Below are 57,671 nucleotides of genomic sequence, written 5' to 3' on the forward strand. Positions count from 1 at the left end.
CGGTCGAAGCGCTGGAAGGCGCTGGCCGGCGGGTGAAGTTGGCCGGCCGGCTGATGGCCAAGCGGGTGATGGGCAAGGCCAGCTTCGTCCAGATCCAGGACGAGTCCGGGCGCATCCAGCTGTTCCTGCAGTCCAACACGCTGGGCGACACCTACGACGCCTTCAAGGGTTGGGACATCGGCGACATCGTCGGCGTCGAAGGCGGCCTGACCCGGACCCGGACCGGCGAACTGTCGGTGAAGGCCGAGGCGCTGCGCCTGCTGACCAAGTCGCTGCGCCCGTTGCCGGACAAGTGGCATGGCCTGTCCGACGTGGAACAGCGCTATCGCCAGCGCTACGTGGACCTGATCGTCACCCCGGAAGCGCGCGATGTCTTCATCAAGCGCTCGCGCATCATCCGCGCGATCCGCGAGTGGCTGGACACGCGGCGTTTCCTGGAAGTGGAAACGCCGATGATGCATTACATCCCCGGTGGCGCCGCGGCCAAGCCTTTCACCACGCACCACAACGCGCTGGATCTGGACCTGTACCTGCGCGTGGCGCCGGAGCTGTACCTGAAGCGCCTGGTCGTCGGCGGGCTGGAGCGCGTCTACGAGATCAACCGCAACTTCCGCAACGAAGGCGTCAGTACGCGGCACAATCCCGAGTTCACCATGCTGGAGTTGTACGAGGCCTACGCCACGTACACCGAGATCATGGACCTGACCGAAGGCGTGATCCGGGATGTCGCCCATGAGGTCCTTGGCACCGGCCAGGTGACCTGGGACGGCCAGGACATCGACCTGGAGCCGGCGTTCCGCCGCTGGCGCATGGACGAGGCGGTGCGCCACCACAATCCGGAAATCAGTGCGGCCGACTGTACGGACCGCGAGGCCCTGGCGGCCCACTGCGCGCGTCTCAAGATCCATGTGAAGCCGTCTTATGGCTGGGGCAAGCTGCTGCTCGAGATCTTCGAGAAGACCGTGGAACACACTTTGGTGCAGCCCACCTTCATCACCGACCACCCGGTCGAGGTGTCGCCGCTGGCCCGCGCCAATGACGACCAGCCGGGCTATACCGACCGCTTCGAGCTGTTCATCAACGGCAAGGAGCTGGCCAATGGCTTCTCCGAGCTCAACGATCCCGAAGACCAGGCCGCGCGCTTCATGGCCCAGGTCCAGGCGAAGGAGGGCGGGGACGACGAGGCCATGCACTTCGATGCCGACTACATCCGGGCCCTGGAGGTCGGCCTGCCGCCGACCGGCGGCCTGGGTATCGGTATCGACCGCCTGGTCATGCTGATGACAGGCTCGGATTCGATCCGGGACGTGCTGCTGTTCCCCTACATGCGGCCCGAAAGCCAGGGTTGACGGGCAGGCCGGGTGCGTCAAGATAGTGACGCACCGGGGCAGTATCGGCTCAGGCCGGTGTGACGCGGCGGGTCCATCCCGGCAGCAGGATCGTTGCCGGACCGCCGCTCCTGCAGGTGTGTCGCCCGTCACGGATGGACGGAACGGCCTCATTCCGTGACGGAGGTCCCGTTGTTCCAGCCCAAGACGCCCTGGCCCCGGCTGGCACGCTTCCTGCGTGGATTTACGCGCAGGGTGGTCAACTTCAGGCCGCCCGCGCCGATAGAGATCGGGGGAGGGGGCCCCGCGATTCGCATCGGTTCCCTTCGTGGATCTCGGACCCCTGTGGGGTCTGCGTCGTCGAACTGGACTGCCGACATGCTAGATGCGAGCGTTGCCGCCACCGGAGTATCCTTGCCCGACAGCCACTTGATGTGGCCCCAAGGGGTGGGTAACGCTTTGAATATCGTCATCGTCGACGATCAGACGTCTGCGCGCACGATGCTGCGTCATGTCATCGAGGACATCGCGACCGAGCTGGCCGTCCACGATTTCGGCGATCCCCTGGCTGCGCTGGAGTGGTGCGAGAAGAACCGCACCGACCTGCTGCTGCTCGACTACCGCATGCCGGGCATGGACGGGCTGGAGTTCGCCCGCCGTTTCCGCCGGCTGCCGATGCATCGCGACATCGCGATCATCCTGATCACCGTGGTGGGCGACGAGCCCATCCGCCAGGCCGCCCTGGAAGCGGGCGTCATCGATTTCCTGGTCAAGCCGGTGCGCCCGCGCGAACTGCGCGCCCGCTGCCGCAACCTGCTCCAGCTGCGCCAGCAGTCCGAGAACGTCAAGCAGCGCGCCCTGTCGCTTGAGCAGCGCCTGTTGTCCAGCATGCACGAGGTCGAGGAGCGCGAGCGCGAGACGCTGTCGCGCCTGGCCCGTGCGATCGAGTACCGCGACAGCGGCACCAGCGCCTATCTGGAACGCATGGCGCACGTCGCGGGCCTCATCGCCGAACAGCTCGGCCTGCCCGAGGACGAGGTGCGCGCCATCGAGATGGCGGCGCCGCTGCACGACATGGGCAAGATCGCCATCCCGGATTCGGTGTTGATGAAGGCGGGCCCGCTGACCGAGGACGAGACCGAGGTCATGCGCCGCCACCCGAAGATCGGCCACCAGCTGCTGTCCGGCAGCCAGAACCGCTTCATCCAGGCCGGCGCCATCATCGCCCTGCGCCACCACGAGCGTTACGACGGCAGCGGCTATCCCGATGGCCTCGTCGGCGACGAGATCCCGTTGGAAGCAAGGATAGTCGCGGTGGCGGATGTGTTCGATGCACTGATCTCGCCGCGCCCGTACAAGAAGGCCTGGGAGAAGGATGCGGCCCTGGCTTACCTGTACGCGCAGCGTGGCCGCCTGTTCGACCCCGCATGTGTCGACGCGTTGATCCGCGGGCGGACGCGTTTGGACGACATCTGCGAACGCTACTCGACGGTGCAGAGCCGTCCAGGGATGGAGTGAGCCATGTCCAACGTCTTCTCCTGGGTACGATCCCGCCTGGCGCACCGCGGTGACAGCGAGCATGGCCAGGCGCTGATCCGCGTCGCGCTGATTTCCATCATCCTGACCTATGCGCTGCTGCCCTCGTCGCGCGCGGCGTTGCCGGCCGGCGAATACACGATCGTCCTGACCATCATCACCTCGGGACTGGTCAACAGCCTGGGCATCTTCGCCTGGCTGCTGGTGCAACCGGGCAAGTCCCATGTCCGCCGCGGGCTGGGCATGATTGCGGACTACGGCCTGCTGGCGGCGGCCATGAACGGCATGGGCGAGCCGCTGTCGTGGGCCTACGTCGTGCTGATGTGGATCACCGTCGGCAACGGCCTGCGTTATGGCAACCGCTACCTGGTGGTCGCCGTCACGATGGCCAGCGCGTCGTTCGCCGCCGTGGTGTGGATGAACGACTACTGGCGCGCGAATGCGACGCTGGGCATCGGCCTTGTGCTCGGCCTGATCGCCGTGCCGATGTACCTCTCGGGCCTGCTGCGCGACCTGACCCGCGCCACCGACGAAGCGCGTCGTGCGAACGAGGCCAAGAGCCGCTTCCTGGCCAACATGAGCCATGAGTTCCGGACCCCGCTCAACGGCCTGGCCGGCATGTCCGAGCTGCTGGCCACCACGCGCCTGGACACCGAACAGCGCGAATGCCTTTCGACGATCCAGGCCTCCACCCGGACCCTGCTGGGCCTGGTCGAGGACGTGCTGGACATCTCCGCCATCGAGGCCGGCAAGGTCAAGCTCAACGTGGTCGAGTTCTCGCTGCGCGAGCTGGTCGACAGCATCGGCCTGATCCTGATGCCACAGGCGCGCGGCAAGCAGGTGCGCTACGAAGGCCAGGTCGACGAGGCGATTCCGGCCAAGCTGCGCGGCGACGCGGGTCATTTGCGCCAGGTGCTGCTGAACCTCGCGGGCAACGCGGTCAAGTTCACCGACGAGGGCGAAGTGCGTCTGACCGTCGCGCCCACGCTGGTCGACGGCCAGCACGTGCGCCTGCGGTTCACGGTGACCGACACCGGCATCGGTGTGCCCGTCGCGTTGCGCGAGCGCCTGTTCGAGGCGTTCGAACAGGCCGACGTCAGCCTGTCGCGCCGTTACGGCGGTACCGGTCTCGGCACGACGATCGCCAAGGGCCTTACCGAGGCGATGGGCGGCACGATCGGGTTCGAGAGCAGCGAGCAGCGCGGCAGCTGCTTCTGGGTGGAGCTTCCGTTCGATGCGGTGCCGGAGCGGGTCATCGTTCCCGCGGTCCAGGGGCACGCGGACTGGCTGCAGGAAGAGCCCGACGCGGCCAGCGCCGAGAACATCATCGCCTTCTCGGATCCGTTCCTGCGCCATCGCGCCCGCGTGCGCAGCATGCAGATCCTCGTCGCTGACGACCATGAGGCGAACCGCATGGTCGTGCAGCGCCTGCTGCAGAAGGCCGGCCACCGCATCACCTGCGTGAATGGCGGCGAGGAAGTGCTGGACGCGCTGGAATCGGCCTCCTACGACGCCGTGATCTGCGACCTGCACATGCCGGGGCTGAGCGGCCTCGACCTGTTGAAGCAACTGCGCGTGATGGAGGCCGGCAGCGGCAGCCGCACGCCGGTGCTGATCCTCAGCGCCGACGTCACGCCCGAATCGATCCAGCGCTGCGAACAGGCGGGCGCGCGCGCCTTCCTCGCCAAGCCTGTGGTCGCATCGCGACTGCTGGATGCGTTGGCCGACATCGCCACGTCCGGGCGCGTGTCCGCCACCGCGACGGTCGCCCCCGTGCGAGCGGAAGTATCCGACGGCGTGCTGGATGTCAGCGTGCTGGACGAGCTCACCGCGCTCGGCATGGGCGATGCGTTCGAACGCGAGTTCATCGAGCAGTGCCTCAACGACGCCGACGGTTGTATCGGTGCCATGGCGCACGCGATGGAGCGCGGCGACGGCGAGCACCTGCGCGAGCACGCCCATGCGTTGAAGGGCGTGGCCAGCAATCTCGGATTGGTGAAGCTCGCGGCGGCGGCGGGCGAGATGATGCGGCTGGCCGACTGGCAGATCACGCGCGAATGGCGTCACCGCCTGGCAGCGCTGAACTCGCATCTCAGCCATGGTCGTGCGGCGCTGGAAGCTCGCCAGCGGGTGCGTGGCACGATCGAGAAGGGCGGCGAAGGCTCCTCGTCCTGATTCGGCGTTCCGGACGGTTTCCGGGACGGGTCGGAACGGAAGCGGCAGGCCCGCCCGATGGGCGGGTCCCAGGCGAGTACGATGATCCGGACTCGCCCTTGAAGCGCGATCCGCGCCTCAACCCCCTGATTTCCCCTGTATTCCCTGCGCGTTACGGCGACAGCGGACTACTGCAGGTACATCAAGCCGCGCGCGTGGAGCGCTTTTCCTGGGCGCGCACGATGCGTTCCATCATCTTCAGCGACTTGTCGCCCAGCGTCAGCGCGGTGTCGACCCACACTTCGGTGATGCCCATCAGTTCGTCGTAGCCGACCGGCTGCGCGAGGTTGCGGCACGCGTTCAGCGCCAGGTGCGCATGCGGGGAACGGCGCTGCTTGTCGATGATCGACTGCACGGCGGCGGCGCCCTGGCCCTTCGGCACCAGCACGTCGACCACGCCCAGCTTGTACAGCTCGTCGCTGGTGTAGATGTTGCCTTCGAGGATGATCTTCTCGGCGACCTGCGGCGACACGCGCTTGCACAGGAACGAGTAGGCGCCCATGCCCGGGAACAGGCCGAACAGCACTTCCGGCAGGCCCATGTCGACGCCTTCCTCGGCCACGATGGTGTGGCAGGACAGGGCGATCTCGAGACCACCGCCCAGCGCGTCGCCCTGGATCAGCGCGATCGTGCGCACGTCGCCGCCGAGGCCGGTGTTGAGGTGATGGACGCCATCGATGCAGCGGCGCGCGTAGCTCAGCAGGCGGTCGCGGTTGTTTTCGCGGATCAGCTGCGAGAACAGCTCCAGGTCGCCGCCGAGGTTGAAGGCGGTGGCGTCGGACGCGACCACGAGGTGGCGCAGCTTGCCCGGCTGGCGCTGCGATTCGCGCAGGGTGATCGAGTTCATGAAGCTCAGCACGTCGTCGAGCATCTGGCTGCGGAAGCACGGACGCACGCCGGGCGCGACATCGGAGTGCATGTACATCCAGTGGGCATCACCGCTGGGCTCCGACTCGACGCGGACGGTCGGGAAGGAACGGGTGCGCTGCAGTTTTTCGACGTTGTTCATGGAGAGCTCCTTGGAGGGGTTTTTTCCCGCGCGGCAGGGGATGCGGGTGAGGCGGATTTGTGTGACGCAGGTGGCATCACGCGCCGATCCTACACCTGAACGAATAATTAAAATCCAGTGCACGCGCGCGCTTGCGGCAAGGAACCCCTGTCAACGGGTCCTCACTCTCGTGATTTGTGACGTGCGTCTAGAATCGGACCCTAAAGTCCTGAACAAAAAAGAAAAAGGCCGGCGCAGGGCCGGCCTTTTCTCAAAGCTGAATAGGGCGATCAGGCGCTCTTGGGCGGATCCCGCAGTTCCTTGCGGAGGATCTTGCCGACGTTGGTCTTCGGCAGCTCGGTGCGGAACTCGATCTGGCGCGGCTGCTTGTAGCCAGTGAGGTTGTCGCGGCAGTAGGCCTTCACCTGGTCGGCGGTGAGCGCGGGGTCCTTCTTCACGATGAAGACCTTCACCGCCTCGCCCGACTTCTCGTCGGGCACGCCGATCGCCGCGACTTCGAGCACGCCATCCATGCCGGCGATGACGTCTTCCACTTCGTTCGGATACACGTTGAAGCCGGAGACCAGGATCATGTCCTTCTTGCGGTCGACGATGTAGAAGAACCCGTTCTCGTCCATCTTCGCCATGTCGCCGGTATGCAGCCAGCCATCGGCATCGATGACGTTGGCTGTCTCCTCCGGGCGCTGCCAGTAGCCCTTCATCACCTGCGGGCCCTTGATGCAGAGCTCGCCCACTTCGCCGGTGGGCAGCATGTTGCCGTCGTCGTCCTTCACGCAGGCGTCGGTCGAGGGCACGGGCAGGCCGATCGCGCCGTTGTAGTCCTGCAGGTTCATCGGGTTGATGCAGGCGGCGGGCGAGGTCTCGGTCAGGCCATACGCCTCGACCAGCGTCACGCCGGTGACCTTCTTCCACTTCTCGGCGACGGCGCGCTGCACGGCCATGCCGCCACCCAGCGTCATCTTGAGGTTGGAGAAGTCGATCTCGTCGAACCCGGGCGTGTTCAACAGGCCGTTGAACAGCGTGTTGACGCCGGTGATCGCGGTGAACCGCGTGGCCTTGAGCTCCTTCACGAAGCCCGGCATGTCGCGCGGATTGGTGATCAGGTGGTTGAGCCCGCCCAGCTTCATGAAGACCAGGCAGTTCGCCGTCAACGCGAAGATGTGGTACAGCGGCAGCGCCGTGATGATGACCTCGTTGCCGTAGTCCAGGCCTGTGCCGACCCAGACGCCGGCCTGCTGCATGTTCGCGACCAGGTTGCGGTGCGTCAGCATCGCGCCCTTGGCGACACCGGTGGTGCCGCCGGTGTACTGGAGGAAGGCGATGTCGCCGGAGTCGATGTCGACGTCGGGCAGGCTATGCATCTGGCCGAGCGTCAGCGTGTCCTTGAAACGTACCGCACCCGGAATGTCGTAGTCCGGCACCATCTTCTTCACGTACTTCAGCACGAAGTTGACGATGGCGCCCTTCGGGAAGCCGACCAGGTCGCCCAGCGCCGTGGTGATGACCTGCTTGACCTGCGTGCCCGCCAGCGCTTCCTGCGCGGTCTTGCCGAAATTGTCGACCACCAGCAGCACGCTGGCGCCGGAATCGGTCAGCTGGTGCTTGAGTTCGCGCGGCGTGTACATCGGGTTGACGTTCACCACGGTCAGCCCGGCGCGCAGCACGCCGAAGATCGCGATGGGGTACTGCAGGCAGTTCGGCATCATGATCGCGACGCGATCGCCCTTCTTGAGCTTCAGCTCGCCGAGCAGGTACGCGGCGAACTGCCGGCTCCGCGCGTCGATCTCGCCATACGTCAATGTCTTGCCGAAGTTTCGGAACGCGGGCCGGTCGCGGTACTTGCTGATCGCTTCATCGAATACCGACACGATGGAGCGGTACTGCTCCAGGTCAACCGCATGCGGCACGCCTTGCGGGTAACTCTTGAACCACGGACGTTCCTGACTCATCGTTCTGCTCCCTCCCCAGGGTCTTCGGGCTGCCTTCGCGGCATGCTTGTGGGCGAGCGCCGAAACGGGCGCCTGTCGGGAGCATACCGTTCCGGATGGAAAAGGCGAAGGTTTCGATGGAGAAGATGGGTCTGAACTACGTGGCCGCGGCGGCACTGCTGCTGGCGGGGCTGGTGGGCTGCGACGCGGAGCCGCCGGAGGCGCAGCTGAGGCAGCGCTTCGATGCCATGCAGCAGGCCGTCGAGGAGAAACGGGTAGGCGATTTCATGGACGGCGTGAGCAGCGCATTCGCAGGCCCCGGAGGGATGGATCGTGCTGCGTTGCACAATCTGGTCCGTGCGCGGACGTTGGCGAATGCACGCGTGGGCGCCACGACCGGACCGCTCGAGGTCCGCGTCGATGGCGACAATGCGACGGTGTCGTTCCACGTGCTGCTGACGGGCAGCAGCGGCCGGCTTCTGCCGGAACAGGCGCGCACCTATAACGTCACGACCGCATGGCGGCGAGAAGAGGGCGATTGGCGCGTGTACCACGCGCAATGGGACGCGCCCCGCTGACCGTCACTTCGCCGGCGTGAGCCTGCCGCCGCTCCAGCGATAGCGCAGCGTCTTGGGCACGGTGGGACAGCAACGGGCATCGTTGGGGCCGGGCCACTTCGTCTTCAGTTCGATGGCGCCGTTGCGCACCGCCATGCCCTCCACGCTGCCCAGCGGCTCTTCGGCCTCGCCCGCCGGCACGTAACGCTGCCCTTTGCGGGCCAGCACGGTGACGCCATGATGCCAATAGGTCGGCCCGAGCATCGTCCACAGGACGACCACTTCTGCCTCGCCGTCGCCATCGAGATCGGCAGCGACGACTTCGCTCGCCTCATAGGCCTCCTGCGGACCTGCGGCGGCTTGCTTGGTGGCCAGGAACTGTTCGGCAATGCGCCTGGCCTGGTCCGCGTCCGGTGACGCCGCGCGTGCGCCCAGGCTGGCGGACGCGACAAGGAAGAGCAGGGTAGAACGGAGGATCAACGTTCCCATGACGGCACCCCGACGACCTTCGGCGAAGGTCTCCTGATGCCGGAACGCAACGAGCGCGGACGACCGGCAACTGTCGGCGGTGCACCCGCATGGCGGATCTGGCTTGCCACCGCCGCGTCGAGCCTTGATGATCGGGGCATCCAACTGGGGAACCGCTCATGTCTATTCGCTGGAAACTCCTGGCGTGCCTATGGCTGGCCGCCGGAAACGTCGTCGCGCAGGACGCCCTGCCGTACCAGACGCCGCCTGCGGAGATCCTGCAACTCGCCGATGTGCAGCGTCCGCCCAGCGTGGTGACGGACAGTCGCAAAGACCACTTGGTGTTGTTCTACCGCGATACGTTCAAGTCACTCGCGGAGCTGTCCGACGAGGAACTCAGGCTCGGCGGCCTGCGCGTCAACCCGCGTACCAACATCGCCAGCACCACCACATACTTCACCAATCTTCAGGTGCAACGCCTGCAGGGTGGCGACGCACGCCAGGTGGGCGGCTTGCCCGCGAATCCGCGGCTGGCGAACTTCACCTGGTCGCCCGACGAGCGCTTGCTGGCGTTCACCCACACCACGCGCACCGGCGTGGAAGTCTGGGTTGCAGACCTGGCCACCGCGCAGGCCACGCGCCTGACCGAGGCCCGGGTCAACGCCAACGTGGGCAATCCGCTGACCTGGTTCCGCGACAACCAGGCGGTGCTGGTCCGCATGCTGCCCGCGCAGCGTCCCGCGCTGCTCGACACGTCGCGCGCGGTTCCCACCGGGCCCACCGTTTCGGTCAGCGATGGCAGCAAGGCGCAGAACCGTACCTACCAGGACCTGCTCAAGAATCCGTCGGATGAAGCCAACTTCGCCGTGCTTGCCACGTCCGAGCTGCATCGTGTGCCGTTGAAGGGCCCCGCGACGCTCTGGCGTGCCGCCGCGATGTACACCGGCGAGTCGTTCTCGCCGGACGGCCGCTACGTCCTGCTGCAGACGCTGCGGAAGCCGTTCTCCTATCTGGTGCCTTACGGCCGCTTCCCGTACCGCGCAGAGGTTGTGGAAACCACCGGCAAGCCGGTGACCACGGTCGTGGATGCGCCGCTGGCGGAGAACCTGCCGAAGGGTTTCATGGCCGTGCGCGCAGGCCGTCGCGATGTCGAATGGCGCGCGGACCAGCCCGCCACGCTGGTCTGGGCCGAAGCGCTGGACAAGGGCGATCCTGCGGTGGAGGTCCGGTTCCGCGACGAGGCCTTTGCCTGGCAGGCGCCGTTCACCGGCACGCCGCAGTCGCTCTTCAAGACCGTCGACCGCGTGCAGGGCATCCTGTGGGGTGACGACACGCATGCGATCGTCACCGACTACTGGTGGAACACGCGCCATACCCGCACCTATCTGCTCGATCCATCGAAGGCGGGGTCGCCGCTGCGCGAGCTGGTGAGTCGCAGCTATCAGGACCAGTACAGCGATCCGGGCCAGTTCGAGACGCGGCGCAACGCAGCGGGCGAAGCCGTGCTGGCGCTGGATAACGGCCAGGCGCATCTGATCGGCGAGGGCTATACGCCCGAGGGGCAGTTCCCCTTCATCGATCGGATGGACTTGGCCACCGGCAAGAAGGAGCGCCTGTACACCTCGCGCCTGGAAGGCCAGAAGGAAAGCATCCAGGCGCTGCTGGATCCCGCGCAGGGCACGGCGCTGGTGCGCATCGAATCGCCGACCGATTTCCCCAACTACTACGTGCGCCATCTGAAGCAGCGGATCGCGCCGGTGCCGGTGACGCGCTTCGAGAATCCGTTCAAGGCCATGCAGGGCGTCTACAAGGAGGTCCTCACGTACAAGCGCGCGGACGGCCTGCCGCTGACCGGCACCCTGTACCTGCCGGCGGGCTACGACCGCGCGGCCAAGCGCGAGAAACTGCCGCTGGTGATGTGGGCCTATCCCACCGAGTACAAGGATCGCGACAGCGCCGGCCAGAACACCACCAACCCGAACGAGTTCATCTTCCCGAGTTACGGCTCGCCGGTGTACTGGGTCGCGCGCGGCTATGCGGTGCTCGATGACGCCGCGTTCCCGATCGTGGGCGAGGGCAAGGACGAGCCGAACGACACCTTCATCACCCAACTGGTCGCCAATGCCAAGGCCGCCATCGATGCGGTGGATGCGTTGGGCTACATCGACCGCTCGCGTGTGGCCGTGGGTGGCCATTCGTACGGCGCGTTCATGACCGCGAACTTGCTGACGCATTCGGATCTGTTCGCGGCCGGCATCGCCCGCAGCGGCGCCTACAACCGCACGCTGACGCCGTTCGGCTTCCAGCAGGAGGAACGCAACTACTGGGAGGCGCCCGGCGTCTACAACGACATGTCGCCCTTCATGCACGTCGAGAAGATGAAGACGCCGATGCTTCTGGTGCATGGCGAAGCCGACAACAATTCGGGCACGTTCACCATGCAGAGCGAGCGCTACTTCAACGCGCTCAAGGGCTTCGGGGCGCCCGCGCGCCTGGTCCTGCTGCCGAAGGAAAGTCATGGCTATGCGGCGAAGGAATCGGTGCTGCACCTGCTGTGGGAACAGGACCAGTGGCTCGAGCGCTACGTGAAGAACAAGGGGCAGGCGGCGGGCACAGCACCCGCGGCCGCACGCTGACGCCGGACGCACATGCATGAAAAAGGCCGCCCAAGGGCGGCCTTTTCTTTGCCTACATGGATCAGGCGGCTTTTCTTGCCGCCAGCTGGCGCAGCACGTAGTGCAGCAGGCCACCGTGACGGAAGTACTCCACTTCCTTCGGCGTCAGCAGCAAGACCTTGGCCTGGAACTTCACCGTCTTGCCGTCGGCCTTGCGCGCAGCGACCGTCGCCACTTTCGCGGCGCCGTCCTGCAGGCCGGTCACGTCGAAGGTCTCCGAGCCGTCCAGGCCCAGCGACTGCGCATTCTGGCCGTCGACGAACTGCAGCGGCAGCACGCCCATGCCGACCAGGTTGGATCGGTGGATGCGCTCGAAGCTCTCTGCGATCACCGCTTTCACGCCCAGCAGGTTGGTGCCCTTGGCCGCCCAGTCGCGGGACGAGCCGGTGCCGTATTCCTTGCCGGCGATGACTACCAGCGGCACGCCGGCGGCCTGGTACTTCATGGATGCATCGTAGATGGACATCTTCTCCGGCGGCGTGCTGCCGAAGTACAGCGTGTTGCCGCCTTCCTCGCCACCGAACATCAGGTTCTTGATCCGGATGTTGGCGAACGTGCCGCGCACCATCACGTCGTCGTTGCCGCGGCGGCTGCCGTAGCTGTTGAAGTCGACCGGCTGCACGCCGCGCGAGATCAGGAAGCGTCCCGCAGGCGAATCCTTCTTGATGTTGCCGGCCGGCGAGATGTGGTCGGTGGTGATGGAATCGCCGAACAGGCCCAGCACACGCGCGCCGTGGACATCGTCGATGCTGCCGACCGCCATCGACATGCCGTCGAAGTAGGGCGGGTTCTTGATGTACGTCGAATCGCCATCCCATGCGTACAGGTCGCCGTCGGGCGAGGCGATGGTGTTCCAGCGCGAGTCGCCCTTGAACACGTCGGCGTAGTTCTTCGCGAACATCTCCGGGCCGATCGTGGCGGCTATGAAGTCGCCGATCTCCTTGTTGCTCGGCCAGACATCCTTCAGGAACACAGGCTGGCCATCGCTGCCGGCACCGAGGGGTTCCGTCGTCAGGTCGATGTTGGTGGTGCCGGCGATCGCGTAGGCGACGACCAAGGGCGGACTGGCCAGGTAGTTCATCTTCACTTCGGGGTGCACGCGGCCCTCGAAGTTGCGGTTGCCCGACAGCACGGAGGCGACGACCAGATCGTCCGCCGCGATGGCAGCCGATACATCGTCGGGGAGCGGGCCGGAGTTGCCGATGCAGGTGGTGCAGCCATATCCGACGACGTAGAAGCCCAGCTTCTCCAGATCGTCCAGCACGCCGGCCTTCTCGAGGTAGTCGGTGACCACGCGCGAGCCCGGCCCGAGCGAGGTCTTGACCCAAGGCTGCGCCTTCAGGCCCTTCGCCGCCGCATTGCGGGCAAGCAGGCCCGCACCCAGCATCACGGCCGGATTGGAGGTGTTGGTGCACGACGTGATCGCCGCGATCACCACGTCGCCGTCGCGCAGCTTCTTCGTCGCCCCGCTGTCGGGCGCCGATTCGTGCGCCGACTCGTGCGCGCCGACCGCCGTGCCGCCGCCGCCTTCGTTCTTCAGGCGGTCTTCCTGCACCAGGTCGATGCGCTTGCGGCGGGCATCGGCGAACGGCACGAGGTTGTCGCGGAAGTTCTGCTTCACATCCTGCAGCAGCACACGGTCCTGCGGGCGCTTCGGGCCGGCGAGCGAGGGCTTCACGTCGCCCATGTCCAGGTGCAGCGTGGCGCTGTACTCGGCGTGCGGGCTGTCCGGTGTATGCCACAGCCCTTGCGCCTTGGCGTAGGCCTCGACCAGGGCGATCTGGTCTTCGCTGCGGCCGGACAGGCGCAAGTAGTTCAGCGATTCGTGATCAATGGGGAAGATGCCGCAGGTCGCGCCGTACTCCGGCGCCATGTTGCCGATGGTGGCGCGGTCCGCCAGCGGCAGGTGCTGCAGGCCGTCGCCGTAGAACTCGACGAACTTGCCCACCACGCCCAGCTTGCGCAGCATCTGGGTGACGGTCAGCACGAGGTCGGTGGCGGTGGCGCCTTCCGGCAGCTTGCCGGTCAGCTTGAAGCCGACCACCTGGGGGATGAGCATCGACGAGGGCTGGCCGAGCATCGCGGCCTCCGCCTCGATGCCGCCCACGCCCCAGCCCAGCACGCCGATGCCGTTGATCATCGTGGTGTGGCTGTCGGTACCGAACACGGTGTCGGGGTAGGCGATGGCCTGGCCATCCTTCTCGCCCGTCATCACCACGCGTGCCAGGTTCTCCAGGTTCACCTGGTGAACGATACCGGTGTTCGGCGGCACCACCTTGAAATTGTCGAACGCCTTCTGGCCCCAGCGCAGGAAGCCGTAGCGCTCCTTGTTGCGGTCGAATTCGATCTTGCCGTTGAGATCCAGCGCGTCGGCGCTGCCGAACACATCCACCTGCACCGAGTGGTCGATGACCAGCTCGGAAGGGATCAGCGGGTTGATCTGGTCCGGGCTGCCGCCCAGCTTGACCACGGCATCGCGCATTGCGGCCAGGTCGACCACGCAGGGCACGCCGGTGAAATCCTGCAGCACGACGCGCGCCGGCATGAAGGCGATTTCGGTGTCCGGTTCCTTGGCTGCCTCCCACGCGGCGACCGCCTGGACGTGCTCCGGCAGCACGGTGACGCCGTCTTCGCAGCGCAGCAGGTTTTCCAGCAGGATCTTCAGGGAGAAGGGCAGGCGCGCGAAGCCCCCTTTCGGGTCCAGCCGCTCGGCCAGGGCCGGCAGGCTGTAGTAGGTGTAGGACGTGCCGTTAACGTCGAGAGGACGGCGGGTGGCGAAGGAATCGCTCATCGCAGAGGCTCCTGTAGCTGGGGGAAGGGGCGCAGGAGCAGCATAAGCCGCCGTTCCTGTGCGTCTTGTCGATGCTTGCCCGGATTATCCGCCAAGTCTGAGACGGCCGTGACCCGACCAAAGCCCAAGGCGGGGCACGACGGCATCACGCGGAACGGGGTGGGGCGGTGGGGTCCTGTTCTGGGGTATGCCTGAGGAAGTATGTATAATTCGTCCATACTCAAGAGGGCCCGCTGATGGAAGCCACTGTTGCAGAACGCGGCCAGATCACCCTGCCGAAAGCGGTGCGCGACGCCCTGGGCCTGACCAAGGGCAGCGTGCTGAAGGTCGAGCTGGAAGGTAGCCGGATCGTGTTGCGGAAGAGTGTCGACGACGCCATCTCGCGCGTGCGCGGCAAGTTCGCCCTGGATGCGGACGCCGCACCGGGTACGGCCGCCGAATGATCGCCGTCGACGCGCCCGTCCTGATCGAACTGCTGACCGACGGCCCCCGCGCGGATGCCGTGGAAGCCGGGCTGCGCCAGAGCCTGGGCAGCGGGCGCGTGGTCGTCTGCGATGCCGCACTGGCGCAGCTGTGCGCTTCGCTGCGCAATGGCGCGGATGCATTGGCCGCCGTCGAGGAGATGGGCGTGCATTTCAACGCCGTCGAAGCCAAGTCCGCGCTGCGGGCCGGCGAGATGCAGCGCCGGCACCGGCAGCGCTCCGGCGAGTCCCGGCCGATCGCCGATTTCCTGGTCGGCGCGCATGCGCTGCTCCAGTGCGATGGCCTGATCACCTTCGACACCGCTTTCCATCGCGATTACTTCAAGGGTTTGAAGCTGATCGTGCCCGCGAACGAATAAGCATTACCTGTTTTCCCTTTCCACCGCATCATCGAACGACCGGAGTCACCCATGTTGGAAGCCTACCGCCACCACGTAGCCGAGCGCGCCGCGCTGGGCATCCCGCCGCTGCCGCTGACCGCCCAGCAGACGGCCGAGGTCATCGAACTGCTGAAGAACCCGCCGGCCGGCGAAGAAGACGTCCTGGTCGAACTGATCACCCATCGCGTTCCCGCCGGCGTGGATGACGCCGCCAAGGTCAAGGCCTCCTACCTGGCCGCGCTCGCCTTCGGCACCGAGAAGACCCCGCTGATCACCGCGCAACGCGCCACCGAACTGCTGGGCACCATGCTGGGCGGCTACAACATCCATCCGCTGATCGAGCTGCTCGACAACGCCGAACTGGGCGCGATCGCCGCCGAGGGCCTGAAGCACACGCTGCTGATGTTCGACAGCTTCCACGACGTGCAGGAGAAGGCCGAGAAGGGCAACGCCCACGCGCAGGCCGTGCTGAAGAGCTGGGCCGAGGCCGAGTGGTTCACCAGCAAGCCGGAAGTGCCGCAGAGCCTGACGGTCACCGTGTTCAAGGTGCCGGGCGAGACCAACACCGACGACCTGTCGCCGGCACCGGATGCGACCACGCGCCCGGACATCCCGCTGCACGCGCTGGCGATGCTGAAGAACAAGCGTCCCGACGCGCCGTTCGTGCCGGAAGAAGACGGCAAGCGCGGCCCGATCCAGGAAATCCTGTCGCTCAAGGACAAGGGCCACTTGGTCGCCTACGTCGGCGACGTGGTCGGCACGGGTTCCTCGCGCAAGTCGGCGACCAACAGCGTGCTGTGGTTCACCGGCGAGGACATCCCGTTCATCCCGAACAAGCGCTTCGGCGGCGTCTGCCTGGGCAGCAAGATCGCCCCGATCTTCTACAACACGATGGAAGACGCCGGTGCGCTGCCGATCGAACTCGACGTGTCGCAGATGAACCACGGCGACGTGGTCGAACTGCGCCCGTACGACGGCAAGGCGCTGAAGAACGGCGAGGTGATCGCCGAGTTCCAGGTGAAGTCCGACGTGCTGTTCGACGAAGTGCGCGCCGGTGGCCGCATTCCGCTGATCATCGGCCGCGGCCTGACCTCGAAGGCGCGTGAGGCGCTGAAGCTGCCGGCGACGGAGCTGTTCCGCCAGCCGCAGCAGCCGGTCGACAGCGGCAAGGGCTTCTCGCTGGCGCAGAAGATGGTCGGCCGCGCCTGCGGACTGGCGGAAGGCCAGGGCGTGCGCCCGGGTGCGTACTGCGAACCGAAGATGACCTCGGTGGGTTCGCAGGACACCACCGGCCCGATGACCCGCGACGAGCTGAAGGACCTGGCCTGCCTGGGCTTCTCGGCCGACCTGGTGATGCAGTCGTTCTGCCACACCGCCGCGTATCCAAAGCCGGTGGACGTGAAGACGCACCACACGCTGCCGGAGTTCATCTCCACCCGTGGCGGCATCTCTCTCCGCCCGGGCGACGGCGTGATCCACAGCTGGCTCAACCGCATGCTGATGCCCGACACCGTCGGTACCGGCGGCGACTCGCACACGCGCTTCCCGGTGGGCATCTCGTTCCCGGCAGGCTCGGGCCTGGTCGCGTTCGCCGCGGCCACCGGCGTGATGCCGCTGGACATGCCGGAATCGGTGCTGGTGCGCTTCAAGGGCGAGATGCAGCCCGGCGTGACCCTGCGCGACCTGGTCAACGCGATCCCGTACTACGCGATCAAGGCCGGTCTGTTGACCGTCGCCAAGCAGGGCAAGAAGAACATCTTCTCCGGCCGCATCCTCGAGATCGAGGGCCTGCCGGACCTGAAGGTGGAACAGGCGTTCGAGCTGTCCGACGCCTCGGCCGAACGTTCGGCCGCCGGCTGCACGGTGCGCCTGAACAAGGAACCGATCATCGAGTACCTCACCAGCAACATCACGCTGCTGAAGTGGATGATCGCCGAAGGCTACGCCGACGCGCGTTCGCTGTCCCGCCGCATCAAGAAGATGGAAGACTGGCTGGCCGATCCGCAGTTGCTCGAACCCGATGCCGACGCCGAATACGCCGCCATCATCGACATCGACCTGGCCGAGGTGCACGAGCCCTTGCTCGCCTGCCCGAACGATCCGGACGACGTGAAGACGCTGTCAGACGTGGCCGGCACGCCGATCGATGAGGTCTTCATCGGTTCGTGCATGACCAACATCGGCCACTTCCGCGCGGCTGCCAAGCTGCTGGAAGGCAAGCGCGACATCCCGACCCGCCTTTGGGTCGCGCCGCCGACCAAGATGGACGCGTCCGAGCTGACCAAGGAAGGCCACTACGGCACGTTCGGCACCGCCGGTGCGCGCATGGAAATGCCGGGCTGCTCGCTGTGCATGGGCAACCAGGCACAGGTGCGCGAAGGCGCAACGGTGTTCTCCACCTCCACCCGCAACTTCCCGAACCGCCTGGGCCGCAACTCGAACGTGTTCCTGGGTTCGGCCGAGCTGGCCGCGATCTGCTCGCGCCTGGGCAAGATCCCGTCGAAGGCCGAGTACATGGCCGACATCGGCGTGATCAACGAGAAGGGCGCCGAGATCTACCGGTACATGAACTTCGACCAGATCGAGGAATACCAGGACGTGGCCAAGACCGTGGCCGCCTGATCGGTATTGCATGAAAACAAAAAGGCCCGGCAATGCCGGGCCTTTTTTTGTGCCTGACCTCAACGTCAGTCCAGCCAGGCGTCCACGGCCTCCAGCATCTGCCGGCGGCCGAGCACGAAATCCCACATCGACCCGCCGAGCTGACGCCACAGCACCGCCGAGCGCACCGCGGCCAGCAGGATGGCGCGGATCTCCGCCACCACGCCGGGCTGGCCCAGGTAGTGCGGGTTGCCCTGGACCATGACGCGCGGGCGCAGGTGGCTGATCGTGTCGGCATACAGCCCGCCCAGCGCGGACAGCACGTCGGGATGGGTACTGCCCTGCTGCTCGGCGCGGGGGGCGATCTCCTGCAGGCCGCGTGATACGGCGTGCACGGTGTCGTCTTCGCTCACGAAGCGGCGTTCGAGCTGCAGCACCGACATGGCCAGGCGGGGCAGGGCGTCGTCACCGGCTTCCTTGGCCAGGTAGTTGCGCAGCACGCGCAAGCCGGGCGCGATGTCGCCGAGGCGGCCGTACACGGCCACCGGCGTGGCGGCATCGACGCGGAACACGCTTTCCAGCGAGGCCTGCACGGCCGAAGACTCGGACTGGCCGGTCTCGGCGATGCGCCGCACCTGGTGGAGGGCCTGTGCGAGCCCGGCGAGGGCCAGCACGCGGTCGGAATATCGATTGCTCAAGCTGCTTGCTCCGCGAGTTTCATTTCAAGAGGGGCGTCGGTGCGCGCGATCACCGCGCCGCCCAGGCATGCGTCACCGTCATACAGCACCAGCGACTGCCCGGGCGTGACGGCGCGCTGGGGCGAGGCGAATTCCACCGCCACCGTGCCGTCTTCGAGCACCTGCACCCGGCAGGGCTCGTCCGGTTGCCGGTAGCGCGTCTGTGCCGTGCACTCGAAGCGCCCGGCCGGTGGACTGCCGGCGACCCAGTGCGCCGATTCGGTCCACAGGCGGGTGGACATCAGGTAGGGGCTCTGCGTGTCCTGGTCGACATACAGCACGTTGTGCGCCACGTCCTTGCCAACGACATACCACGGTGCCTGCGGCCGGCCGCGCACGCCGCCGATCTGCAGGCCCTCGCGCTGGCCCAGGGTGAAATAGAAGACGCCCGGATGCTCGCCGATCACCTGTCCCTGCGGGTCGCGCATCTCGCCGCGCCGTGCGGGCAGGTAGCGGCCCAGGAACTCGCGGAAATCGCGTTCGCCGATGAAGCAGATTCCGGTGGAATCCTTCTTGTCGTGCGTCTGCAGGCCGGCGTCGCGCGCGATGCGGCGCAGGTCCGCCTTCTGCAGTTCACCGATGGGGAACAAGGTGGCCGACAACTGCGCCTGGCCCAGCTGGTGCAGGAAGTAGCTCTGGTCCTTGCCGCGATCCACGCCGCGCAACAGCCGCCAGCGTCCAGCGGCCTGGTCCACGCGCGCGTAGTGGCCGGTGGCGATCTTCTCGGCGCCGAGGTCGCGGGCGGCGTCGAGGAAGTGCTTGAACTTCACTTCGCGGTTGCACAGCACGTCCGGATTCGGCGTGCGGCCGGCGGCGTACTCGGCCAGGAAATGCGCGAACACGCCCTGCCAGTATTCCGAAGAGAAATCGCGGAAATGGAAGGGGATGCCCAGGCGGCCGCAGACCGCGACCGCGTCGCGGCGGTCGTCCTCGGCGCGGCATTCCCCGGTGCCATCGTCAGCCCAGTTCTGCATGAAGAGCCCGGCGACGGCCTCGCCCTGCTCGACGAGCCGCAACGCGGCCACCGACGAATCGACGCCCCCGGAAACCCCGACGATGACGCGCGGCGCGCTCACGGCACGTGCTGGAGCAGCGACAGCGGCGAGCGGCGGCCGCCCAGGTAGTCCTGCACGACCTGCCACACCAGCGGGCTGCGATGGCGGTCGGCCTGCTGCTGGAGCTCTGCCGGCGTCAGCCAGTGGGCCTGCACGATGCCGTCGTCCAGCGGACGGTCCGGCAGATGCCGCACGGGCGTGGCGGCGAAGGCGAAGCGCAGGTAGTGGCGGCCCCCGCTTCCATCGGGGTTGGTGGCCTTCCACTGGTAGGCACCGATGAAGGCGGTGAGTTCGACTTCCCAGCCGGTTTCCTCGAGGGTTTCCCGGCGGGCGGCCTCGAGCAGGCTCTCGTCCGGCTCCAGGTGGCCCGCGGGCTGGTTGAACACCAGGCGGCCCTGGGCGCGCTCTTCGACCATCAGCAGCTTGCCGTCGCGGACCACCACGGTAGCCACGGTCACATCGGGTTGCCAGAAGCGGCCTTCGCGGTAGCTCACTTACAGGGCGTCCTTGGTGCCGGAGAGTTCGATCTCCTTGTTGTCCGCCGTCTCCGCCGCGATGTCCATGGCCGCCTCCAGCGCCGCGCCGTCCACGTTGTCGGGCAGCTTGATCACGAAATAGAGCACGTCGCCCGACAGCTCCCAGCTGCCGAGCTTCTTGCTCCGGCTGTTGGCCAGCAGGGCGAGCGCCTTGGTCCCGTCGATGCGGTCCGCGCCGACCTGCCCGGCAGGCGAGAAGACTTCGCGGATGCTGATGCCGTTGACCTGCTCGGTGGTGCCCGACACGAACACCAACTGGGTGCGGTTCTCCTGCTTGTAGGAGTAGGTCACCTTGTAATCGCCGTCCGAATCCACCTCGAACTGCATCCCGCGGGCGGCCAGGCGTGCCTCGACGGACGCATCCGCCGCCAGCACAGGGGCCGCCGACAGGGCAGCGCAGGCGAGGAGTGCGGCGGGCAGGCGGGACAACGACGTCGTCATGGGGCGGGCTTCTGGCGGAGGGGTGCGTGCATTGTGGCCGCGGTCACGCATGGCGTCCACGCATGCCGCGGGCGGCGGCGGTTCCCAGCGCCTATAATTGCGCCATGCCCCGCAAGAACGAAAACGAACGCGACCACGGCTTGCTGGTGGAAACCAGTCGACCTGAAGTGGCGCCGCCGCCCCTCTACCAGGTACTGCTGCTCAACGACGATTACACGCCGATGGACTTCGTCGTGACGGTCCTGCAGCAGTTCTTCGTCATGGACCTGGAAAAGGCCACCCAGGTCATGCTGCACGTGCATACCCGCGGCCGGGGCGTCTGCGGCGTCTACACCCGCGAGGTCGCCGAGTCCAAGGTGGCCCAGGTCAACGAGTTTTCCCGTATCAACCAGCATCCCTTGCTGTGCACGATGGAGAAGTCCTGAGGGAGCCGGCAAGGGCAGCCGGGCCGGCATGAACGGTGTGGGGGCGCCGCCGCGCGAGACAAGGTAACGATCCCTGAACACTGAAATCCGGTAGGGTGATGGAAAACCGCCCGCCAAGCCGCATATTGTCGGCATCGGCCCCGGAGGCAACCATGTTCAGCAAAGACCTCGAGCAGACCATCGGCCAGTGCTACAAGCGCGCCCGTGAAGCTCGGCACGAATTCATGACCGTCGAGCACCTGCTGCTCGCGCTCCTGGAAAATCCATCAGCCCAGGCCGTCCTCAAGGCGACCGGCGCGGACGCGAACCGCCTGCGTGCGGACCTGGAGCAGGCGATCGAAGCGTCGGTGTCCCGCCTGGCGGAAGACGACGGCCGCGACACCCAGCCGACGCTGGGCTTCCAGCGCGTGCTCCAGCGCGCCGTCTACCACGTGCAGTCCTCGGGCAAGAAGGAGGTCACCGGCGCCAACGTGCTGGTGGCGATCTTCGGCGAGAAGGACTCCCACGCGGTGTACTTCCTCAACCAGCAGGACGTCACCCGGCTGGACATCGTCAACTACCTCTCCCACGGCATCGCCAAGCAGGGCGAGGAGAACGAAGCGTCCGGTCATCCGGAGAGCGAGGGCAAGGCCGAGGGTGCGGACGGCGAGGGCAAGGGCGATGCGCTGACCGAATTCGCCAGCAACCTCAACGACCTCGCGCGCCAGGGCAGGATCGATCCCCTGGTCGGCCGTGGCGACGAGATCGAGCGGACCATCCAGGTCCTCTGCCGCCGCCGCAAGAACAATCCGCTGTACGTGGGCGAAGCCGGCGTCGGCAAGACGGCGCTGGCCGAGGGCCTGGCCAAGCGCATTGTCGAGGGCGAGGTGCCCGACGTGCTGCTGGACGCGGTCATCTATTCGCTGGACCTCGGCGCGCTGGTGGCCGGCACCAAGTACCGCGGCGACTTCGAGAAGCGCCTGAAGGGCGTGCTGGCTTCGATCAAGAAGATCCCCGGCGCCATCCTGTTCGTCGACGAGATCCACACCATCATCGGCGCCGGCTCGGCCAGCGGCGGCACGATGGATGCGTCCAACCTCATCAAGCCCGCGTTGGCCTCGGGTGAGCTGCGCTGCATCGGCTCGACCACGTTCCAGGAATACCGCGGCATCTTCGAGAAGGACCGCGCGCTCGCGCGTCGCTTCCAGAAGATCGACATCGTGGAACCCACGGTCGGCGAAACCTACCAGATCCTGCAGGGCCTGAAGCCCAAGTACGAGGCGCACCACGGCGTGACGTACGCCGACGATGCCCTGCAGGCGGCGGTGGACCTGTCGGTCAAGCACATCGGCGACCGCCTGCTGCCCGACAAGGCCATCGACGTGATCGACGAGGCGGGTGCCCGCCAGCGGCTGCTGCCGCTGGAGACGCGCAAGGAGCTGATCGACGTCGAGGAGATCGAAACCATCGTCGCCAAGATGGCGCGCATCCCGGCCAAGCAGGTGTCCTCGTCCGACAAGGACGTGCTGCAGCACCTGGAGCGCAACCTGAAGATGGTCATCTTCGGCCAGGACCCGGCCATCGAAACGCTCTCTTCAGCGATCAAGCTCGCGCGCAGCGGCTTGGCCAATCCGGACAAACCGATCGGCAACTTCCTGTTCGCCGGACCCACCGGCGTGGGCAAGACCGAAGTGACCAAGCAGCTCGCGCTGCAGCTGGGCATCGAGCTGGTCCGCTTCGACATGTCCGAGTACATGGAACCGCACTCGGTCAGCCGCCTGATCGGCGCGCCTCCCGGCTACGTGGGGTTCGACCAGGGTGGCCTGCTGACCGAGAAGATCGTCAAGACGCCGCACTGCGTCCTGCTGCTGGACGAGGTGGAAAAGGCGCACCCGGACATCTTCAACATCCTGCTGCAGGTCATGGACCGCGGTGTGCTGACCGACACCAACGGCCGTGAAGCGAATTTCAAGAATGTCATCCTGGTGATGACGACCAACGCGGGCGCGGCGCAGGCCTCGCGGCGGACGATCGGCTTCATGCAGCAGGACCACTCCACCGATGCGATGGAAGTGATCCGCCGCAGCTTCACGCCGGAATTCCGCAACCGCCTGGATGCCATCGTGCAGTTCCAGGGCCTCGGCTTCGACCACATCCTGCGGGTGGTGGACAAGTTCATCATCGAGTTGGAAATGCTGCTGCAGGAGAAGCACGTCAGCCTGTCGGCCACGCCGGCGGCGCGCGACTGGCTGGCCCAGCACGGCTTCGATCCGCTGATGGGCGCGCGTCCGATGTCGCGCCTGATCCAGGACAAGGTGAAGCGGCCGCTCGCCGACGAGTTGCTGTTCGGCAAGCTGGTCAATGGCGGGCGGGTCAGCATCGATGTGCGCGATGGCGAACTCGTCGTCGATGCGCAGGCGGAGCCGGAACGGCTGTTGCCCGCGACGGTCTGAGCACGGCGGGCCGCGCGATGCGGCGACAAAAAAGGCGGCCTTCCGGCCGCCTTTTCTTTGCATGCCTCTCAGCGGGTGCCGCGCTTCTTCCGCTTGGCGAACTCTTCGGCGCTGATGACTTCGAGCGCGCTCACCGCGCAGTTCGTTTCCTTCGTGCGGACTTTGCTGCCGGAGGGGCACAGGCGGTTTTCCTGGCCATCCGTGACGATCTTGACGCTGGAGGTCATCTGGATGGAATCGCAGCTCCGGGCGAAGCCGATCCGGTAGTGGGTCTGGCCATCGCGCAGGAAGATCTGCTGACCATTGCCGGCCCGTACGATCTCCTGGTCGGATCCCAGATCGACGCACTCGGCGGACTCGCTGGCAGACGCGGTGAAGGCGATGGAAGCCAGGCCCAGCAGGGCCAGGGAAAGGACGGGACGGAGGTTCATGGCGTGGGGTCGGTTGGCGGCCTGGATTGGCCGGCGCCCACGTTAGGGTCGTGCATCCCGTTCCGAATCTGCCTGAGGGACCAGTGACCTGTGGCCCAATGAGGAAAGTCACCGGGCCTTTCGGCCCATTCGTGCGGACCGGAAACAAACAAGGCGGCTAAAGGCCGCCTTGTTAATCAGATACTTGAACGTATCACTTCATGCGATACGTGATGCGACCTTTGGTCAGGTCGTACGGGGTCATTTCGACCTTCACCTTGTCGCCGGTCAGGATGCGGATGTAGTTCTTGCGCATGCGTCCGGAGATGTGGGCGATGATCTCGTGCCCGTTCTCCAGCTTGACCCGGAACATGGTGTTGGGCAGCGTTTCGGCAACGGTGCCTTCGAATTCAATGGAATCGTCTTTCGACATGTAAGCCTGTGCTGTGCCGCGAGGGATGGCAGATGCCATGAAGCCGGGCATTGTACGCCTGGACCGGCCTGCGTGCAAAAATTCCGTTATGGCGCCCGGACTTGCGCCAATCCGGCCGCGGCCAACGCGCCGAAACGGGCAGTCCAGGCACCCTCCGGCCCGGCGAGGCCCACCAGGGTCTGTACCTGCTCAAGGAAGGCCTTGCGCGGCATCCGTTGTGCGCCGAGCGAGATCAGGTGGGGGTTTTCCACCTGCGCATCGATCAATGGCCACCCCCATTCGGCCAGCCGACGTGCCAACGCCGCGAGGGCTACTTTCGATCCTCCGGACCGGGCGCTGAACATGCTCTCACCGAAGAACATCCGCCCGATGGCGACCCCGTAGAGGCCGCCTACCAGCACCTCGCCTTCGTACACCTCCACCGAATGCGCGTGGCCTTCGCGATGCAGATCGATGTAGGCCTGGCGCATCCCGGAGGTGATCCAGGTACCGTCCTGTCCCGTGCGAGGCGCTTGGGCGCACGCGGTGATCACCCGCTCGAACGCCGTGTCGGCGCGGATCGTCCACGTCGACCGGCGCAGTTCGCGACGGAACCGCGAGGACAGGCGAATGTCCGCCGTGGGGAACACGGTGCGTGGATCGGGCGACCACCACAGCGGCGGCTGCCCTGACGAGAACCACGGAAATACCCCGGCGCGGTAGGCATTGAGCAGGCGCGGCAGCGACAGATCACCGCCGATCGCCAGCAGGCCATCCGGCTCGCGCATCGCGCTGTCGGCCGGAGGAAAGGGCGCGTAGGGATCGGCAGGGAGAACGAAAGGCTTCTGACGCATGCGCGGAGTGTAGTCGCGGCCCCGCGGTATCAGTCGCGTTGCTTGAAAGGGGAATGGGCCTGCAGGGTCCGTGCGTAGCGGCGCACGGCCAGGGCTTCCTCGGCGCACCAGGCGGCCAACGCATCCGCAAAGTCCGGATGCGAGATCCAGTGCCGCGAACGTACGAAGGTGGGCAGGAACCCGCGCGCGATCTTGTGCTCGCCCTGCGCGCCGGGCTCGAACACCGTCAGGCCCTCGCGTAGGCAGTAGGCGATGCCCTGGTAGTAGCAGGTCTCGAAGTGCAGCCCCGGCAGTTGCACATCACCCCCCCAATAGCGGCCGTACAGGGTGTCGCCGCCGCGCAGGCAGAGTGCGCCCGCGATGGGGCGTCCGTCCTGCTCGGCCAGGAAGATCACCAGCCCATGCCGCAGGGTCGCCGCGAGGTGCTGCACGAACGCCAGCGTCAGCGCGGGCGAGTTGCCGTAGTCGCGGAAGGTCCCGAGATAGAACCGGTACATGGCCTCCAGGTCGGCATCCGTGGCCTCGTCGCCATGGACGATGCGGATGGTCACGCCGGCGCGTTCGACCTTGGCGCGTTCCTGGCGGATGTTCTTGCGGTGCTTGTGGTCAAGGTCGGCCAGGAAGTCATCGAACCCGTGCCAGTGGCCGGGATTCTTCCAGTGGTACTGCACATCCAGACGGGGCGACCACGCCTCCGGAAACGCCCCGTCCTCCTCCTCGGGATAGAAGTTGACGTGCGCGGACGACAGACCCAGCCGCCGTGCCTCGTCCTGGATCGCGGCCAGCAGGGCCGGACGATGCGCGGCGTCGGATGCGAGCAGTCGCGGACCGGTGACCGGGGAGTAGGGCACCGCACCGAGCCATTTCGGGTAGTAGTCGAGCCCGTGCTGCGCATAGGCGTGCGCCCAGGCATGGTCGAATACGAACTCCCCGTGCGAGTTGTCCTTGAGGTAACCGGGTGCCGCAGCGACCAGCGCGCCGCCTTCCCACAGCGTCAGGTGGTGCGGCGTCCAGCCCCAGTCCGCGCGCAGGCAGCCGGTGGCCTCCAGGCCTTGCAAGAACGCGTGGGAGACGAAGGGGTTGCGGCCATCGTGCAGCGCATCCCAGGCGGAGGCGGGCACATCGGCAAGCGAAGCGAGGAAACGGACGACCGGCATCACGGCGATGCTAAGGGCGCAGGTCCAGCACGTCGATGGTCGGCGGATTGAACAGGCGCATCGGCAGGCCGATCTCGCCCGTACCCACGGTGGTGTAGACCCGCACGGTGCCATGGGGCGTGCGCAGATACTGTTGGCCGCGATCGAACCCGTATCGGCTCGGGATCACCTTCCGGTACAGCCACGGGATGCGGATCTGCCCGCCGTGCGTATGCCCCGCCATCACCAGCGCGGCGTGGTCCGGCCCCAGCGCGATCGCGCTGTCAGGGTTGTGGGTGAGCACCAGCGTGGGCAGCGGGGAGGGCGTCGCATGCAGGAAGGCCGGATCGTCGTTGTGGGCCCAGCGATCCCCCAGGCCGGCGAGGCGGAAGCCTTTCAGCGTTACCGACCGGCCTTCGATGACCTGCACCGCATGCGTGGCCAGGGCCGCGCGCAGTTCCGCGTCCACATCCGGACCCGGCGCCTGCTGGTCATGATTGCCGAGCACGGCGTAGGTCGGCATCTGCAGCCTTCCAAGCGGCGCGAACATCGGTGCCAGCGGTCGCCCGTCCGGCTCGTAGGTGAAGTCGCCGGCGATCACCACGGCATCCGCCTGCACCGTGTTGATGCGGTCGACCAGCCGCTGGAGATAGGCGCTGTCCTTGTAGACCCCCAGGTGGATGTCGCTGATCAGCACCACGCGCAACTGCCCACCGGTGCCCGCGAGCACGGTTTCCTGCACGCGGATGCGCTGCGGCTCGACGAAGCGCGCCCAGGCGAAGACCAGGCAGCCCACCAACAGCGTTGCGACCAGCCAGCGCCGTTCGCGCTGGCGCAGCCGCCAGACCAGCCAGGCCATGAACGGCCAGACCAGCCAGCTGCCGTAGTAGATGCAGTACTTGAGTTGGAGCTTGTCCATCCGTGGAAGCCGTCGTGCCCGGGATCAGGCGTCCTTGTCGAGGAAACGCTCCGCGTCCAGCGCCGCCATGCAGCCGAAGCCGGCCGAGGTGATGGCCTGCCGGTAGTGCTGGTCGGTCACGTCGCCCGCGGCGAACACGCCCGGGATGGTGGTCGCGGTCGCATTGCCCTCGATGCCCGAGCGGATCTTCAGGTAGCCATTGCTCATGTCGAGCTGGCCCTCGAACAGGCTGGTGTTGGGCGTGTGGCCGATGGCCACGAAGAACCCATGGATGTCGATTTCGCGCGTGCTGTCGTCCAGCACCGACTTCACCCGCAGGCCGGTCACGCCGGCCTCGTTGCCCAGCACCTCGTCCACCGTGTGGTGCCACACCGGCTCGATCTTGCCCGCCTGGATCTTGGCGAACAGCTTGTCCTGCATGATCTTTTCGGCTCGCAGCGTGTCCCGGCGATGAACCAGGTAGACCTTGCGGGCGATGTTGGCCAGGTAAAGCGCCTCTTCCACGGCCGTGTTGCCGCCGCCGATGACCGCCACGTCCTGGTCGCGGTAGAAGAAGCCGTCGCAGGTGGCGCAGGCGGACACGCCGCGCCCCTTGAACGCCTCCTCCGACTCCAGACCCAGGTACTTGGCCGTAGCGCCGGTGGCGATGATCAGGGCGTCGGCGGTGTACTCGCCGTTGTCGCCGATCAGCTTGAACGGACGCTTGGAGAGATCGGCCGTGTGGATGTGGTCGAAGATGACCTCGGTGTCGAAACGCTCGGCGTGCGCCTGCATGCGCGTCATCAGGTCCGGCCCCATGAGCCCGTGCGCGTCGCCCGGCCAGTTGTCCACTTCCGTGGTCGTCATCAGCTGGCCGCCCTGCTGCAGGCCGGTGACGAGGACAGGCTTGAGGTTGGCGCGGGCGGCGTAGACGGCAGCGGTCCAGCCGGCGGGGCCGGAACCCAGGATCAACAGGCGGCAGTGCTTCGAAGTGCTCATGTATACTCGCGAAAAGTGGATATCGGGCAGGCAACGACGCATTCGCGCATCGTTCGCAGGCACATAGAGTGGCGTTGCGTATCCGGCGAATCAAGGCGCGCAGATGGAAAGCGGTGATGCAGGGCCGGACTCCCGAGGGATCGAATGAAGACGCTGCGCGACCGCGCGGCGTTTTTGCTATCCAGCCTCCGGCCAGGCGCGGTGCCTGTGGGAAAGACCGGCTGTTGCAGCGCACACGATTCGTTTACTATCAATCACTAACAGAAATTTCCTAAGGTCTGGTCCAAAGGTGGCGAAGCAGCTCCCGGACAACGGCAAATCAAAAGCGGCACCCGCCGCCGCGCGCAAGCAGGCGACGGCACCCAATCCGCGCCGGCAGCGCCTCTGGCGCGACCTCGCGCTGATCGCCATCGCGCCGCTGCTGCTGTATCTGCTGGCCAGCCTCTTCACCTTTTCACCGCAGGATCCCAGCTGGTCGCAGTCGGGCAGCCTGACGGCGCCGGTGCACAACATGGGCGGCCTGGCAGGCGCCTATCTGGCGGACATGCTGCTCTGGCTGTTCGGCTACGTGGCCTTCCTGTTGCCGCTGATCCTGGGGGCGATCGCCTGGATCGCGCTGTTCGGCATGGACACCGATGGCGACGGCAACGCCGATCTGGGACCTGCACTGCGCCTGATCGGCATGGTGGCCTTCCTGATTTCCGCTACCGGCCTGCTGCACCTGCGCGGCGTGTCGGCCGAACATTTCTCCGCCGGTGCCGGCGGCATCCTCGGCACCCTCGTGGGCAAATCGCTGCTGAAGCTCTTCGGTGGCTTGGGCGGCAACCTGTTCCTGCTGGTGCTGTTCCTCACCTCGGTGACGCTGGCCACGGGCCTGTCCTGGTTCGCGGTGATGGAACGCATCGGCAAGTACGTGCTGATGCTGCCGGACCTCTTCCGCCGTGGCAGCCAGCAGGCCAACGAGTGGCAGCAGACCCGCGCCCTGCGCGAAGAGCGGGAAACCGTCCGCAAGACCGACGCCGTCGCGCGCGCCAAGCGCGAGCCGGTCAAGATCGAACCGCCCGCACCGGCGGTCGTCGAGAAGAGCGAGCGCGCCAAGCGGGAACAGCAGATCCCGTTGTTCCATGGCACCGGAGGCGACGAATCGGGCCTGCCGCCCCTGTCGTTGCTGGACGATCCCAAGCCGCAGACGAAGGGGTATTCGGAAGAGACCCTGGAGACCCTGTCGCGGCAGATCGAATTCAAGCTCAAGGATTTCCGCATCGACGTGCAGGTGGTCGGCGCCTATCCGGGCCCGGTGATCACCCGCTTCGAGATGGAGCCCGCGCCGGGCGTGAAGGTCAGCCAGATCAGTTCGCTGGACAAGGACATCGCCCGCGGCCTGTCGGTGAAGTCGGTGCGCGTGGTGGACGTGATCCCCGGCAAGTCGGTGATCGGCCTGGAAATCCCCAACACCAGCCGGGAGATGATCTTCCTCTCCGAGCTGTTGCGCTCCAAGGAATACGACAAGTCCGGCAGCGTGCTGACGCTCGCGCTGGGCAAGGACATCGCCGGGCGCCCGACCGTGGCCGACCTCGCGCGCATGCCGCACCTGCTGGTCGCCGGCACCACCGGTTCGGGCAAGTCCGTCGCCGTCAATGCGATGGTGCTGAGCCTGTTGTACAAGGCCTCGCCCAAAGACCTGCGCATGCTGATGATCGACCCGAAGATGCTGGAGCTCAGCGTCTATCAGGGCATCCCGCACCTGCTGGCGCCGGTCGTCACCGACATGAAGGAGGCCGCCAACGGCTTGCGCTGGTGCGTGGCGGAAATGGAGCGCCGTTACAAGCTGATGAGCGCGGTGGGCGTGCGCAACCTGGCCGGCTTCAACAAGAAGGTCAAGGACGCGATGGACGCGGGCCAGCCCTTGATGGACCCGCTGTTCAAGCCCAATCCGGACCTGGCCGAAGCCCCGCGCCCGCTGGAGCCGATGCCCTTCATCGTCATCTTCATCGACGAATTCGCCGACATGATGATGATCGTCGGCAAGAAGGTCGAGGAACTGATCGCCCGCCTCGCGCAGAAGGCGCGTGCGGCCGGCATCCACCTGATCCTGGCCACGCAGCGGCCGTCGGTGGACGTCATCACCGGCCTGATCAAGGCGAACATCCCCACCCGCATCGCCTTCCAGGTCAGCTCCAAGATCGATTCGCGCACCATCCTCGACCAGTCCGGTGCGGAGACGCTGCTCGGCCACGGCGACATGCTCTACCTGCCGCCGGGAACGGCGATGCCGGAACGCATCCACGGCGCCTTCGTCAGCGACGAGGAAGTGCACCGCGTCGTCGAGCACCTCAAGGCCAGCGGCAGCGCCGACTACATCGAGGGCGTGCTGGAAGAGATCCAGACCATGGGCGACGGCGTCGTGGTCGGTCCGACCGGTCTGCCCGAGTCTGGCGGTGGCGGTGGCGACGAATCCGACCCGCTGTACGACGAGGCGGTCAAGATCGTCACCGAGAGCCGACGCGCGTCGATTTCCGGGGTGCAGCGCCGCCTGAAGATCGGCTACAACCGCGCCGCGCGCCTGATCGAAGCGATGGAAGCGGCGGGCGTGGTCAGCCCGCCGGAGCACAACGGCGACCGCCAGGTGTTGGCGCCACCGCCGCCGCGCTGACCCGCCGACTGAACGAATCCGTCCGGGAACCGATCAGGTCTGCAGCCTGTTCAGTTTCGTCCCGGCACACTCCGCACCACGTCCCCAATCCGGAACGCCCATGCTCCGCACCGCACGCTATGCCGTCCTCGCCACCGCCTTGTTCGCATCCACGGCGTTCGCCGGCGCACGCGACGAACTGAAGACGTTCACCACCGGCCTGAAGGGCCTGGATGGCCAGTTCACCCAGAAGGTCTACGACGGCGGCGGCAAGCTCAAGGAAACCTCGAGCGGCCGCGTGGCCCTGTCCGCGCCGCGCCTGTTCCGTTGGGAATACAACAAGCCGTACGAACAGCTAATCGTCGCCGACGGCAAGAAGGTGTGGGTCTACGACCCTGACCTGCAGCAGGTGACGGTGCGCGAGCAGGGCATCGAAGAAGAGAACAGCCCGCTTGCCGCGCTGATCGACCCGGGCAAGCTCGACCAGCAGTTCAAGGTCGCCGAGGCCGCAGGGCAGGGAGGGGTGCAGTGGCTGACGCTTACGCCCAAGCAGGAAGGCGATGCCAGCTTCCAGACCGCGCGCCTGGCTTTCACCAACGGCACGCTGGTCAAGATGGAAGTGAAGGACGCCGTGGGCCAGCGCACCGAGATCAGCTTCACCGGATGGAAGCGCAATCCGGCCTTCGCGGCGGGCACTTTCAAGTACGCGCCGGGCAAGGGCGTGGATGTCGTGGGCGGCCCCTAATCCCATCCTCCCGGCCAAGCGGCTGGGCTGCGACGTTACAATGACGGGTGGCCAGGACCCGCACTCCCATTGAACCGCCGGCCGACCTGCTGAGTGTCGATACCGAGACGCTGCGCCCGCTTGCCGAGCGCATGCGCCCGCGCACCCTCGACGACATGGTCGGGCAGCGACGGCTGCTCGCGCCGGGCAGCGCGCTGCGCCGCGCCGTGGAAAGCGGACGCGTCCACTCGATGATCCTGTGGGGCCCACCGGGCTGCGGCAAGACGACCTTGTCGCTGCTGTTGGCCCGCTACGCCGATGCCGAGTTCAAGGCGATTTCCGCGGTGTTGTCCGGCCTGCCGGAGGTGCGCCAGGTGCTGGCGGAAGCGGCGCAGCGGTTCGCGGGTGGACGGCGTACCGTGTTGTTCGTGGACGAGGTGCACCGGTTCAACAAGGCGCAGCAGGATGCGTTCCTGCCGCATATCGAGCGCGGCACGATCATCTTCGTCGGTGCCACCACCGAGAACCCGTCGTTCGAACTAAACTCCGCGTTGCTGTCGCGATGCCGCGTGCACGTGATGGAAGCGGTCTCGCCGGACGACATCCGCCAGGCATTGCAGGCCGCTCTCGACGACCCAGAACATGGCCTGGGCGGGCAGGGGCTGCAGATCGATGATGCGGCCCTGCTCGAAATCGCGGGCGCGGCCGACGGCGACGTGCGGCGCGCGCTCACGCTGCTGGAAATCGCGGCGGAACTGGCCGTCGACGAGGGTGGACGCATCACCCCACAGACGCTGGTGCAGGTGCTCGCCGACCGCACGCGCCGCTTCGACAAGGGCGGCGAACAGTTCTACGACCAGATTTCCGCCCTCCACAAGTCGGTGCGCAGCTCCAATCCCGACGGTGCGGTGTATTGGCTGGCGCGCATGCTCGACGGGGGCTGCGACCCGGCTTACCTGGCGCGCCGCATGACCCGGATGGCGGTGGAAGACATCGGCCTGGCCGACCCGCGCGCCCTGCAGATGGCGATCGATGCGTGGGATACCTACGAACGCTTGGGCAGTCCTGAAGGCGACCTGGCGCTGGCCCAACTGGTGATCTACCTCGCGAGCACCGCCAAGTCGAACGCCGGCTACATGGCCTTCAATGCGGCCAAGGCGGACGTGCGCGAACACGGCACGCAGGACGTGCCGATGCACCTGCGCAACGCACCGACCAAGCTGATGAAGTCGCTGGGTTACGGCACCGGCTACCAGTACGACCACGATGCCGAGGGCGGCATCGCGCTCGACCAGACTGCGTTCCCCGACGCGATGGGCGAGCGTGTGTACTACCAGCCCGTCGAGCGCGGGCTGGAAATCAAGCTGAAGGAAAAGCTCGACCGCCTGCGTGACGCACGCCGCCAGGCGCGCCCGCAGGCAGGCCGCGACGACTGATCACGAGGAGCCCCGCATGCCGGTGAACGCAATGGTGTGGTGGCAGCAACTGGCGCTGGTGATGGCCGGCGGCGCGTTGGGCGCAGCCGGGCGGTTCGCACTCGGTGGCCTGTTGCTTAGGCATCTCGGCAGCGGATTTCCGTGGGGCACGTTCGCGGTGAACATGATCGGTTCGTTCGCCGCCGGTTTCCTCGTTATCTGGCTCGAGGCGCGCGGCGCGTCGGCGATCTACTGGCGCGCCTTCCTCGTCGTCGGCGTGCTGGGCGCGTTGACCACCTATTCGGCACTGATGGTCGAGTGCCTGCTGTTCGCCCGCAGCGGTCGTCCGCCGATGATGGTCGGCTATCTCGCCATCACCCTGGTCGCCGGACTGATGCTGGTCTGGATGGGCGCGCGCCTGGCCGAGGCCGTATCGCTGCCTTCCTGAGAGGGCCGGGCGGAACGGAAGCGCCCGCGGGTTACGGCCACGGCAACTCCCTATATTTCAGTCACATGCGGCGTGCGGACGAGCGGCACGCGGGTAAACGAAAATTTAACGTCCGTGCCGGAAACGGCTAACGAATGCTGTGGGAGTGTGACCCCCGTCGCTTTTCAGGGCTTCCCCTGGGCTCCGGAGCGGCCACAAGGAGAACCACTATGTGCATTCGCAAGACACTGATCGCATCAGCCGTATTGCTGGCGCTCGGAATGACGGGACAGGCGTTCGCCCAGCAGACCAACACGGAGAATGGAACCGGAGACGACATCCTCGTCAATCTCTCCGCCGACCTGAGCAACAACAGCACCAACACCGATAGCTCGGACAATTCCGACAACAGCGACAACTCCGACAATTCGGACAACAGCGACAACAGCACGCACGACGGCGACAACCGCAACAACCGCGGGCGCGCCAATGCCGAGGGTTACGGATCGACCGCCGCCAACAACGGCAGCACCGCGACTTCGACCTTCTCCAACTCCTTCAACCACAGCAAGGCCGTGGCCGAAACGCGGCTCGAAGGCAGCGTTTCGGGCGTGACCGTGTATGGCATCGGCAACGTCGCCCAGAATTGGGGCAATGCGAACGGCGGTGACGGCGGACGTGGTGGCGCGGGTTACGGCGGGCGTGGCGACGGCGGCTCCGCGGCCGGCGGTACCGGCAACGGTGGCGACGGTGGCGATGGCGGCAACGGCGGAAGCGGCGGAAGCGGCGGCGACGCCAACAACGGCAGCGCGACCGCAGGCGATTCCTCCAACGGCAGCGCGACGATCGGCGATGCGACGGCCGGCAACGGCGGACGCGGCGGCAACACCGACGACACGCGCGGCGCGAACGGCGGCGACGCCGGTGGCTGGGGCGGCGACGGCAACTCCACGGCCGGCAACGGTCGCGGTCGCGGCGGCGACGCCGGCGGCTGGGGCGGCGACGGTGGTGGCGCCAGTGGCGCATCCGGCGGCGACGCCGGCAGCGCGAGCGGCGACACGGGCTCGATCGCGGGCGCATCCGGCGGCGACGCGGGTGCCGGCAGCGGCAACGTGCGTGAACGCGGTGCCGGCGACGGCACGAGCGGCGACGGCACGGCGACCGGTGGCGCAGGCACGTCGGGTGACGCGACCTCGACCGGCGGTGCGAGCACCGCGACGGCAGGAGCAGGCACGTCCGGCGACGGCACCGGCACCGGTGGTGACGGTTCCGGCACGGGCGGCGCGGGCAGTGGCACGGGCGGCGACGCCACGTCCACGGGCGGCGCAGGCTCCGGTACCGGCGGCGCAGGCGGCACGCTGACCGCGACCGCAGGCAACGGCGGCGATGGCGGCGCGGCCACCAACGGCGACGCCACCAACGGCGGCGCATCGTCGAGCGCCAGCAATGGCGATGCGACGGCCGGCGACGGCGCGAGCGGCGCGATCGGCGCAACCGGTGGTGCGGGCGGCGTCGGCAACGGCGGCGACGGCAACGGCGGCGACGGCAACGGAGGCGTCGGCAATGGCGCAACCGGCGGTGCGGGCGGTACGGGCGGTGCGCTCACCGTCGACGCCGGCACGTTCGACATGTCCAACAACATGACGAGCGTCGGTCAGTCCGCAGCCGGCATCATGGTGGCCGCGCAGAACAGCGGCATGGCCTCGCTGATCCAGCAGGGCATCACCGTGCAGGCCAACCTGTCCGTAGGCGGTCCATAAGCGCTCCAAGGATGCCCTGGCCCTCGTGGCCGGGGCATCCGGCGCGGACGCCCGCGTCCCCCATGACGGGACGCTGCCTGACTGCGCGGGAACGCATGGCAAGGGAGATTGACCATGCTTACGCATCAACGAGCAAGACTGTGCCTGGTGGTTGCGGGCGCATGCGCCATCGCACCCGCGGCGTGGGCCGCGGACATCGCGGTGAAAACCGCGCCGCTGCAGCCGCCCGTCATCGAACCCGCACCGTTGCAGGTGCCGTTCAAACCGGTCAGTGAACTGGGACGCACGATCGATCCGGGACGGCTGGCAGGCCTCCGCGGGGGCGACGGCACGCAGGTGGAGAACCTGGTCGACGTCGACGGTTCCGTGGACGGCAACACGGCGCATCACGTGACGACCGGCACCAACAGCGTCGCCGATGGCGCGTTCAACAACGCCAGCGGCATCAACACCGTCATCCAGAACACCGGCAACAACGTGCTGATCCAGAACGCGATGATCGTCACCGTCGATTTCACCGGCGGCGGTCCGCCGTGAAGGTACGACCACGCCATGGGCTGCGATGCCTCGCCCTGGCATGCGCCTTCGTGGTGCTGGGCGGCGCGTCGGCGGCCAACACCGACCTGCGCATTCCCTACGGCGGCTACCAGATACGCCTGACCAGCCTGAAGGAAGCACGGTTCAAGACCACGCTGCCGCAGCAGTACGACTTCAGCTGCGGCTCGGCCGCGACCGCGACCCTGCTGACGCACCAGTACGGCCACCCCGTCAGCGAGGTGGATGTCTTCGTGCAGATGTACAACAACGGCGACCAGGCGAGGATCCGCAAGGAAGGCTTCTCCCTGCTCGACATGCGTCGCTACCTGCGCTCCAAGGGCTACGAGGCCGATGGTTTCGAGTTGCCGCTGGACAAGCTGCAGGAGGAGAACGTCCCGGCGATCGTACTGCTCAACGATCGCGGCTACCGCCACTTCGTCGTCGTGAAGGGGCTGCGCGATGGTCGCGTGCTGCTCGGCGATCCCGCGCGGGGCACGCGGGCCATGCCGCGCTCGCGCTTCGAGGCGCTGTGGGACAACCGGGTGATGTTCGTCGTCCACAACCGGCGGGAAGAAGCCCGCTTCAACCAGGCCCGCGACTGGCAGACCGCACCTCCGGCGCCGCTCGACATGGGAATCCAGCGCGACGGCCTGCGCAACATCACCGTGCCCCGGCGCGGACCAGGAGACATCTGACATGGACAGGATCCGACACCCCGCATGGCGGGTCGCGCTGCTGGCGGCCGTGCTGCTCGCGCCGTCCGGTGCGCGGGGGCAGGGCGGCGAGCTCGGCGTGGAATGGCGTCCGGTGGACCCGGCACGCCTGGCGCAGATGCGCGGCGGCTTCCAGATGCCCTCGGGCATGATGCTGTCGTTCGGCATCGAGCGCGTGGTCTATCTCAACGGCGAGGTCACCGCGCGCATCGCCGTGCACGTGCCCGACGTGGCCCGCATCACCCCCGCGCAGGCCCAGTCGCTGGCCGACTTCAACCGCGGACTGGTGGTGCAGATCGGGGAGGGCAACCGCTTCGACCCCGCGCAGATCGCCGGCGGCATCGTCATCCAGAACTCGCTCGACGACCAGGACATCCGCACGCTCACGCGGGTGGAAGTGGGCACCGACACGCTGGGTGCATACCAGGACCTGAACGCCAACGGCGCGCTGACCGACGCGTTGCTGCGCGCACCCGGCGGGCCGTGAACGGCGCGCGCTTCACCCAGGCAGGACTCACCCATACAAGGGGAACACCATGAAAGGGACGTCGTTGATCGAGGTGGCACCGCTCGCACTGGCCGTAGGATTGGGCGTGGCGGGGCAGGCGAGGGCACAGGAGCCGCTCGGCGTCGTGCCGATACCGGTGGCGGAATCGCCGCCCGTTCCCCTGCAACCGTACGAGATCACCGCCGACGCCCGCCTGGACGCGTTGCAGCGGCAGCTCAACGAGCAGACGCAGCGCCTGGAACAGATGCGCACGCTGATGCAGGCGCAGGAGCAGCAGATCTTCAACCTGCAGAATGCGCTCAACGATGAGGTGCTCGCCAACGCGCGCGCGCGCGGTGCTCCGGCACCGGTGATCGTGCCTTCGCTCAACCAGGCACCCACCTTCCGCGACGTTCCACCCTCGCAGCCGTATGTCGTCGTGGGCCCGGCGCCGCAAGCGGTCATGCAAGCGCAGGACACTCCGTCTGCGCAGGTCTACGCACAGTCCGCAGCCCCGCAGCCACACCAGGCGACGCAATCCCAGGGTGCGCAGACCGCACAGGCGCAAGCGCCCGAGCGCGTCGGCCAGGCGCCGGAAAGCGACTCCCGGCCACCGGAAGTGGCGCAGATCTTCGACCAGCCCGGCGTGCTGACGCCCAAGGGCAAACTCGTGCTGGAGCCCTCGCTGCAGTACGGCTACTCGGCCAACGACCGCGTGGCGTTGGTGGGCTACACGATCATCCCGGCCATCCTGATCGGCCTGATCGACGTGCGCCAGGTGAAAACGACCACCGCGGTCGCGACGCTGACTGGCCGCTATGGCGTCAGCCGGCGGATGGAAGTGGAAGCCAAGCTGCCCTACGTCTACATCCACAGCGACACGGTGAGCCGCGAGATCTTCACCGGCTCGGCGCAGGACCGCGTGTTCAACGCACGCGGCAGCGGCATCGGCGACGTTGAAATCACTGGACGCTACCAGCTCAACCGCGGCGGCCCCGACAAACCCTTCTACATCGCATGGCTGCGCTACAAGAGCCGCACCGGAAAGGACCTGTTCGAAGTGACGACGGACTGCGTGACGCGCTGCGTCGCGAACACCACCGGTACGGGCCTGCCGTTGGACCTGCCCACCGGCAGCGGCTTCAATGCCGTGCAGCCGGGCCTCACCTGGCTGTACCCGTCCGACCCGGTCGTGTTCTTCGGCAGCCTGAGCTACCTGCACAACTTCAAGCGCAGCGACGTATCGCGGCGCGTGCTGGGCGGGCAGACGGAATTCCTCGGGGACATCAAGGCCGGCGATATCCTGGGCTTCAACCTCGGCATGGGCCTGGCCCTCAATGAGAAGGCTGCCATCAGCATCGGCTACGACCAGAGCATCGTCGACAAGACCAAGCAGGACGGGCGGGAAGTCGCCGGCGCCGTGCGCACCACCCTGGGCACGCTGTTGCTGGGCGGCACGTACCGCTTCAGCGACCGCACGTCGCTCAACGTTGCGTTGGGTGTCGGCGTCACCCGCGACACGCCGGACCTGACGTTCACCGCGCGGCTGCCGATCAGCTTCTGAGCGCGGTGGAAGCGCCCCGCTTCAGGCGGGGCGGCCCTGCCACCACAGCCACAACGCCGCGGCGAGCATCAGCCACTCGGTGGCGGCCAGCAGCAGGGTGGTCGGCTCGACCGGCCACCAACGCAACAGGCCGATGCTGCGGTAGAGCACGATGGGCAGGTACACCGCCAGCGCGAGCACCAGCCCCGTACGCATCTGCTGGGTCCATGCGAACCAGGCGAACAGGAAGGCCAGCCCCAGTTGCAGGCCGCCGTAGATCGTCAGGTACTCGCTTTGCCCGGAACGGCTGAGCGTGGTGTAGCCGAGGGCCGCTGCGGTGCGCGCCGGTGCGAACGTGCACCAGCCTGCAAGCAACAGATAAAGCACCGCATTGAGATAGAGGTAGGCGGTCGTCATGGCGAAGTTCACGGACGGGACGCCGCCATCTCGCACCGCGACGGGTGACGATCCGGTGAACGGCTGGGAAACCCTGACAGCGAGCCGCGGCCTGCGCCGATTCCATGCCACGCGATGAGGCGGGATCCTGCGCACTCCGTTCGACAGTGCACGCTATGCCTCAATCTTTCTCATGCGGGTGGCGCATCGTGCTAGCGTGCTTCCTCGTCAGCGTTGGCACGTCCACCTGGGCGGACGATCCCGTCCACAAGTGCCGCGACAAGAACGGGGCCGCCGTGTATCAGGCCGCGCCCTGTGCTGCGACACAACGCACGGAGTGGGTGCGCGACTATCCGCCGGACCCGCCATCACCCGTCGCCTCAACAGCAGCGAACACGATACCCAGCAGTGGCGCCGCGATGCCACGAAGCAAGCCGCCACCCCGGAAGCCTTCGGCGCACGGCGCAATGATCTCGATCCATCGCGACCCCAATGCCTGCGAACGCGCGAAGGAAGCGCGTGATCGCGCTTATGCGCGCCTGGGGCTGAAACGCGATTTCGCGACGAGCCGCCGCTTCGACGACCGCGTCGCCGATGCCTGTCGTTGATGCTCAGATGGTGCGCGAGAAGCGTGGCGCATCCTGTGTCGGCGGCGCCTGCAGGTAGCGGTCGAAACACATCGCAATCACCCGCAGCAGCAACCTGCCGCGTGGTGTCGCCCGGAGGCCGGCCTTGGTGAATTCCACCAGACCATCGTCTCGAAGACCCTCCAGCCGCGGCAACGCGTCGGCGAAGTACTCGCCGAAATCGATGCCGTGGCGGCGTCCTAGCCGCGCGAAATCCAGCCGGCCATGGCACATGAGTTCCTGGATGACGTCGGCACGCACCACGTCGTCGCGATCCAGCGGCATGCCACGCCAGACGGGCAGGCGACCATCGTCGATGGCGCGCTCCCAACTGGCGATGTCACGCGGGTTCTGGCTGAAGCTGTCGCCGATATGGCTGATGGCGCTGACGCCGAACCCGATCAGGTCGCTTTCGGCGTGCGTCGTGTAGCCCATGAAGTTCCGGTGCAGGTCGCCGCGTGCCTGCGCGCGGGCCAGGTCGTCCTCCGGCAGCGCGAAATGATCCATGCCGATGTAGACATACCCGGCCTCGACCAGCCGCGCGATCGCGCATTCCAGCAGGCCGAGCTTGGCTTCAGCGTCGGGCAGGTCCTCCAGGGCGATGCGCTGCTGCGGCTTGAACAGCTGCGGCAGGTGCGCATAGCTGTAGACCGCGATGCGGTCCGGCCGCGCCTCCAGCACCACATCGAGCGTGCGCTCGAACCCCTGCCGGGTCTGCTTCGGCAGTCCGTAGATCAGGTCGATGTTTACCGAGCGCATGCCATGCGCGCGGCAGGCATCGAGGACGGCCAGCGTCTCTTCGACGCTCTGCACGCGGTTCACCGCTTTCTGCACGACCGGGTCGAAATCCTGCACGCCCAGGCTGGCCCGGTTGAAACCGATGCGGGCGAGCTCGGCGACGTCGTCCGGCGTGACAGAACGCGGATCCAGCTCGATCGAGAAGTCCATCCGCTCCGGCGAAAAGAAGCTGAACTGGCTCCGCAATTCGGCCACGCAATCGGCGAGCTGGGCGGGCGTCAGGAAGTTCGGCGTGCCGCCGCCGAAGTGCAGCTGGGTGACCGGGCGTCCGCTCTCGAACAACGGCGCCATGCGCGCGATCTCGCGGTACAGGTAATCCAGGTATAGCTCGCCGCGCCCCTTGTCGCGGGTGATCACCCGATTGCACCCGCAGTAGAAGCAGGGGCTGGCGCAGAAGGGTACATGCACGTAGAGGGACAGCGGCCGCGCACGTCCGGCCTGGTTGCTGGCATCGGCGTGTTCGCGAAGCTGCTGCGCGCCGAATGTCGCGCTGAACTGCGGAGCGGTCGGGTAGGAGGTATAGCGCGGGCCCGGCGTGTCGTAGCGCCGCAGCAGGTCCGCATCGAACAGGGGGGAAGGAGAGACGGTGCCCATGTCGCACAGGCTAGGGCGGCACCCGGTCTGCCGCATTGATCGGGATCAATCCGGACGAAGGTGACCGGCACGCGATTCGGGCGCGTCCGGGATCTCCGGCAGCATCTCAAGCGCCACCGGGGTCGTGCGGACCATCGGGTGGAACCGTGCGGGGTGCAGCAGGTCGCGTGCCTTCAGCAGGCGCCGCCCGCCCGCCACCAGCGCCAACGACGCCAGGGTGATCGCGAAGAAGGCCGGCAGGGCCGCCGGCCCTCCGCGTTCCATCACCACACCCGCGGCAGCCGGACCGATCGCCGCGCCGATGCCGTTGAGCAGCAGGAGGGCGCTGCAGCCGGCGAGCAGGTGTTCGGCCGGAAGGCGGTCCAGCAGATGGGCCACCGCCAAGGGATAGAGCGCGAACGCCAGCCCGCCGAACAGGAAGAACACCGCATGCACGCCCGCATGCGCGTCCGCGTCGAAACGCAGCGCGAATCCGGCCGTCACCGCGCCCAGCGCCGCGACGGCCGCCAGCATGCTGCGGCGATCGCCCCGGTCCGAAAGCCGTCCGATGGGCAATTGCAACGCGGCACCGCCGAGGATGGTAGCCGCCATGAACAGGCCGATGCCCGCACGATCCAGTCCCAGCGATCCGGCATACACCGCGCCCATGCCCCAGAACGCACCAAGCGCCATCCCGGCCAGCAGCGCGCCTGCGGCCGCACTCGGCGCGGCGCGGCATATCTCCAGGATGCGGGCGCGAGGCGCGGCCGTGATCGGCGGAGGAGCCAAGCGGGTCAGGCTGACCGGCAGGATCGCGAGTGCGAACAGGATCGCCACGACGCTGAAAAGGACCGGACTGCGCGGCGGCTGAAGATCGAGCAGCAACTGCCCTGCCGCCAACGCGAGCAGCGACACCACCATGTAGACGCCGAACACCCGACTGCGATGCGCCGGTGCCGCCTGCGCGTTCAACCAACTCTCTATCACCGTGCAAAGGCCCACGAGCGCGATGCCGGTGACGATGCGCAGCGCCATCCACGCAACGGGATCCGTCCAGAGCGGAAACACGAGCACAGCTGCCGCGGCCAGCGCCGCATGGAACGCGAACGCGCGGATATGGCCCACGCGCCGTATCAGCGGTGGCGCTGTGAACGTACCGAGGAAGAACCCCACGAAGTATCCCGACATGACCAGGCCGGTCGTGCGCTCGCTCCAGCCTTCGGTCTGGCTGCGGACCGCGAGCAGCGTGCCGAGCAAGCCGTTGCCCCCGAGGAGAAGGGCGACACTGGCCAGTAACGCGGTGAGGGGAAGCAGCAGACGGAGCACGGAAGCGCGGCGCATCTCGCAAGAGGTCTGAAGGCATGCTAGCAACCCCATCCTGAGCGTGCGGTTCACACGCGGCGAAGCCGAGGTGGAGACCACGCTGCAGGGGGCATTGGAGTATCCTCGCGCGATATCAGAAACAAGATGCCGCAGGAGTTCCCCGATGGCTGAGCGCAAGGTTCCGGGCATCGATGAGTACGACGGCGCCGCAGGCGGATGGGGCGCGTTGGCCGCCGTCGCACGGGCCGTGAAGGGCCAGATGGCCGTCGGCCGCGAGACCGCCGCGCTGCGTCGCGTCAACCAGCCTGCGGGCTTCGATTGCCCCGGTTGCGCCTGGCCGGATCCGCGCCACACGTCCTCGTTCGAGTTCTGCGAAAACGGCGCCAAGGCGGTGTCGTGGGAAGCGACGGGAAAGCGGGCGACACCAGAATTCTTTTCCGACCACACGGTGTCTGAGCTGTGGGAGTGGAGCGACCACGCGCTGGAGGACGAGGGCCGGCTCACCCACCCGATGGCGTACGACGCGGTGTCGGATCGGTACGTTCCCATCAGCTGGGAGGACGCGTTCGCTCGCATCGGTGAAGCACTGCGTGCCTTGCCGGATCCGGACATGGCCGAGTTCTACACCTCGGGGCGTACGTCCAACGAAGCCGCGTTCCTCTACCAGCTGATGGTGCGCGAATACGGCACCAACAACTTCCCGGACTGCTCGAACATGTGCCACGAGGCGACGAGCGTCGGGCTGCCCGAGTCCATCGGGGTGGGGAAGGGCACCGTGACGCTCGAGGACTTCGAGCATTGCGACGCGCTCTTCAGTTTCGGCCACAATCCGGGCACCAATCATCCGCGCATGCTCGGCACGCTGCGCGAGGTGTCGCGCCGTGGTGTGCCGATCGTCGCGGTGAACCCGCTGCGCGAGCGCGGCCTGGAACGGTTCACGTCGCCGCAGGACCCGGCCGAGATGCTGACCAACCGCGCGACGCCGATCGCGCAGACCTACTATCAGGTCAGGATCGGCGGTGACATCGCGCTCCTCAAGGGCATGATGAAGTGGCTGGTCGACGCCGACGCCGACGATCTGGCGGCGGGCGGAACGGGCGTGCTCGACCACGCATTCATCGCCGAGCACACGCAGGGGCTGGAGGCGCTGCGCGAAGACCTCGCCCACACATCGTGGGACGACATCGTCGAGCAGTCCGGACTGTCGCGCGACGACATCACGGCGGCCGCGCAGCTTTACGCCCACGCCGAGCGCGTGATCATCTGCTACGGCATGGGCATGACCCAGCACCGGCGCGGCACCCAGAACGTCCAGCAGATGGCCAATCTGCTGCTGTTGCGCGGCAACATCGGACGCAAGGGCGCTGGCATCGCACCCATCCGCGGACATTCCAACGTGCAGGGCGACCGCACGGTGGGCATCACCGAGAAACCCACGCAGGCACTGGTCGACGCGATCAAGCGGCGGTTCGGCTTCGCGTTCCCGCTGACCCACGGCCATGATGCGGTGGAAGCGGTACGCGCGATCCGAGACGGTCGGTCGCGTGCGCTCGTCTGCATGGGCGGCAACCTGGCCGTGGCGATGCCCGACCCCGATACCACCCTCCCGGCCATGCGCAACCTCGACCTGGGCGTGCATATCGCCACCAAGTTGAATCGTTCGCACCTCATCACGGCGAAACAGATGTTCCTGCTGCCCTGCCTGGGCCGTACCGAGCGCGACGTGCAGGCGGGCGGCCTGCAGTCGGTGACGGTGGAGGATTCGATGTCGATGGTGCACGCCTCGCAGGGCGGGTTGGCACCCGCCTCCGAGCACCTGCTCTCCGAACCGGCCATCGTGGCCGGCATGGCGCGGGCGACGTTGCCGCAGACCAAGGTGGACTGGAACTGGCTGGTGGAGGATTACGATCGTATCCGCGACGCGATCGAAGCGGTGTTTCCCATGTTCGGGGACTACAACGCGCGCGTGCGCAGACCCGGTGGATTCAGGTTGTACATCGGCGCGTCGGAGCGCGACTGGGGCGCGGTGGGCAAGGCGCGTTTCCTGGTGGCGCCGGGGCTCGGCGAAGACCCGTCGACACGCGCGCACGACCTGCTGACCTTGACCACCGTCCGCTCGCACGATCAGTACAACACGACCATCTACGGCTTCGATGATCGCTACCGGGGCGTGAGCGGACGCCGGGACGTGGTGTTCATGAACGCAGAGGATCTGGAAGCGCGTGGCCTGCAGCATGGCGACCGCATCGATATCGTGTCGCATGTGCCGGGTGGCGATGGCACTGCACGGCACGTTCACGGCTTCACCGCAGTCAAGTACGACCTGCCGCGCGGATCGGCCGCGATGTATTACCCCGAAGGCAACCGGTTGGTACCACTGGATAGTCACGATCCCCGGTCGGGAACCCCCGCGTACAAGTCGATTCCCGTGCGGATCACGAAATCGCATGACGCGGGTGGCCATGTCGACTGACGACGGCGATCGCACGCCCGGCCTCGCGCGCCGCGATGTGCTGGAGATCCGCGACGGCGTGGCGTCACCCTTGCACGACCGGCTAGCGGAAGAGGTGCCGGTAGCCATCCGCTGCAACGGTGAAGAGGTCGCCGTGATGATGGCGAGCCCCGCCGATCTGGAGGATTTCGCCCACGGCTTCGCGCTGACCGAATTGGGCGTCGGGATCGGCGGGCTGGCTTCCGTCGACGTGCAGGCTTTGCTCGAAGGCATCCAGCTCGATATGCACACTCGGGAACCGTTGCCCACGCGCGCGCCGGACGACCGTGCGCGCGCGCTTCCTGGCCGTAGCGGTTGCGGCATCTGCGGCCATCGGCGACTCGAAGACGTCATCAGGCGGCCCACCGAGGTGGGGCAGGGCGCCGTCATCGAGGTGGGCGCGCTGGACGCGGCCTTGCGTGCCCTTGAGAAGCGGCAGCCTTTGAATGCGGCAACGGGCGCCATCCATGCCGCGGGCTGGGCGGACCGCACGGGTGGCATGCGCCTGGTGCGGGAAGACGTGGGGCGCCACAACGCGCTGGACAAACTGATCGGTGCCATGGGACGCGCGGGAATCGAAGCTGCGGACGGCTTTGTCCTCGTCACCAGCCGCGCCAGCTATGAGATGGTCGCCAAGACCGCGGTCGCCGGTATCCCCATGCTGGCCGCCATGTCCGCACCGACGGCGCTCGCCGTCGACCTGTCCCGGCGTTCGGGGATGACGCTGGTGGGTTTCACGCGGGTCGGGCGGCACGTCGTCTACAGCCATCCGCACCGGCTCGAGCACGCGATGACGGACCAGTCCTGAGTTGGTGATGTGTCCGCACGTCGGCAGCCCTGTTCAGGCTGCTTGCAAAATGACAATCATTCGCATTTAATAGGGGCATCAAGTGCCTCGCCACTTGCGCTGAAGACGCGACGCTTCCAAGTGACGCGGCTCCGGCGCGCGTGAGCGTGCGCCTTCCCCTCCCCACGTCTCCGAAACCCCATCCATGAGCCTTCCGCGTCCGTACCCGCTCCGTGCCCACCCGGCAACTTCTCCCCTGACTGCCCGCAACGCCCTGCGCGTCGCCATCTGCCTGGCGCTGGCCAGCGGGTCGGCCATCGCGCTGGCGGCGCCGCAGGACGCGGCAGGCGGACAGGGTGCCGACGTGACCGCAACGGATCTGGACACCGTCCTGGTCCGCGGTCAGCGCGCCAACCGCGTCAGCAACGGCGCGACCAACCTCGATCTCGCCATCAAGGAAACCCCGCAGTCCATCAGCGTGGTGAGCAATGAGCAGATGGTCCAGTTCGGCGCCGACAGCCTCAACGACGCGCTGCGGCTGGCTACCGGCATCCAGGTGGAGGAGTGGGAAACCAACCGCACCAACTATCTGGCCCGCGGCTTCGAGATCAAGAGCACCCAGATCGACGGCGTCGGCATGCCCAACGACTGGGGCATCGCCACAGGTGCGATGGACGCGTTCGGCTACGAGAAGCTGGAAGTGATCCGCGGTGCCAACGGCCTGCTCACCGGCGTCGGCAACTCGGCCGGCACGATCAACTATGTGCGCAAGCGTCCGAAGAACGATGCCGAAGGCAAGGTCGGGGTGAAGATCGGCTCCTGGGGCGAGCGCCGCGTGGAGTTCGACTACTCCATGCCGTTCAACGACGCCGGCACCTGGGCCGGCCGCGTGGTCGTGGCGCGCGAGGAAGGCGACTCCTACCTGCGCGACTTCGAAACCGAGCGCACCTTCGGCTACGCGGTCATCGACGGCCAGGTCGGCGAGAACGGCACGCTCGCATTCGGCTATTCGTGGCAGCAGGCCGATACCACCGGCAACATGTGGGGCGCGCTGCCGTTCGTGAACGCGGACGGCACGCAGCCGTCGTGGGACGTCGGCGCTTCCACCACGGTCGACTGGACCTACTGGGACACCAACACCCAGACCGCCTTCGTCGAGTACACCCACCAGCTCGGCGACAACTGGCAGCTGAAGGCGACCTACAACCATCGCAAGGGCGACAACGACGACGCGCTGTTCTTCGCCTACTCGATGACCGGCCTCGATCCGGCCACGGGCACCGGCCTGGTGGGCTGGGCCTACAAGGGCCAGGACGAACTGACGTCGGACCTCGTCGACCTGACCCTCAACGGCCGCTTCCAGCTGTTCGGACGCGAGCATGAGGCGATGTTCGGTATCAGCCAAGCGGAGAGCGAGCAAGGCTACTGGTTCAATCCGGCGCCGTCCGATTCGCCGGCGTTCGGCCTGCTTCCCGGTTTCCCGTACGCGGGTAACGCCGTGCCCGAGCCCGTGTGGGGCGCGCAGGTGCCGTCGAGCGAGTTCAACCAGCGCCTGAAGCGCGCATTCGGCGCCACCCGCATCGCGCTGACCGAGGACTTCAAGGCGATCGTCGGTGTCAACTTCGCCGAGTATCACCGCGATGGCAACAATGACGGCGTGCCGTTCGCCGAGTCCGAAAGCAACACCAGCCCGTACGCGGGCCTGACCTACGACTTCAACGAGAACATCCTCGGCTATGTCAGCTACTCGGACATCTACCAGCCGCAGGACCAGCGCGACTTCGACGGTTTCTATCTGGCGCCCTCGAAGGGCGTGAACTACGAAGCTGGCGTGAAGGCGGAATGGCTGGACGGTCGACTGCTGACCACGCTGGCGTACTTCACTGCCGAACAGGAAGGCTTGGCGACGTACCAGGGCTACAACCCCGATACCCTGATGAACTACTACGTCGCCAAGGACGTGGAGTCCAAGGGCTGGGAGTTCGAAGCCACCGGCAAGCTCACCGACCATCTCGACCTGGTGTTCGGCTATACGCACCTGAAGATGGATGGCGACGAAGGCACGCTGACCTACAACTGGGTGCCGCGCCGTACCGCCAACCTGATGCTGAGCGCACGCCTGCCGAGCTACGAGGCCTTCTCGTTCGGCGTCGGCGGCCGCTGGCAGAGCGACATCTCCAACGTCGAGAGCTACACGCAGCAGACCGTGCGCCAGGGCAGCTATACGGTGCTGAACGCGTTCGCAGCGTGGGATTTCCTGGAGAATGCGACCCTGCGCGCCAACGTCGGCAACCTGACCGACGAGAAGTACATCAACACGCTGTACCAGATCGGCTACTACGGCGCCCCGCGCCACTGGTCGCTGAGCCTGGAATACCGGTTCTGATCCGAACCGGCCCGTACGCAAGAGGGTAGCCGACGCCACCATGAGCACCACCACGATGCCATCCCGTTCGCAGCGCCCGCAGGTGGTCGCCCGCGTGGCGGCCGCCATGCTCGGCGGTTATGCCTTCGCCTGGGGCATCGTCGCCACCGGCGCCAGCCTGATGGTGGCCGCGGGCATGGATTTCCATGACGCCGAGTTCCTCGGCAGCATGATCGGCGTGCTGGCGTTCCTCGGCGTGTTCCTGTGGGCCATCGCCGCGCGTCGGCTGCGCTGGGTGTGGCTGGTGACGGTGGTCGGTGGTGGCGCGCTCGCGGCCACCGGCTCGTTCGTGCAATCGCTGCTGGTCTGAGGCGGGGAGAGCATCATGTTCCAGAGCTTCCGACAGGCCATGGCCTGGCTTCACACCTGGTTCGGCCTGGTGCTGGGTTTCGTACTGATGGCGGCATTCTTCTTCGGCGCGTTGTCGGTCTTCGACCGCGAGATCGATCGTTGGGCGATCCCCAGCACGCGCATCGAGCCGCAACCCATGCCGTCGTTCGAGAACGTGCTGCGGCCGGCGTTCGAACGCATGCATCCCACGCAGCAGGCCATCGATGCGATGGCGCCGCGCGTCAACGGCGCGATGCCGGAACGGTTCGACACGGTGGTGAGCTGGAGCGCGTACACCACCCACCGGGACCCGGTGCTGGCGCTGTTCGCCGGCTACCAGGTGCCGAACGCGAAGGATCCCGAAGAGGCGATCTGGGCGGACACGACCATCGACCCGCGCGACGGCACGCCGCTGCCGAACGACCGCCTCAAGATCGGTAGCGGTTTCTTCTATCCGATGCACTACAGCCTGACGCTGGACTGGAAGAACCTGGGCATCTTCATCGTCGGCCTGTCCGCGCTGGTGATGCTGGCCGCACTGGTGAGCGGCGTGGTCATGCACCGCAAGATCTTCCGCGAGTTCTTCACCTTCCGCCCGGGCAAGGCGCGCCTGCGCAGCGTGCTGGACCTGCACAACCTCACCGGCGTGGTGGCGTTGCCGTTCCATTTCTTCTTCGCGTTGACCGGCCTGCTGATCTTCGCGGCGACGTACTACTTCCCGCTGGGCCACACGCAGTTGCATGAACTGCACGATCTGCATGCCGAGGTGGAAGCACGCGAAACCGGCCTGCCGCACCAGCGCGCTGGCGTAGCCGCGGGCCTGGCGAATGTCGATGCGATGGTCGCCGATGCCCAGCGGCGATGGAAAGCGAACGACAAGGCGGGCGACGTGGGCTTCCTGGTGCTCCAGCATCTCGGCGACGAGAATGGGTATGTCAGCGTCTACCGCGCGGGCACCGACCGCATCGCCCTGGTCGGCGACGGCATCCACTACAAGGCCTCCACCGGCCAGCTGATCCGCGAAGATCCTGCTGCCACGCCCGTGGGCCGCATGGCCGAATTCCTCACCGGCCTGCACCTGCAGCATTTCCGCCACTGGCTGCTGCGCTGGCTGTACGTGCTGGGCGGGCTCGCGGGCGCGGTGTGCATCGCGACCGGCTTCGTCTTCTTCGTCGAGAAGCGCAAGCGCCAGCACGCCCAGATGGGCAGCCAGGGGGCACGGATCGTCGACGCGCTGGCGGTCACCACGGTGACCGGCATGGTGCTGGCGACGCTGGGCATCCTCGTCGCCAACCGTCTGTTGCCGGAAGACCTGCCGGCGCGCGGCGACTGGGAGCGCTATGCGTTCTGGGGCACGTGGGCGCTGGCGTTCCTGCATGCCGGCCTGCGTAGCGCCCCCGTGGCGCGGGGACTCGCGAATCCCGCCTGGCGCGAGCAGTGCTGGGCCATCGCGGTGCTCGCGGTTTCCGTCGTTGCCTTGAACTGGGCGACCACCGGCGACCACCTGCTTGCCACGCTCTCGCGCGGCTACTGGCCGGTTGCGGGCGTCGATCTCTTCATTCTCGCGGGCGGCACGATCGCCGTGCTCGCGGCCGTCCGGTTGCGTCGGCGTGCGCAGCAGGCGGGGCAGGAACGTGCGGCTTCGCAGGAGGCGGCGCGTGCCTGATCCCGCCTCCCACGACAGCCTGCTGTCGTTGGCCCTGATCGCCAGCGTGGCCGGCATGGGCTGGCTGGCACTTTCGATGCAGGTGCACGCGCAGCAGGCCTGGAACCGCGCGCCTTCGCCGACGGCACTGAAGGTCCTGCGGTGGATGGGCAGCGCCGCGCTGCTCGCCGCCTTCGTGCTGTGCCTCTGCGCCGACCACGCCACGATGGCGGTACTGGTCTGGTTCATGGCGCTCGCCGGCGCGGCGCTCACCGTCGCGTTCACCTTGAGTTGGCGCCCGCGGTGGCTGCGCGTCCTCGCGCCGTGGATCAGGGTATAGGCGCGCGGCGCTATCGCTTGCGGGTCAGCTCGTCCAGCAGCTTGCAGATCACGGTCTGCTTGCGCGCCGGTACTCTGCGCAGCGCGTCGAGGCACCCGGCTTCGAGTTCATTGGCGGCGTAGACCCTGGCGTCGTGCGCCGGCTGCGCGGGTGCGTGCTCCGCGCCCCGGCCGGTAGCGAGCCACTCGAAAGCGACCTTCGTGGCCACGGCGATCTGGGACAAGTGACCGACACTGGGGTGCGTACCGCCGGGCTCGCGCTCCCACTGGGGGACGGCACTCCGGTGCACGTCGAGTTGATCGGCCAGCTGTGTCTGCGTCAACGAAGCACCGACGCGTGCGCGTCTGATGCGTATTGCCATGGTGGCTTTCATGCGGTCTTCACCAGGCGAGGGGCTCCGACGCTACTCCTCCTGTCCGTGGCACGATGTGACGAGGTGCGGGGCGCTACGGAAGCGTTCATCTCCATCAGGATGGGCCAGCCGGCCTAGTAGTAACCGGCGACATTGAGGAACCACCCCTGGTAGTCGTAGTCGAGCTGGGTCAGGTCGCCGCTGAAGTCGGTGAAGTTGTAGCCCGCGCCGACCTTGAAGTGCTCGCTGATCTGGCGGTCCACGCCCACCAGCCAACCGCTGCGGTCGCCACCGTCGCGTACCCGCAGCCAACGATGTTCGGCCAGCGCGTCCCAACGGCGTATCAGGTGGTAGCGCACCTGCAGGGCCGCGAAGTCGGTGCGGCTGTCCAACCATGCGCCTTCGCCCCGGCCCAATCGGTACTCACCCCAGCGACCCGCGAGTTTGCCCGCCATCTGCCAGCGATCCGCGATCTGCCAGGTGCCCTCCAACGAAAGCACATGCGAGCGCTGGTCGTGTTGGTCCGCGTCGACCTGTCCTGCGGAAACCCGATCGTAGAGGTAGGTGTATTTCCCGAACGCGGCCCAGCGCGTGCTGTCGTGCGGACGCCAGGCGAAGCCCAGGCTGGCTTCCGCGAGGCGCGCGCCCGCCGCGGGATTCAGATCGTCCTGGGTGTCGGCGTAGTTCGCCCGCAGTGCGATGCGCCAGTCTTCGTCGAGACGGTGCAGCAGTCGGTGCGTCGTGACCCACTGTTCGCGCTGCTCGGCGCCCGTGTCGCGACGATACTCCAGCTTGCTCGACCAGTCCGTGCGCGCATCGGTTCGACCACCCGTGACACTGTAGGCACGTCGGTCCACGCGACCGGTGATGGCGTCCAGCGTACCGTCCATGACGGTGAAGCCGAGATTCCACGAAGGGGCAGGGCGGAAGTCCATGCCCAACGTATGCACCAGCCCCTCGGTCTCACGCTGGCGCTCCTGGATGAACTGGCTCTCGTTGTAGACGTTGACCTGCGAGTTGAGCTGCCAGCGCTGACCCAGCGTCCAGCCGGTCTGCAGGCTGCGGTCGAACAGTGCATCGCGCGTGGTGCGGTCCGTGCTGTAGCTGTAGGCGCCGTACACGGTGTGGTCCGGGCCGAAGCGGTACTCCGCATCCATCTTCGCGCCCTGGCCGCGACTGCCGCTGCTGGCCTCGAGCCCTACGCTGGAACGGTCGCCGAACAGATACTTGCCGCCCAGTGTCAGCAGATCGTTGCGCGGATAGCGGCCGCCATCGTCGTCCAGGGTGTACTGGCCGACCCCGTAGAGCTCCCAGGTCGCCCCGATCCGTTGCCGGTAGCTCAGTGCGAGCAAGGTGGCGTCGGTTCCGATACCCGCGGATGTTTCGGACAGCTGCCGTACTTCGCCGCCGAGACGGCCATTCGGCGTGATCTGCCAGTCCGCCGTGAGCTGGGTCTGCTCCAGGCGTGCGCTGCCACGTTCGGCGCGCGTGTAGCGGCCGTACAGGCTGAAGTCGTCGCTCAGGTAGCCCAGGAACTCGGCGCCGTGCTCCTCGATCGCTTCGCCCGAATCCTGCCGGCTGATGGAGAAGCCCGCATCCACGTCTCGCCGCCATGCGCCCATCGACCATTCGCGCTCGGTCCATCCCAATTCCTGCAGGTTGGCGCGTGCCTCGATCAGGCGTGCACTGCCGGACCGCGCATCCGTCGCCGGATTGCGCTGGACGAAGCTCAAGCCGCCATTGTCGGAATAGAAGACCGGCGCCACGGTCGCTTCCGTGCGGCTGTGCTCCACACGCACGTAGGTACCGCGACCGGCCTGGAGGGTCACGTCCGCACCGCGCAGCGAATAGTCGTCGCCTCCGCGGTCCTCGTCGACATAGGTCCCACCCACCGCCACGTGGTCGCCGAACCAGTGGCGTCCGCGCAGGCCGACCGTGGTGTCGTCGCCGTCGAATCCCGCCGGGACGTACTCGTAGTCGACGAGCAGCAGATTCCGCCAGCCGTCGAGCGGCGCGTCGCGGGTCAGCGTGCGGATGTTCTCGCGGGTGATCTGGCCCAGCGGACGCGTCAGGATCAGGCGGCCCTGGAGATCGTCCAGTTCGTAGTCGACGCCCGGCTGCAGGTTCACCCGCGTTTCCACGCGACCCGTGGTGGGATCGCGCACTTCCAGCACCACCTGCTCGGAGCCGGGCAGCACGTCCGTATGGCGCAGGTAGTAGAGACTGCCGCCGGTCCCCAGGAACTCGGTATGCCCCATCGCGGTCTGCGCTTCCGAACCGAACACCTTCAGCAGGCTGCGCGGATCGCCCAGCGGCGTCGCCGCGCGCGAGCGCCAATCCAGCGCGGCGCCATACAACGCACGGGGATACTGTGCGTACTCCGTACCGTCGAAGCCGGTGAGGAAATTGCCCCAGACCGCGCGATTCTGGTCCCACTCCGCGCGCACGTACAGCTTTCCCTGGCTATCCACGTCGCGGTACGTGCGCGAGTCGTCGCCGTAGACAGGGTAGTACTGGTCGGGATCCAGGCGGCGGAAGATGTCGTACGGCTGCGCATCGAAGAAGCCGTCGAACAGGTTGCCCAGCTCGCTCTCGTAGGTATCTGCCTGGGCGGTGATCAGGTACTTGCCGCGCCATTTCCCTTTCGCATAGAAGGCCAGGCGCCCCTCGCTGAGGAAGCCGTCGTCGCGCTGGATGTCGTCGGCGAGCGCATCGGTGGAACCGCTGGCCTCGCTGCGGGACAGGGTGAGGTCGGCCAGCGCGGTGACGAAGACGTATCGCCCGGTGACGTCGACATCGAGCGCGGTTTCGGTGACGACGTCCTTGCCGGCCGTGACTCTCACGTCATAGCGATGCGGGCCCACCGGCTGCAGGAACTCGGCGACGAACTCGCGCTCCTGGTCGATCGGGAAGATCTGTCCATCGATGGTGACCTGCATGGACGCGGGAATCTGCTGGCCCAGGATGCGGACCCGCGATCCGTAGACCGGGATGTTGCGCAGACGCAGGTTGCTGGTGCCGTAGATGGCATCGCTCACCTGCACGGATTCTGCACCCATCGTGTCGATCCGCTCGGGACGTTCGCGCTGCAGTTGGTCGCGCAGGACCTGTACGCCGCGCGCATGGTCGGCCGGCGTCACCAGTTGGATCGACTGCGCGGCGGTTTCGTCGAAGCTGCCGTCCGCGGCATAGGCGCGCGCGACGTACTGCAGCGTATCGCCGACCTGCGCGCGCACCTCGTCCGGCAGCAGGCCATCCCACTTCGCCTGCGTCACCGCGCCGACCGGCAGCTCGAACGTCGCGATCGGGCGCACGCGATCCGCATCGTTCCCGCGGTAGACGCGCACTTCCAGGCGCTCGTAGAACGCAGCGTAGTTGCTGTACCCATGGAAGCGCACCGGCTGGGTGATGCGCCCGTCTTCGAAAGGCACCATCGACGCGGCCTGCACGTTGAGCACGGGCTCGCCGAGCGTAGGGTCTTCGATCGCCCACAGCGTTCCGCCTTGCGGCAGGTCCACGACGAAACGTCCCAGACTGCCGGAAGGTCCCTGGAATGCCGGATCGCCTGCACTCGGCGCGTCCGCGGGCGGTTCGACCGGCTGCGCGCGCGCCATGCCGGTGTTCAGCAGCAAGACCAGGCCGATGGCCGTCATCAGGGGAGAGGCTCGCATCATCAGGGCTCTCCACAGGGGCTGTCAGGGCAGGCGGCGGCGGGCGCCTCTTGCGGGGGTGGCAAGGGCGCCTGCACCCCGAAGTCGAACCTCGCCGGCACGCCGGGCGTGATGCGCAGGACGCGCGGGTTCTCGGTGGTAAAGCGACTGCCAGGCGGCAGCGTGGCGACGTCGACCTTCAGCAGGAAGTTGCGCCCCCGCGCCCAGCGACCGCCGCCGATACCGGTGATATGGAAGCGCCCGTACGGGTCGGTTTCGGTGATCAGGCCTTCGACCGACACCACGCGCACGCCGGCCAGGCCGCGTTCGCCCGGATCCTGGAGGCCGTCGCCATCGACGTCGTGGAAGACCGTGCCGATGATCAGGCTGTCCTCGAGCAACGGATCGCCCATTACCTGGACATCGGCAGTGGCTTCGTTGCTGATCGTCGCTCCGTCGGCGTCACGCATCACCGCACGGTTGGTGTGCACGCCTGGGCCGACGCCGGCCCCCACGCGCAGGGCATAAGTCACCGTCGCCCGCTCACCGATCGGGATGTCGAGCGCGTCGATGCGGAACGGCCGCGCGATCGCCGGTGCGCCGGTGGCGTCGGCATCGCCGACCTGGATCGAGCCCGCCACTACGGCGAAACCCGGCGGCAGGCTGTCGATCAGCGTCACCTGCATCGCATCGACGTCGCCGACATTGTCGATGACGATGGTGTAGCGGACGATGTCGCCGATGCGCGCCGTGCGCTGCGCCGCGGTCTTGGCCACGCGCAACACCGCGGGCGCGGCTTCCACGTCGATCACCACGTCGGCTTCGGCGCAGACGGCGTTCGGCACCGACACATCGCAGACGCGATAGCCGAATCGGTCCTGGCCGGCGAAGCCGTCCGCGGCGACGTAGGTGCACGTACCCTCGGCGCAGGTCGCCTCGCCGTGTGCGGGCGGACGGACGACCGAGAGCGACGCCGGATCGAGGGGCGCATGGCTGACGGTGTCGTTCGCCAATACGGGGATGACGGTGATGCGCGTGCGCGTGCGCATCTGGTCGTCCGTCGCGGTCACCGTGTTCGGCAGCACGGTGACGGTCACCGTCGCGGTGGCGCAGTTGTCGGGGGCCGCCAGTTCGCACACCGTGTACTGGAAGCCGTCCTGGCCGCTGAAATACTGGGCCGGCGTGTAGAGCAGGCTGCCGTCCGGCTGCACGACCACGGTGCCGTTGGCGGGCGGCTGCGAGACCGCCACGACGACCCGTGCCGGATCGGGCGCGGTCCCGGCGAACGTATCGTTGGCGAGCACCGCGAGCGACAGGGATTCACCCTGCGGCGTCTGCGCCGTGTCGTCCGCCACCGCGAGGGTCGTGGCGAGAACGACGACCGTGACGGTCGCGGTGTCGCAGTGACCGGGAGTCAGGGCATCGCAGAGGCTGTAGACCAGCGTGTAGGTACCGCCCGGTGTTCCCGCCGCGACGTCGACGGTACCGTCCGCCTGCAGGCTCAGCGGCCCCGCCGTGACCGGCGCCAGCACGATGCGCTCCGGCACGACCGGCGCGCCGTCGTAGAGATCGTTGGCGAGCACGTTGACGACGTCCGGCACGCCCACTCCGCCCGGCAGGGGAGCCGGGGCATCGTCGACGGCATCCAGGCTCGGCAGGGCGACCGTGACCGTGGCGTTGGCGTCATCGCAGTTGCCGCTGTTGAGCCGTTCGCACAGGCGATAGACCAGCGTGTAGGTGCCGCCGGGCGTATTCGGTGCGACGTTGACGGCACCGCTGGCTGGATCGAGCTGCACATTCGCATGCGTACTCGATACCTGGCTCAGCACGATCTGGCCCGGCTGCACCGCGGCACCCGCCAACGTGTCGTTGGCAGCGACGTTGGCGATGGCCTGGCCGCCCGACGCGGTGCCCACCGGTGCGGACGCGGTATCGTCGACGGCATCGATCGCCGCCGCAGCGACGGTGACGGTGACCGTCGCCTGATCGCAGTTGGCAGGATTCAATGCTTCGCAGATGCGATAGGTCGCGCTGTACGTCCCGGCCATGGTCCCGGCCACCACGTCCACGCGACCGTCGGCGTGCACGATCAGGACCGGGGAGGCGTTGACCACGGACAGTGTCACCTGGCCTGCACTCGGCGCCAGGCCGGCCAGCGTGTCGTTGTCCAGCACGTTCACCACCGACGGCGCGCCGGTGATGCCATCGACGGGGCCGGCCGTGTCGTCCATCGCATCGATGGCCGCCGCCGTGATCGCGACGATCGCCAGCGCTTCCACGCAGTTCGCCGGCTCCGCCTGTTCGCAAGCCCGGTAGCGCAGCGAATAGTTGTTGGCCGCCGTGCCGGGCGCCACGTTCACCGCGCCCGAGCCGAGATCGAGCACCACACCGGCGCTCGCCGACGGCGTGACCACGGACAGCGAGACCTGCGCCGTGGTGGGGGGAGCCCCCGCAAGGGTGTCGTTGGCCAGCACGCTGGCGATGGCGACGCCGCCGCTGCGCCCATCCGCGCTGCCGGTATCGTTGGCCGCAGCGAGGGGACTGGGACCGCTCGCCACGGCGACCGTCACCGAGGCGGTGTCGCAGATCGACGGCGCGGCGCGCGCGCAGACCGTGTAGTTGCCCGTGTACGTACCGGCAGGCGTGCCGGCGAGTACGCGCAGGTCGCCATTCGGTTCGAGCGCCAGATGGCTGTCGAACACGCCGCCCCAGAAGGCGGTGACGACATTCGGCGCGCCGCCATTGAGCGTGTCGTTGCCGAGCACATTGCCGACCAGGGCGCCTGCCATGCCGCTGGCCAGGCTGAAGGTGTCGTCCTGGGCGTCCACGCGCACGACCTGCACGGCGACGGTGGCCGTATCGCAGTTGCCCGGATCGCCGGCGTCGCACAGCGTGTAGGTGGCGGAGTAGGTACCGGCGGACGCATTGGGGGCGATCGACACCACGCCGGCGGGGGAGATCGAAAGCGGGGCGGCCGCCGTGCTCGCCAGGGTGAAGGCCGCGGCGTTGATCGGTGCACCGTTCACCGTATCGTTGCCGAGCACGTTACCGAGGTTGGCATTGCCGGCGGCGCCATCGACCGGACCGAAGGCATCGTCCACCGCATTCAATGCCGCGGTGACGGTGACGCTGACCGAGATGCCGGCCCCGTCGCAGGAGGAAGGCAGCGACACCTGGCAGATCTGGTAGCTGGCGGTGTAGGTACCTGCAGGCGTGCCCGCCGCGACGGTGACCGTGCCGTCCGTACCGATGCTCAACGGTCCGCTGCTGGTCGGCGTCAGCGTCACCGCACCGGCGGCGAACGGCGCACCGTCCAGGCGATCGTTGGTGAGCACGTTGCCGGCCACGCCCCCCAGACCGCCGTTGACCGGGCCGAGTGCGTCGTCATCGGCG

At 67.2% G+C, this 57,671-nt stretch carries 46 protein-coding genes (2 of these 46 cut by a window edge); 26 read left to right on the top strand and 20 right to left on the bottom strand.

What is annotated here, in order from left to right:
• The 3 genes from lysS to BLT45_RS09815 all read left to right on the top strand — a co-directional run.
• Window positions 1–1,349: the 3' portion of a lysine--tRNA ligase gene (gene lysS, locus BLT45_RS09805; protein WP_093298084.1), read on the top strand. 163 nt of this gene lie to the left of the window's left edge; the window shows 1,349 of its 1,512 coding nt (coding positions 164–1,512); the start codon falls outside the window, past its left edge; it ends in the stop codon at window positions 1,347–1,349.
• Window positions 1,350–1,760: 411 nt separating this feature from the next.
• Window positions 1,761–2,846, top strand: a complete 1,086-nt coding sequence (locus BLT45_RS09810; RefSeq protein ID WP_254771853.1) for a cyclic di-GMP phosphodiesterase response regulator RpfG — start codon at window positions 1,761–1,763, stop codon at window positions 2,844–2,846.
• 3 nt (window positions 2,847–2,849) lie between these two features.
• Window positions 2,850–5,039 (top strand): ATP-binding protein, encoded by a 2,190-nt coding sequence (locus tag BLT45_RS09815; protein ID WP_093298090.1) that lies wholly within the window; start codon window positions 2,850–2,852, stop codon window positions 5,037–5,039.
• 181 nt (window positions 5,040–5,220) lie between these two features.
• On the opposite strand, the gene BLT45_RS09820 is transcribed toward BLT45_RS09815, so the two are convergent.
• Both BLT45_RS09820 and BLT45_RS09825 read right to left on the bottom strand, forming a co-directional pair.
• Window positions 5,221–6,087, bottom strand: coding sequence for a crotonase/enoyl-CoA hydratase family protein (locus tag BLT45_RS09820; protein WP_093298093.1), 867 nt, complete (start codon window positions 6,085–6,087; stop codon window positions 5,221–5,223).
• Between the two features lie 269 nt (window positions 6,088–6,356).
• Window positions 6,357–8,036, bottom strand: a complete 1,680-nt coding sequence (locus tag BLT45_RS09825; protein WP_093298096.1) for a long-chain fatty acid--CoA ligase — start codon at window positions 8,034–8,036, stop codon at window positions 6,357–6,359.
• Between the two features lie 116 nt (window positions 8,037–8,152).
• On the opposite strand from BLT45_RS09825, the gene BLT45_RS09830 reads away from it, so the two are divergent.
• A complete protein-coding gene (locus BLT45_RS09830; protein WP_254771820.1) occupies window positions 8,153–8,593 on the top strand; it encodes a nuclear transport factor 2 family protein in 441 nt (146 codons plus the stop codon).
• A 3-nt stretch (window positions 8,594–8,596) separates the two neighbouring features.
• On the opposite strand, the gene BLT45_RS09835 is transcribed toward BLT45_RS09830, so the two are convergent.
• Window positions 8,597–9,052 carry a hypothetical protein gene (locus tag BLT45_RS09835; RefSeq protein ID WP_139187981.1) on the bottom strand — a complete coding sequence of 152 codons (456 nt, stop codon included), beginning with the start codon at window positions 9,050–9,052 and terminating at the stop codon, window positions 8,597–8,599.
• Window positions 9,053–9,219: 167 nt separating this feature from the next.
• On the opposite strand from BLT45_RS09835, the gene BLT45_RS09840 reads away from it, so the two are divergent.
• Window positions 9,220–11,676 (top strand): S9 family peptidase, encoded by a 2,457-nt coding sequence (locus BLT45_RS09840; protein WP_093298102.1) that lies wholly within the window; start codon window positions 9,220–9,222, stop codon window positions 11,674–11,676.
• 61 nt (window positions 11,677–11,737) lie between these two features.
• Here the strand turns inward: BLT45_RS09840 and acnA are convergent, their stop codons facing one another.
• Window positions 11,738–14,506: an aconitate hydratase AcnA gene (acnA, locus tag BLT45_RS09845; RefSeq protein ID WP_093298105.1), complete on the bottom strand. Its 2,769-nt coding sequence runs from the start codon at window positions 14,504–14,506 to the stop codon at window positions 11,738–11,740.
• 236 nt (window positions 14,507–14,742) lie between these two features.
• Between acnA and BLT45_RS09850 the strand changes: the two genes are divergently transcribed.
• From BLT45_RS09850 to acnB, 3 genes are read left to right on the top strand one after another with little or no spacing between them, the layout of a single operon-like run.
• Window positions 14,743–14,949 (top strand): AbrB/MazE/SpoVT family DNA-binding domain-containing protein, encoded by a 207-nt coding sequence (locus tag BLT45_RS09850; RefSeq protein ID WP_093298108.1) that lies wholly within the window; start codon window positions 14,743–14,745, stop codon window positions 14,947–14,949.
• A complete protein-coding gene (locus BLT45_RS09855) occupies window positions 14,946–15,347 on the top strand; it encodes a type II toxin-antitoxin system VapC family toxin (RefSeq protein WP_093298110.1) in 402 nt (133 codons plus the stop codon). Before BLT45_RS09850 ends, BLT45_RS09855 begins: the two co-directional genes overlap by 4 nt.
• Window positions 15,348–15,398: 51 nt before the next feature.
• Entirely contained in the window at window positions 15,399–17,990 is a 2,592-nt protein-coding gene (acnB, locus tag BLT45_RS09860) for a bifunctional aconitate hydratase 2/2-methylisocitrate dehydratase (protein ID WP_093298113.1), read from the top strand.
• A 65-nt stretch (window positions 17,991–18,055) separates the two neighbouring features.
• On the opposite strand, the gene hflD is transcribed toward acnB, so the two are convergent.
• The 4 genes from hflD to BLT45_RS09880 are packed head-to-tail and all read right to left on the bottom strand — an operon-like array spanning window position 18,056 to window position 20,738.
• Window positions 18,056–18,667: a high frequency lysogenization protein HflD gene (gene hflD / locus BLT45_RS09865; RefSeq protein ID WP_093298115.1), complete on the bottom strand. Its 612-nt coding sequence runs from the start codon at window positions 18,665–18,667 to the stop codon at window positions 18,056–18,058.
• The gene (mnmA, locus tag BLT45_RS09870; RefSeq protein WP_093298118.1) at window positions 18,664–19,782 is read right to left on the bottom strand and encodes a tRNA 2-thiouridine(34) synthase MnmA; all 1,119 of its coding nucleotides are present in this window, start codon (window positions 19,780–19,782) and stop codon (window positions 18,664–18,666) included. Before mnmA ends, hflD begins: the two co-directional genes overlap by 4 nt.
• Window positions 19,779–20,255, bottom strand: coding sequence for an NUDIX hydrolase (locus BLT45_RS09875; RefSeq protein WP_093298121.1), 477 nt, complete (start codon window positions 20,253–20,255; stop codon window positions 19,779–19,781). The genes mnmA and BLT45_RS09875 overlap by 4 nt, the downstream gene beginning before the upstream one ends.
• Window positions 20,256–20,738: a DUF4136 domain-containing protein gene (locus BLT45_RS09880; RefSeq protein WP_093298124.1), complete on the bottom strand. Its 483-nt coding sequence runs from the start codon at window positions 20,736–20,738 to the stop codon at window positions 20,256–20,258.
• A 104-nt stretch (window positions 20,739–20,842) separates the two neighbouring features.
• Here BLT45_RS09880 and clpS point away from each other — a divergent pair, with 104 nt between their 5' ends.
• Both clpS and clpA read left to right on the top strand, forming a co-directional pair.
• Window positions 20,843–21,163: an ATP-dependent Clp protease adapter ClpS gene (gene clpS / locus BLT45_RS09885; protein WP_093298127.1), complete on the top strand. Its 321-nt coding sequence runs from the start codon at window positions 20,843–20,845 to the stop codon at window positions 21,161–21,163.
• A 152-nt stretch (window positions 21,164–21,315) separates the two neighbouring features.
• Entirely contained in the window at window positions 21,316–23,595 is a 2,280-nt protein-coding gene (clpA, locus tag BLT45_RS09890; RefSeq protein WP_093298133.1) for an ATP-dependent Clp protease ATP-binding subunit ClpA, read from the top strand.
• 68 nt (window positions 23,596–23,663) lie between these two features.
• Here clpA and BLT45_RS09895 read toward each other — a convergent pair whose 3' ends face one another.
• The 6 genes from BLT45_RS09895 to trxB all read right to left on the bottom strand — a co-directional run bounded on the left by BLT45_RS09895 (window position 23,664) and on the right by trxB (window position 28,304).
• The gene (locus tag BLT45_RS09895; RefSeq protein WP_093298136.1) at window positions 23,664–24,026 is read right to left on the bottom strand and encodes a hypothetical protein; all 363 of its coding nucleotides are present in this window, start codon (window positions 24,024–24,026) and stop codon (window positions 23,664–23,666) included.
• A gap of 193 nt (window positions 24,027–24,219) precedes the next feature.
• The gene (infA, locus tag BLT45_RS09900; RefSeq protein WP_055943174.1) at window positions 24,220–24,438 is read right to left on the bottom strand and encodes a translation initiation factor IF-1; all 219 of its coding nucleotides are present in this window, start codon (window positions 24,436–24,438) and stop codon (window positions 24,220–24,222) included.
• 86 nt (window positions 24,439–24,524) lie between these two features.
• Window positions 24,525–25,271 (bottom strand): leucyl/phenylalanyl-tRNA--protein transferase, encoded by a 747-nt coding sequence (gene aat / locus BLT45_RS09905; RefSeq protein ID WP_093298138.1) that lies wholly within the window; start codon window positions 25,269–25,271, stop codon window positions 24,525–24,527.
• A 29-nt stretch (window positions 25,272–25,300) separates the two neighbouring features.
• The gene (locus tag BLT45_RS09910; protein ID WP_093298142.1) at window positions 25,301–26,428 is read right to left on the bottom strand and encodes a GNAT family N-acetyltransferase; all 1,128 of its coding nucleotides are present in this window, start codon (window positions 26,426–26,428) and stop codon (window positions 25,301–25,303) included.
• A gap of 10 nt (window positions 26,429–26,438) precedes the next feature.
• Window positions 26,439–27,326: a metallophosphoesterase gene (locus BLT45_RS09915; protein ID WP_093298145.1), complete on the bottom strand. Its 888-nt coding sequence runs from the start codon at window positions 27,324–27,326 to the stop codon at window positions 26,439–26,441.
• A 24-nt stretch (window positions 27,327–27,350) separates the two neighbouring features.
• Window positions 27,351–28,304: a thioredoxin-disulfide reductase gene (gene trxB / locus BLT45_RS09920; protein WP_093298149.1), complete on the bottom strand. Its 954-nt coding sequence runs from the start codon at window positions 28,302–28,304 to the stop codon at window positions 27,351–27,353.
• A gap of 289 nt (window positions 28,305–28,593) precedes the next feature.
• Here trxB and BLT45_RS09925 point away from each other — a divergent pair, with 289 nt between their 5' ends.
• From BLT45_RS09925 to BLT45_RS09965, 9 genes are all read left to right on the top strand, one after another.
• The gene (locus BLT45_RS09925) at window positions 28,594–30,957 is read left to right on the top strand and encodes a DNA translocase FtsK (RefSeq protein WP_093298152.1); all 2,364 of its coding nucleotides are present in this window, start codon (window positions 28,594–28,596) and stop codon (window positions 30,955–30,957) included.
• 100 nt (window positions 30,958–31,057) lie between these two features.
• Complete coding sequence (gene lolA, locus BLT45_RS09930; RefSeq protein ID WP_093298155.1) at window positions 31,058–31,681, top strand: outer membrane lipoprotein periplasmic chaperone LolA; 624 nt, start codon at window positions 31,058–31,060, stop codon at window positions 31,679–31,681.
• A gap of 131 nt (window positions 31,682–31,812) precedes the next feature.
• Entirely contained in the window at window positions 31,813–33,096 is a 1,284-nt protein-coding gene (locus BLT45_RS09935; protein ID WP_093298810.1) for a replication-associated recombination protein A, read from the top strand.
• A gap of 22 nt (window positions 33,097–33,118) precedes the next feature.
• Window positions 33,119–33,523 (top strand): fluoride efflux transporter CrcB, encoded by a 405-nt coding sequence (crcB, locus tag BLT45_RS09940; protein ID WP_093298813.1) that lies wholly within the window; start codon window positions 33,119–33,121, stop codon window positions 33,521–33,523.
• A gap of 209 nt (window positions 33,524–33,732) precedes the next feature.
• On the top strand, window positions 33,733–35,262 hold the full coding sequence (locus BLT45_RS09945) for a hypothetical protein (protein ID WP_217629541.1): 1,530 nt from the start codon (window positions 33,733–33,735) through the stop codon (window positions 35,260–35,262).
• Window positions 35,263–35,376: 114 nt separating this feature from the next.
• Window positions 35,377–35,799 carry a hypothetical protein gene (locus tag BLT45_RS18500; protein ID WP_254771821.1) on the top strand — a complete coding sequence of 141 codons (423 nt, stop codon included), beginning with the start codon at window positions 35,377–35,379 and terminating at the stop codon, window positions 35,797–35,799.
• Window positions 35,796–36,494 (top strand): C39 family peptidase, encoded by a 699-nt coding sequence (locus BLT45_RS09955; protein ID WP_254771822.1) that lies wholly within the window; start codon window positions 35,796–35,798, stop codon window positions 36,492–36,494. The genes BLT45_RS18500 and BLT45_RS09955 overlap by 4 nt, the downstream gene beginning before the upstream one ends.
• 1 nt (window position 36,495) lies before the next feature.
• Window positions 36,496–36,999: a hypothetical protein gene (locus BLT45_RS09960; protein WP_093298158.1), complete on the top strand. Its 504-nt coding sequence runs from the start codon at window positions 36,496–36,498 to the stop codon at window positions 36,997–36,999.
• A 49-nt stretch (window positions 37,000–37,048) separates the two neighbouring features.
• Complete coding sequence (locus tag BLT45_RS09965; RefSeq protein ID WP_254771823.1) at window positions 37,049–38,563, top strand: transporter; 1,515 nt, start codon at window positions 37,049–37,051, stop codon at window positions 38,561–38,563.
• Between the two features lie 21 nt (window positions 38,564–38,584).
• Here BLT45_RS09965 and BLT45_RS09970 read toward each other — a convergent pair whose 3' ends face one another.
• On the bottom strand, window positions 38,585–38,959 hold the full coding sequence (locus tag BLT45_RS09970; RefSeq protein ID WP_093298824.1) for a DUF4345 domain-containing protein: 375 nt from the start codon (window positions 38,957–38,959) through the stop codon (window positions 38,585–38,587).
• Window positions 38,960–39,405: 446 nt separating this feature from the next.
• On the opposite strand from BLT45_RS09970, the gene BLT45_RS18335 reads away from it, so the two are divergent.
• The gene (locus tag BLT45_RS18335) at window positions 39,406–39,546 is read left to right on the top strand and encodes a hypothetical protein (protein WP_175455783.1); all 141 of its coding nucleotides are present in this window, start codon (window positions 39,406–39,408) and stop codon (window positions 39,544–39,546) included.
• A 3-nt stretch (window positions 39,547–39,549) separates the two neighbouring features.
• On the opposite strand, the gene hemN is transcribed toward BLT45_RS18335, so the two are convergent.
• Together hemN and BLT45_RS09980 are read right to left on the bottom strand one after the other, a co-directional pair.
• Window positions 39,550–40,956, bottom strand: a complete 1,407-nt coding sequence (gene hemN / locus BLT45_RS09975) for an oxygen-independent coproporphyrinogen III oxidase (RefSeq protein WP_093298161.1) — start codon at window positions 40,954–40,956, stop codon at window positions 39,550–39,552.
• Between the two features lie 45 nt (window positions 40,957–41,001).
• Window positions 41,002–42,249, bottom strand: a complete 1,248-nt coding sequence (locus tag BLT45_RS09980; protein ID WP_093298830.1) for an MFS transporter — start codon at window positions 42,247–42,249, stop codon at window positions 41,002–41,004.
• Window positions 42,250–42,421: 172 nt separating this feature from the next.
• On the opposite strand from BLT45_RS09980, the gene BLT45_RS09985 reads away from it, so the two are divergent.
• The 6 genes from BLT45_RS09985 to BLT45_RS10010 all read left to right on the top strand — a co-directional run bounded on the left by BLT45_RS09985 (window position 42,422) and on the right by BLT45_RS10010 (window position 50,276).
• Window positions 42,422–44,731, top strand: coding sequence for an FdhF/YdeP family oxidoreductase (locus BLT45_RS09985; protein ID WP_093298164.1), 2,310 nt, complete (start codon window positions 42,422–42,424; stop codon window positions 44,729–44,731).
• On the top strand, window positions 44,721–45,557 hold the full coding sequence (gene fdhD, locus BLT45_RS09990) for a formate dehydrogenase accessory sulfurtransferase FdhD (RefSeq protein ID WP_093298833.1): 837 nt from the start codon (window positions 44,721–44,723) through the stop codon (window positions 45,555–45,557). Before BLT45_RS09985 ends, fdhD begins: the two co-directional genes overlap by 11 nt.
• 184 nt (window positions 45,558–45,741) lie before the next feature.
• Window positions 45,742–47,922: a TonB-dependent siderophore receptor gene (locus BLT45_RS09995; protein ID WP_093298167.1), complete on the top strand. Its 2,181-nt coding sequence runs from the start codon at window positions 45,742–45,744 to the stop codon at window positions 47,920–47,922.
• A gap of 40 nt (window positions 47,923–47,962) precedes the next feature.
• Complete coding sequence (locus BLT45_RS10000; RefSeq protein ID WP_093298173.1) at window positions 47,963–48,271, top strand: iron uptake protein; 309 nt, start codon at window positions 47,963–47,965, stop codon at window positions 48,269–48,271.
• Window positions 48,272–48,286: 15 nt separating this feature from the next.
• Entirely contained in the window at window positions 48,287–49,957 is a 1,671-nt protein-coding gene (locus BLT45_RS10005; protein WP_093298176.1) for a PepSY-associated TM helix domain-containing protein, read from the top strand.
• Window positions 49,950–50,276: a DUF3325 domain-containing protein gene (locus tag BLT45_RS10010; RefSeq protein ID WP_254771824.1), complete on the top strand. Its 327-nt coding sequence runs from the start codon at window positions 49,950–49,952 to the stop codon at window positions 50,274–50,276. The genes BLT45_RS10005 and BLT45_RS10010 overlap by 8 nt, the downstream gene beginning before the upstream one ends.
• Before the next feature lie 10 nt (window positions 50,277–50,286).
• Here BLT45_RS10010 and BLT45_RS18620 read toward each other — a convergent pair whose 3' ends face one another.
• From BLT45_RS18620 to BLT45_RS10025, 3 genes are all read right to left on the bottom strand, one after another.
• The gene (locus tag BLT45_RS18620) at window positions 50,287–50,649 is read right to left on the bottom strand and encodes a helix-turn-helix transcriptional regulator (RefSeq protein ID WP_093298179.1); all 363 of its coding nucleotides are present in this window, start codon (window positions 50,647–50,649) and stop codon (window positions 50,287–50,289) included.
• Window positions 50,650–50,762: 113 nt separating this feature from the next.
• Entirely contained in the window at window positions 50,763–54,302 is a 3,540-nt protein-coding gene (locus tag BLT45_RS10020; RefSeq protein ID WP_139187982.1) for a TonB-dependent receptor, read from the bottom strand.
• Window positions 54,302–57,671, bottom strand: partial view of an Ig-like domain-containing protein gene (locus BLT45_RS10025; RefSeq protein ID WP_175455784.1) — the 3' portion only. It continues 4,829 nt past the right edge of the window; 3,370 of the gene's 8,199 nt are visible here — the last part of the coding sequence; the start codon falls outside the window, past its right edge; the stop codon is at window positions 54,302–54,304. Before BLT45_RS10025 ends, BLT45_RS10020 begins: the two co-directional genes overlap by 1 nt.

The organism is Pseudoxanthomonas sp. CF385 (assembly GCF_900104255.1).
In the GTDB taxonomy this organism is placed as follows: Bacteria; Pseudomonadota; Gammaproteobacteria; order Xanthomonadales; family Xanthomonadaceae; genus Pseudoxanthomonas_A.

Coding starts and splice junctions, on each gene's coding strand:
- BLT45_RS09810 (WP_254771853.1), top strand. CDS start 1,761: ATGTGGCCCCAAGGGGTGGGTAACGCTTTGAATATCGTCATCGTCGAC.
- BLT45_RS09815 (WP_093298090.1), top strand. CDS start 2,850: ATGTCCAACGTCTTCTCCTGGGTACGATCCCGCCTGGCGCACCGCGGT.
- BLT45_RS09820 (WP_093298093.1), bottom strand. CDS start 6,087: ATGAACAACGTCGAAAAACTGCAGCGCACCCGTTCCTTCCCGACCGTC.
- BLT45_RS09825 (WP_093298096.1), bottom strand. CDS start 8,036: ATGAGTCAGGAACGTCCGTGGTTCAAGAGTTACCCGCAAGGCGTGCCG.
- BLT45_RS09830 (WP_254771820.1), top strand. CDS start 8,153: ATGGAGAAGATGGGTCTGAACTACGTGGCCGCGGCGGCACTGCTGCTG.
- BLT45_RS09840 (WP_093298102.1), top strand. CDS start 9,220: ATGTCTATTCGCTGGAAACTCCTGGCGTGCCTATGGCTGGCCGCCGGA.
- acnA (WP_093298105.1), bottom strand. CDS start 14,506: ATGAGCGATTCCTTCGCCACCCGCCGTCCTCTCGACGTTAACGGCACG.
- BLT45_RS09850 (WP_093298108.1), top strand. CDS start 14,743: ATGGAAGCCACTGTTGCAGAACGCGGCCAGATCACCCTGCCGAAAGCG.
- BLT45_RS09855 (WP_093298110.1), top strand. CDS start 14,946: ATGATCGCCGTCGACGCGCCCGTCCTGATCGAACTGCTGACCGACGGC.
- acnB (WP_093298113.1), top strand. CDS start 15,399: ATGTTGGAAGCCTACCGCCACCACGTAGCCGAGCGCGCCGCGCTGGGC.
- BLT45_RS09880 (WP_093298124.1), bottom strand. CDS start 20,738: ATGACGACGTCGTTGTCCCGCCTGCCCGCCGCACTCCTCGCCTGCGCT.
- clpS (WP_093298127.1), top strand. CDS start 20,843: ATGCCCCGCAAGAACGAAAACGAACGCGACCACGGCTTGCTGGTGGAA.
- clpA (WP_093298133.1), top strand. CDS start 21,316: ATGTTCAGCAAAGACCTCGAGCAGACCATCGGCCAGTGCTACAAGCGC.
- BLT45_RS09895 (WP_093298136.1), bottom strand. CDS start 24,026: ATGAACCTCCGTCCCGTCCTTTCCCTGGCCCTGCTGGGCCTGGCTTCC.
- infA (WP_055943174.1), bottom strand. CDS start 24,438: ATGTCGAAAGACGATTCCATTGAATTCGAAGGCACCGTTGCCGAAACG.
- aat (WP_093298138.1), bottom strand. CDS start 25,271: ATGCGTCAGAAGCCTTTCGTTCTCCCTGCCGATCCCTACGCGCCCTTT.
- BLT45_RS09910 (WP_093298142.1), bottom strand. CDS start 26,428: ATGCCGGTCGTCCGTTTCCTCGCTTCGCTTGCCGATGTGCCCGCCTCC.
- BLT45_RS09915 (WP_093298145.1), bottom strand. CDS start 27,326: ATGGACAAGCTCCAACTCAAGTACTGCATCTACTACGGCAGCTGGCTG.
- trxB (WP_093298149.1), bottom strand. CDS start 28,304: ATGAGCACTTCGAAGCACTGCCGCCTGTTGATCCTGGGTTCCGGCCCC.
- lolA (WP_093298155.1), top strand. CDS start 31,058: ATGCTCCGCACCGCACGCTATGCCGTCCTCGCCACCGCCTTGTTCGCA.
- BLT45_RS09935 (WP_093298810.1), top strand. CDS start 31,813: ATGCGCCCGCGCACCCTCGACGACATGGTCGGGCAGCGACGGCTGCTC.
- BLT45_RS09945 (WP_217629541.1), top strand. CDS start 33,733: ATGTGCATTCGCAAGACACTGATCGCATCAGCCGTATTGCTGGCGCTC.
- BLT45_RS18500 (WP_254771821.1), top strand. CDS start 35,377: ATGCTTACGCATCAACGAGCAAGACTGTGCCTGGTGGTTGCGGGCGCA.
- BLT45_RS09960 (WP_093298158.1), top strand. CDS start 36,496: ATGGACAGGATCCGACACCCCGCATGGCGGGTCGCGCTGCTGGCGGCC.
- BLT45_RS09965 (WP_254771823.1), top strand. CDS start 37,049: ATGAAAGGGACGTCGTTGATCGAGGTGGCACCGCTCGCACTGGCCGTA.
- BLT45_RS09970 (WP_093298824.1), bottom strand. CDS start 38,959: ATGACGACCGCCTACCTCTATCTCAATGCGGTGCTTTATCTGTTGCTT.
- BLT45_RS18335 (WP_175455783.1), top strand. CDS start 39,406: ATGATCTCGATCCATCGCGACCCCAATGCCTGCGAACGCGCGAAGGAA.
- hemN (WP_093298161.1), bottom strand. CDS start 40,956: ATGGGCACCGTCTCTCCTTCCCCCCTGTTCGATGCGGACCTGCTGCGG.
- BLT45_RS09985 (WP_093298164.1), top strand. CDS start 42,422: ATGGCTGAGCGCAAGGTTCCGGGCATCGATGAGTACGACGGCGCCGCA.
- fdhD (WP_093298833.1), top strand. CDS start 44,721: ATGTCGACTGACGACGGCGATCGCACGCCCGGCCTCGCGCGCCGCGAT.
- BLT45_RS09995 (WP_093298167.1), top strand. CDS start 45,742: ATGAGCCTTCCGCGTCCGTACCCGCTCCGTGCCCACCCGGCAACTTCT.
- BLT45_RS10000 (WP_093298173.1), top strand. CDS start 47,963: ATGAGCACCACCACGATGCCATCCCGTTCGCAGCGCCCGCAGGTGGTC.
- BLT45_RS10005 (WP_093298176.1), top strand. CDS start 48,287: ATGTTCCAGAGCTTCCGACAGGCCATGGCCTGGCTTCACACCTGGTTC.
- BLT45_RS18620 (WP_093298179.1), bottom strand. CDS start 50,649: ATGAAAGCCACCATGGCAATACGCATCAGACGCGCACGCGTCGGTGCT.
- BLT45_RS10020 (WP_139187982.1), bottom strand. CDS start 54,302: ATGATGCGAGCCTCTCCCCTGATGACGGCCATCGGCCTGGTCTTGCTG.